General features: G+C 68.6%; 43 protein-coding genes. 19 read left to right on the top strand and 24 right to left on the bottom strand.

Features of this window, described 5'->3' with window-relative positions; all coding sequences use genetic code 11:
- Positions 1-273: 273 nt before the first annotated feature.
- The 3 genes from ABCR83_RS23690 to thyX form a co-directional block, all read right to left on the bottom strand.
- Entirely contained in the window at positions 274-1,959 is a 1,686-nt protein-coding gene (locus tag ABCR83_RS23690; RefSeq protein ID WP_462697166.1) for a ribonuclease J, read from the bottom strand.
- A gap of 183 nt (positions 1,960-2,142) precedes the next feature.
- The gene (dapA, locus tag ABCR83_RS23695; protein ID WP_462697167.1) at positions 2,143-3,042 is read right to left on the bottom strand and encodes a 4-hydroxy-tetrahydrodipicolinate synthase; all 900 of its coding nucleotides are present in this window, start codon (positions 3,040-3,042) and stop codon (positions 2,143-2,145) included.
- 185 nt (positions 3,043-3,227) lie between these two features.
- Positions 3,228-3,950: an FAD-dependent thymidylate synthase gene (thyX, locus tag ABCR83_RS23700; protein ID WP_462697206.1), complete on the bottom strand. Its 723-nt coding sequence runs from the start codon at positions 3,948-3,950 to the stop codon at positions 3,228-3,230.
- A 236-nt stretch (positions 3,951-4,186) separates the two neighbouring features.
- Between thyX and ABCR83_RS23705 the strand changes: the two genes are divergently transcribed.
- Positions 4,187-4,450 carry a hypothetical protein gene (locus ABCR83_RS23705; RefSeq protein WP_462697168.1) on the top strand — a complete coding sequence of 88 codons (264 nt, stop codon included), beginning with the start codon at positions 4,187-4,189 and terminating at the stop codon, positions 4,448-4,450.
- Between the two features lie 80 nt (positions 4,451-4,530).
- Here the strand turns inward: ABCR83_RS23705 and ABCR83_RS23710 are convergent, their stop codons facing one another.
- The 6 genes from ABCR83_RS23710 to eccD all read right to left on the bottom strand — a co-directional run bounded on the left by ABCR83_RS23710 (position 4,531) and on the right by eccD (position 11,653).
- Positions 4,531-4,995 carry a hypothetical protein gene (locus tag ABCR83_RS23710; protein WP_462697169.1) on the bottom strand — a complete coding sequence of 155 codons (465 nt, stop codon included), beginning with the start codon at positions 4,993-4,995 and terminating at the stop codon, positions 4,531-4,533.
- Positions 4,996-5,000: 5 nt separating this feature from the next.
- Positions 5,001-5,762 carry a 4-hydroxy-tetrahydrodipicolinate reductase gene (gene dapB, locus ABCR83_RS23715; RefSeq protein ID WP_462697170.1) on the bottom strand — a complete coding sequence of 254 codons (762 nt, stop codon included), beginning with the start codon at positions 5,760-5,762 and terminating at the stop codon, positions 5,001-5,003.
- Positions 5,763-5,815: 53 nt separating this feature from the next.
- Positions 5,816-7,195 (bottom strand): M16 family metallopeptidase, encoded by a 1,380-nt coding sequence (locus ABCR83_RS23720; RefSeq protein WP_462697171.1) that lies wholly within the window; start codon positions 7,193-7,195, stop codon positions 5,816-5,818.
- Positions 7,192-9,450, bottom strand: a complete 2,259-nt coding sequence (locus ABCR83_RS23725) for a polyribonucleotide nucleotidyltransferase (protein WP_462697172.1) — start codon at positions 9,448-9,450, stop codon at positions 7,192-7,194. Before ABCR83_RS23725 ends, ABCR83_RS23720 begins: the two co-directional genes overlap by 4 nt.
- A gap of 263 nt (positions 9,451-9,713) precedes the next feature.
- Positions 9,714-10,001 carry a 30S ribosomal protein S15 gene (gene rpsO, locus ABCR83_RS23730; RefSeq protein WP_462697173.1) on the bottom strand — a complete coding sequence of 96 codons (288 nt, stop codon included), beginning with the start codon at positions 9,999-10,001 and terminating at the stop codon, positions 9,714-9,716.
- A gap of 185 nt (positions 10,002-10,186) precedes the next feature.
- Positions 10,187-11,653, bottom strand: a complete 1,467-nt coding sequence (gene eccD / locus ABCR83_RS23735; protein ID WP_462697174.1) for a type VII secretion integral membrane protein EccD — start codon at positions 11,651-11,653, stop codon at positions 10,187-10,189.
- 172 nt (positions 11,654-11,825) lie between these two features.
- Between eccD and eccCa the strand changes: the two genes are divergently transcribed.
- Complete coding sequence (gene eccCa, locus ABCR83_RS23740; RefSeq protein ID WP_462697175.1) at positions 11,826-15,818, top strand: type VII secretion protein EccCa; 3,993 nt, start codon at positions 11,826-11,828, stop codon at positions 15,816-15,818.
- A 49-nt stretch (positions 15,819-15,867) separates the two neighbouring features.
- Complete coding sequence (locus ABCR83_RS23745; protein ID WP_462697176.1) at positions 15,868-16,584, top strand: hypothetical protein; 717 nt, start codon at positions 15,868-15,870, stop codon at positions 16,582-16,584.
- Here ABCR83_RS23745 and ABCR83_RS23750 read toward each other — a convergent pair.
- On the bottom strand, positions 16,543-17,829 hold the full coding sequence (locus ABCR83_RS23750) for an MFS transporter (RefSeq protein WP_462697177.1): 1,287 nt from the start codon (positions 17,827-17,829) through the stop codon (positions 16,543-16,545). The genes ABCR83_RS23745 and ABCR83_RS23750 overlap by 42 nt on opposite strands.
- Before the next feature lie 286 nt (positions 17,830-18,115).
- Positions 18,116-18,433: a hypothetical protein gene (locus tag ABCR83_RS23755; RefSeq protein ID WP_462697178.1), complete on the bottom strand. Its 318-nt coding sequence runs from the start codon at positions 18,431-18,433 to the stop codon at positions 18,116-18,118.
- A gap of 339 nt (positions 18,434-18,772) precedes the next feature.
- Between ABCR83_RS23755 and ABCR83_RS23760 the strand changes: the two genes are divergently transcribed.
- The 9 genes from ABCR83_RS23760 to ABCR83_RS23800 all read left to right on the top strand — a co-directional run bounded on the left by ABCR83_RS23760 (position 18,773) and on the right by ABCR83_RS23800 (position 28,118).
- On the top strand, positions 18,773-19,219 hold the full coding sequence (locus ABCR83_RS23760) for a hypothetical protein (protein WP_462697179.1): 447 nt from the start codon (positions 18,773-18,775) through the stop codon (positions 19,217-19,219).
- Positions 19,220-19,500: 281 nt separating this feature from the next.
- On the top strand, positions 19,501-19,926 hold the full coding sequence (locus ABCR83_RS23765; RefSeq protein ID WP_462697180.1) for a hypothetical protein: 426 nt from the start codon (positions 19,501-19,503) through the stop codon (positions 19,924-19,926).
- A complete protein-coding gene (locus ABCR83_RS23770; protein WP_462697181.1) occupies positions 19,923-20,525 on the top strand; it encodes a hypothetical protein in 603 nt (200 codons plus the stop codon). Before ABCR83_RS23765 ends, ABCR83_RS23770 begins: the two co-directional genes overlap by 4 nt.
- Positions 20,525-25,306, top strand: coding sequence for a putative T7SS-secreted protein (locus tag ABCR83_RS23775; RefSeq protein WP_462697182.1), 4,782 nt, complete (start codon positions 20,525-20,527; stop codon positions 25,304-25,306). The genes ABCR83_RS23770 and ABCR83_RS23775 overlap by 1 nt, the downstream gene beginning before the upstream one ends.
- Positions 25,303-25,707 (top strand): Imm7 family immunity protein, encoded by a 405-nt coding sequence (locus ABCR83_RS23780; RefSeq protein ID WP_462697183.1) that lies wholly within the window; start codon positions 25,303-25,305, stop codon positions 25,705-25,707. The genes ABCR83_RS23775 and ABCR83_RS23780 overlap by 4 nt, the downstream gene beginning before the upstream one ends.
- A gap of 795 nt (positions 25,708-26,502) precedes the next feature.
- Positions 26,503-26,658, top strand: coding sequence for a hypothetical protein (locus ABCR83_RS23785; RefSeq protein ID WP_462697184.1), 156 nt, complete (start codon positions 26,503-26,505; stop codon positions 26,656-26,658).
- Positions 26,585-26,800 (top strand): TreTu family toxin, encoded by a 216-nt coding sequence (locus ABCR83_RS23790; RefSeq protein ID WP_462697207.1) that lies wholly within the window; start codon positions 26,585-26,587, stop codon positions 26,798-26,800. The genes ABCR83_RS23785 and ABCR83_RS23790 overlap by 74 nt, the downstream gene beginning before the upstream one ends.
- Complete coding sequence (locus ABCR83_RS23795) at positions 26,800-27,309, top strand: immunity protein TriTu family protein (protein ID WP_462697185.1); 510 nt, start codon at positions 26,800-26,802, stop codon at positions 27,307-27,309. The genes ABCR83_RS23790 and ABCR83_RS23795 overlap by 1 nt, the downstream gene beginning before the upstream one ends.
- A 515-nt stretch (positions 27,310-27,824) precedes the next feature.
- Entirely contained in the window at positions 27,825-28,118 is a 294-nt protein-coding gene (locus ABCR83_RS23800; RefSeq protein ID WP_462697186.1) for a DUF6881 domain-containing protein, read from the top strand.
- A 66-nt stretch (positions 28,119-28,184) separates the two neighbouring features.
- Here the strand turns inward: ABCR83_RS23800 and ABCR83_RS23805 are convergent, their stop codons facing one another.
- Both ABCR83_RS23805 and ABCR83_RS23810 read right to left on the bottom strand, forming a co-directional pair.
- A complete protein-coding gene (locus ABCR83_RS23805; RefSeq protein ID WP_462697187.1) occupies positions 28,185-28,382 on the bottom strand; it encodes a DUF397 domain-containing protein in 198 nt (65 codons plus the stop codon).
- 9 nt (positions 28,383-28,391) lie between these two features.
- The gene (locus ABCR83_RS23810) at positions 28,392-29,246 is read right to left on the bottom strand and encodes a helix-turn-helix domain-containing protein (protein ID WP_462697188.1); all 855 of its coding nucleotides are present in this window, start codon (positions 29,244-29,246) and stop codon (positions 28,392-28,394) included.
- Positions 29,247-29,518: 272 nt separating this feature from the next.
- Between ABCR83_RS23810 and ABCR83_RS23815 the strand changes: the two genes are divergently transcribed.
- From ABCR83_RS23815 to ABCR83_RS23825, 3 genes are all read left to right on the top strand, one after another.
- A complete protein-coding gene (locus tag ABCR83_RS23815; protein WP_462697189.1) occupies positions 29,519-30,010 on the top strand; it encodes an ATP-binding protein in 492 nt (163 codons plus the stop codon).
- 84 nt (positions 30,011-30,094) lie between these two features.
- A complete protein-coding gene (locus ABCR83_RS23820; RefSeq protein WP_462697208.1) occupies positions 30,095-30,361 on the top strand; it encodes a DUF6255 family natural product biosynthesis protein in 267 nt (88 codons plus the stop codon).
- Between the two features lie 171 nt (positions 30,362-30,532).
- Positions 30,533-30,766 carry a DUF397 domain-containing protein gene (locus tag ABCR83_RS23825; RefSeq protein WP_462697190.1) on the top strand — a complete coding sequence of 78 codons (234 nt, stop codon included), beginning with the start codon at positions 30,533-30,535 and terminating at the stop codon, positions 30,764-30,766.
- Between the two features lie 62 nt (positions 30,767-30,828).
- Here the strand turns inward: ABCR83_RS23825 and ABCR83_RS23830 are convergent, their stop codons facing one another.
- The 3 genes from ABCR83_RS23830 to ABCR83_RS23840 all read right to left on the bottom strand — a co-directional run bounded on the left by ABCR83_RS23830 (position 30,829) and on the right by ABCR83_RS23840 (position 32,912).
- Positions 30,829-31,134 carry a WXG100 family type VII secretion target gene (locus ABCR83_RS23830; protein WP_462697191.1) on the bottom strand — a complete coding sequence of 102 codons (306 nt, stop codon included), beginning with the start codon at positions 31,132-31,134 and terminating at the stop codon, positions 30,829-30,831.
- A 69-nt stretch (positions 31,135-31,203) separates the two neighbouring features.
- Positions 31,204-31,551: a WXG100 family type VII secretion target gene (locus ABCR83_RS23835; RefSeq protein WP_462697192.1), complete on the bottom strand. Its 348-nt coding sequence runs from the start codon at positions 31,549-31,551 to the stop codon at positions 31,204-31,206.
- A gap of 59 nt (positions 31,552-31,610) precedes the next feature.
- Positions 31,611-32,912 (bottom strand): S8 family serine peptidase, encoded by a 1,302-nt coding sequence (locus ABCR83_RS23840; protein ID WP_462697193.1) that lies wholly within the window; start codon positions 32,910-32,912, stop codon positions 31,611-31,613.
- Between the two features lie 1,341 nt (positions 32,913-34,253).
- Between ABCR83_RS23840 and ABCR83_RS23845 the strand changes: the two genes are divergently transcribed.
- Positions 34,254-34,574 carry a hypothetical protein gene (locus tag ABCR83_RS23845; RefSeq protein WP_462697194.1) on the top strand — a complete coding sequence of 107 codons (321 nt, stop codon included), beginning with the start codon at positions 34,254-34,256 and terminating at the stop codon, positions 34,572-34,574.
- A 1-nt stretch (position 34,575) separates the two neighbouring features.
- On the opposite strand, the gene ABCR83_RS23850 is transcribed toward ABCR83_RS23845, so the two are convergent.
- From ABCR83_RS23850 to eccB, 3 genes are all read right to left on the bottom strand, one after another.
- Positions 34,576-35,040 carry a hypothetical protein gene (locus tag ABCR83_RS23850; protein WP_462697195.1) on the bottom strand — a complete coding sequence of 155 codons (465 nt, stop codon included), beginning with the start codon at positions 35,038-35,040 and terminating at the stop codon, positions 34,576-34,578.
- A 146-nt stretch (positions 35,041-35,186) separates the two neighbouring features.
- Positions 35,187-36,434, bottom strand: a complete 1,248-nt coding sequence (mycP, locus tag ABCR83_RS23855) for a type VII secretion-associated serine protease mycosin (RefSeq protein ID WP_462697209.1) — start codon at positions 36,432-36,434, stop codon at positions 35,187-35,189.
- An 18-nt stretch (positions 36,435-36,452) separates the two neighbouring features.
- On the bottom strand, positions 36,453-38,063 hold the full coding sequence (gene eccB / locus ABCR83_RS23860; protein ID WP_462697196.1) for a type VII secretion protein EccB: 1,611 nt from the start codon (positions 38,061-38,063) through the stop codon (positions 36,453-36,455).
- Positions 38,064-38,259: 196 nt separating this feature from the next.
- On the opposite strand from eccB, the gene eccE reads away from it, so the two are divergent.
- Both eccE and ABCR83_RS23870 read left to right on the top strand, forming a co-directional pair.
- Positions 38,260-39,621: a type VII secretion protein EccE gene (gene eccE / locus ABCR83_RS23865; RefSeq protein ID WP_462697197.1), complete on the top strand. Its 1,362-nt coding sequence runs from the start codon at positions 38,260-38,262 to the stop codon at positions 39,619-39,621.
- Complete coding sequence (locus ABCR83_RS23870) at positions 39,621-40,355, top strand: hypothetical protein (protein WP_462697198.1); 735 nt, start codon at positions 39,621-39,623, stop codon at positions 40,353-40,355. The genes eccE and ABCR83_RS23870 overlap by 1 nt, the downstream gene beginning before the upstream one ends.
- Positions 40,356-40,389: 34 nt before the next feature.
- Here ABCR83_RS23870 and ABCR83_RS23875 read toward each other — a convergent pair whose 3' ends face one another.
- From ABCR83_RS23875 to ABCR83_RS23885, 3 genes are all read right to left on the bottom strand, one after another.
- Positions 40,390-42,540, bottom strand: coding sequence for a serine/threonine-protein kinase (locus ABCR83_RS23875; protein WP_462697199.1), 2,151 nt, complete (start codon positions 42,538-42,540; stop codon positions 40,390-40,392).
- A 93-nt stretch (positions 42,541-42,633) separates the two neighbouring features.
- A complete protein-coding gene (locus ABCR83_RS23880) occupies positions 42,634-44,916 on the bottom strand; it encodes a protein kinase domain-containing protein (protein WP_462697200.1) in 2,283 nt (760 codons plus the stop codon).
- Between the two features lie 5 nt (positions 44,917-44,921).
- Positions 44,922-45,794, bottom strand: coding sequence for a protein kinase family protein (locus ABCR83_RS23885; protein ID WP_462697201.1), 873 nt, complete (start codon positions 45,792-45,794; stop codon positions 44,922-44,924).
- Positions 45,795-46,113: 319 nt separating this feature from the next.
- Between ABCR83_RS23885 and ABCR83_RS23890 the strand changes: the two genes are divergently transcribed.
- Positions 46,114-48,759: an SCO5717 family growth-regulating ATPase gene (locus tag ABCR83_RS23890; protein WP_462697202.1), complete on the top strand. Its 2,646-nt coding sequence runs from the start codon at positions 46,114-46,116 to the stop codon at positions 48,757-48,759.
- 84 nt (positions 48,760-48,843) lie between these two features.
- Here ABCR83_RS23890 and ABCR83_RS23895 read toward each other — a convergent pair whose 3' ends face one another.
- Together ABCR83_RS23895 and ABCR83_RS23900 are read right to left on the bottom strand one after the other, a co-directional pair.
- The gene (locus ABCR83_RS23895; RefSeq protein ID WP_462697203.1) at positions 48,844-49,818 is read right to left on the bottom strand and encodes a bifunctional riboflavin kinase/FAD synthetase; all 975 of its coding nucleotides are present in this window, start codon (positions 49,816-49,818) and stop codon (positions 48,844-48,846) included.
- A gap of 51 nt (positions 49,819-49,869) precedes the next feature.
- Positions 49,870-53,730, bottom strand: a complete 3,861-nt coding sequence (locus ABCR83_RS23900) for a serine protease (RefSeq protein ID WP_462697204.1) — start codon at positions 53,728-53,730, stop codon at positions 49,870-49,872.
- Positions 53,731-54,165 lie beyond the last annotated feature (435 nt).

A 54,165-nucleotide genomic window follows, 5' to 3' on the forward strand; every position in this document is an offset into this window, starting at 1 on the left:
CTCCGGGCGCTTCCCTCCGGTATTTCGCGTTTCCAACCTTACCAGAACCGAATTCTGATCCATTTCCGGTTCGGAATTCTTCTCCAGTGCCCTGTCGGAACGGGCTCGCCGACTTTATCAGATTCGATCGAGTCGGATTTCCACCGCCCGCGGAAGGCTCCTTCACGCGAAGCGCTACAGGGTTCCCGCCGTGGTGGAGCCGTAAACCTACTGGACGGCCGCGCCCGGATGCAAATCGGAGCCGGGGCGGCCGTCCGTACGGCTGATGCGACGTCAGACCTCGACGACCACCGGCAGGATCATGGGGCGCCGACGGTAGCTGTCGGAGACCCACTTGCCCACCGAGCGGCGGACCAACTGCTGGAGCTGGTGCGGCTCCGCGACGCCGTCCGCGGCCGCCTTGGCGATGGCTTCCTCGATCTTCGGTAGCACCGCGGTGAACGCGGAGTCCTCGATGCCCGAGCCACGTGCCTGGATCTGAGGGCCGCTGACCACCTTGCCCGTGGTGCTGTCGACGACCACATAGACGGAGATGATGCCCTCGTCCCCCAGGATTCGGCGGTCCTTGAGGGATGCCTCGGTGACATCGCCGACCGAGAGGCCATCCACATAGACGTAACCGGCCTGGACCTTGCCGACGATCCTGGCGGAGCCCTTCACCAGGTCCACCACCACGCCGTCCTCGGCGATGACGATGTGGTCCTTAGGGATGCCGGTGAGTGCCCCGAGCTCCGCATTGGCGCGCAGATGGCGCCACTCGCCATGGACCGGCATCAAGTTGCGTGGCTTGCAGATGTTGTAGAAGTACAGCAGCTCGCCGGCGGAGGCATGGCCGGAGACATGGACTTTGGCATTGCCCTTGTGGACGACGTTCGCGCCCCACCGGGTCAACCCGTTGATCACGCGGTAGACCGCGTTCTCGTTGCCCGGGATGAGCGACGACGCCAGGATCACGGTGTCGCCCTGGACAATGCGGATCTGGTGATCGCGGTTGGCCATGCGCGACAGCGCGGCCATCGGTTCGCCCTGCGAGCCCGTGCAGACCAGCACGACCTCGTCGTCCGGAAGGTCGTCCAGCGCTCTGACGTCGACCACAAGGCCCGCCGGAATCCGCAGATAGCCCAGGTCACGGGCGATGCCCATGTTGCGGACCATGGAGCGGCCGACAAAGGCCACGCGGCGGCCGTACTCGTGCGCGGCGTCCAGGATCTGCTGGATGCGATGCACATGGCTGGCGAAGCTGGCGACGATGATGCGCTTCTGCGCACCGGCGAAGACCTGCCGCAGCACATTGGAGATGTCACGCTCCGGCGGCACAAACCCGGGGACCTCGGCATTGGTCGAGTCCACCAGCAGCAGGTCGATGCCCTCCTCGCCGAGCCGCGCGAAGGCGGGCAGGTCGGTGAGGCGACGGTCCAGCGGGAGCTGGTCCATCTTGAAGTCGCCGGTGTGCACGGCCATGCCGGCCGGGGTGCGGATGGCGACCGCCAGGGCGTCCGGAATGGAATGGTTGACCGCCACGAACTCACAGTCGAAAGGACCGATGCGCTCGCGGTGGCCCTCCTTGACCTCGAGGGTGTACGGGCGGATGCGGTGCTCCTGGAGCTTGGCCTCGATCAGCGCGAGGGTCAGCTTGGAGCCGATCAGCGGGATGTCCGGCTTCTCCCGGAGCAGATACGGGACGCCGCCGATGTGGTCCTCGTGACCGTGCGTGAGCACAATGCCCTCGATGTCATCGAGGCGGTCACGGATGGATGTGAAGTCCGGCAGGATCAGATCGACTCCGGGCTGCTCCTCCTCGGGGAAGAGCACTCCGCAGTCGACGATCAACAGGCGGCCGCCGTACTCGAAGACCGTCATGTTGCGGCCGATCTCGCCCAGGCCGCCGAGCGGCGTGACACGCAGGCCGCCCTCCGGGAGCTTGGGCGGAGGACCGAGTTCAGGGTGCGGGTGACTCAAAAGACTCTCCTCACCACGCACGCCATATGTCGCTGGGACACATGGCGCGCGTGACATTCGTGCACTTGCAGTTGTTTCGTTGGTTCAGTTGTTTTCCATGCCTGACGGCGTTCAGACGGTGTTCAGTTGTGAAGTCTGTGTGCGTCGCGTCACGCTGTGTATGCGGCCTGGCGTCGCCCCGTGTTAAAGCTGTACCCCGCCTGCCGAAAGATCGCGCTTGAGCTGTTCGGTCTCCTCCGGATCGAGCTCCACCAGCGGCAGCCGCACGGGACCCGCGGGCAGGCCCTGGAGAGCGAGGGCGCGCTTGGTGGTGACCACACCCTGGGCGCGGAAAATGCCGGTGAACACCGGAAGCAGCCCCTGGTGGATCGCGATCGCCTTGGCGGCGTCCCCGGCCAGCTGGGCCTCGAGAAGCGCACGCAGCTCGGGGGTGACGAAATGGCCCACCACGGACACAAAACCGACCGCGCCGACCGACAGCAGCGGCAGATTGAGCATGTCGTCGCCCGAGTACCAGGCGAGGCCGCTGCGGGCAATGGCCCAGCTAGCGCTCCCGAGGTCGCCCTTGGCGTCCTTGTTGGCGACGATGCGCGGGTGCTCCGCGAGCCGGACGATCGTCTCGGTGTCGATCGCCACACCGCTGCGGCCGGGGATGTCGTAGAGCATCACCGGAAGGCCGGTGCTGTCGGCGATCGCGGTGAAGTGCCGGTACAACCCCTCCTGCGAGGGCTTGTTGTAGTACGGGGTGACGGCCAGCAGCCCGTGGACCCCGGCCTTCTCGGCGGCCCGGGCCAGCTCGGCGCTGTGCCGGGTGTCATTGGTGCCGACTCCGGCCACCACATGGGCCCGGTCGCCCACGGCCTCCACGACCGCCTCAAGGAGCCGGGCTTTCTCCGCATCGCTGGTGGTCGGCGACTCACCGGTGGTGCCATTGACGACCAGGCCGTCATTGCCCGCGTCCACCAGATGCGCGGCAAGCTGCTGTGCACCGTCGAGGTCGAGCGAGCCATCGGCGGCGAACGGCGTGACCATAGCGGTCAGGACCCGTCCGAAGGGCGTGTGCGATGTGGAGATCGGAGCCATGGGGGCCACGCTACTCGTTGCTCACCGTGAGGTACTCCCTCGGGGGAGTGCGAAAGGATCCCGGCACTGCCTGCTCGGGGGTTCAAACAGCGCCGGGTCCGTTTATTCAGCCTAAGTGAAGGCAGTTAAATACCGCAATACGGACAATCTCCCCTTACTGTCCGTGTGCTACGGTCCGCGCACCGCTATGGGGCAACCCGGCCGTTCTTGTTGAAGGCCGCGTGGGTGAGCGGCATCAGCCTGGCCCACTCGGCCTCCATCTTCTCGCCGACCATCTCGATCTCGCGCTGTGGGAAGGACGGAACGGCCGCCAGCTCATGCTGGGTGCGCAGCCCCAGGAAGTGCATCAGCGAGCGGGCGTTGCACGTGGCATACATCGAGGAGAAGAGGCCGACCGGCAGGACCGAGCGGGCAACCTCGCGGGCCACGCCCGCGGCCAGCATCTCCTGATACGCCTCGTACGCCTCGCGGTAGGCGCCCTCCATCACCCGGCCGGTCAGCTCGTGCTGCGCCTGGGTGCCCTCGACGAAGACGTACTTGCCGGGGCGGCCCTCCTGGACCAGCTTGCGGGACTCGCCGGGGACGTAGAAGACGGGCTCGAGCTCGCGGTAGCGGCCGGACTCCTCGTTGTACGACCAGCCGACGCGGTGCCGCATGAACTCGCGGAAGACAAAGATCGGGGCGCTGATGAAGAAGGTCATCGAGTTGTGCTCGAAGGGGCTGCCGTGGCGGTCCCGCATCAGGTAGTTGATGAGCCCCTTGGACCGCTCCGGGTCCTTGGTGATCTCCTCGAGGGACTGCTCGCCGGCCGTGGAGACCCGAGCCGCCCACAAGACGTCGCTGTCGGCCGCGCTGTGCTTGACCAGCTCGACGGTCACATCGCTGCGAAACGTCGGCTTGGCCGTCATGGCGTCTTCGGTGCTGCTGTCGGTCACCGGCGAGGTCCTTCCAGTTGCGTGGCTCTTGGCGGCGCCAAGCCTACGGGCCACCACTGACACCCGGCCCACCCACCACGCTCGCGACGGCCGACGGCCCACGGCAGTTGATATTTTTCACAGAAGTTCGGCGAAAACGGGCACCACAGACGGCTCTCGAGCGTCCTTCTGTGTGACAGCACACTTCGAGGTTCCTAGGAGAGCCCCTCATGTTCCTCCCCCAGCTACCGCTGGGCGGTGCCCCCACGCGAGAGCACGTGCCATTCGCCTTTGTCGCCGAGGCAGAGCGCTACCGCAGCAACATCACGCCGCCGCCCCGAGATCGCGCCAGCCGGTCACAGATAGCCGGCCGGGTGCTCGTGGGGTTGACGGTCACCGCGGGGCTGGTGGGAGCGTTGTTGTTCGGAATTCCGGCACTGGATACGAGCGCACCACAGCACTCACAGAAGTCACAGGCTTCCGACAGCCGCTGATCAGCAGCGAGGCCCGGTCACCCCAGAGGTGACCGGGCCTCTTCCTTGTCAGCCGGCTTCCCTGCCGGCCGCCTTCCCGGTCAGCCACCGGCGGCCGCGCGTACCGGCTTTCCGTCGTGGAGTGCGATCGCACGCTGCATGGCCTTGCGGGCCCTCGGGGTGTCCCGGGCGTCGTGATAGGCGACGGCCAGCCGGAACCAGGCGCGCCAGTCGCCCGGCGCGGCCTGGGTCTCGGCCCGGCGCCGGGCGAAGACCTCGTCCGCCGAGTCCCGGTCGATGCGGCCGCTCGGGGTCCGTACAAGCTCGTCGACCGGCAGGCCGCCCTCGGCCTCCAGCTCCCGGGCGAGCCGGTTGGCGCCCCTCGCGAACTTGGTTGTCTGGTACAGGAACCAGGCCCCGAGGAACGGCAGGATCAGCACCGCGATGCCAAAGGCGACCGTGATCGCTGTGCCCTGCTCGATGAGCATCACGCCTCGGCTGCCGACCAGGACGAAGTAGACGACCAGGACGGCGGCCAGGGCGAAATAGACGATCTTCGCGCGCATGGTGGTCAGCCCAGATCCAGGAAGTGTTCCAGCCCGAACGTCAGCCCGGGGGTGCTCACCACGCGCCGGGCGCCCAGCAGGATGCCCGGCATGAAGCAGCTGTGGTGCAGCGAGTCGTGCCGGATGGTGAGCGTCTCGCCGGTGTCGCCGAAGAGCACCTCCTGGTGGGCGAGCAGACCCCGCAGGCGTACGGCGTGCACCGGCACTCCGTCGACATCGGCGCCCCGCGCGCCCGGCAGGCCGTGCGTGGTCGGGTCCTGCTGGCGCGGCAGGCCGGCGTCCTCCCGGGCCGCCGCGATCAGCTGGGCGGTGCGGGTGGCGGTGCCGGAGGGGGCGTCGGCCTTGCCGGTGTGGTGCAGCTCGACGACCTCGGCGGATTCGAAGAAGCGCGCCGCCTGCCGGGCGAAGGTCATGGTCAGCACGGCGCCGATGGAGAAGTTCGGCGCGATGAGCACACCTGTCGACCGCGCCGCGGGCGAGGCATCGAGCCAGGAGCCCAGCCGCGCCAGGCGGTCCTCGGTCCAGCCGGTGGTGCCGACCACACCGTGGATGCCGTTGGCGACGCAGAACTCGAGGTTGTCCATCACCGAGTCGGGGTGCGTCAGCTCGACCGCGACCTGGGCTCCCGCCTCGGTCAGCGCCGCCAGCTTGTCGCCCCGGCCCAGCGCGGCCACCAGCTCCATGTCCTCGGCGGCCGCCACGGCTCGTACGGCCTCGGAACCGATCCGGCCCTGGACGCCGATGACCGCCACACGCAGCTTGCTCATCGTTCCTGCTTCCTTCAGCGGTGCAACAGTGGTGCGACTAAGAAGTGGTGCAACTAAGAAACGGCCTCGTGCAGGCGCGCGGCCTGCTTGTCCTTCAACGGGCCGATGACGGACAGCGAAGGACGCTGCCCCAGTACATCCCGGGCCACCGCGCGGACCTCGTCCGGGGTGACGGCCGAGATGCGGGCCAGCATCTCGTCCACCGACATCTGCTCGCCCCAGCACAGCTCGCTCTTGCCGATGCGGTTCATCAGCGCGCCGGTGTCCTCGAGGCCCAGCACGGTGGAACCGGCGAGCTGCCCGATGGCGCGTCCGATCTCCTCGTCCGACAGGCCTTCCGAGGCCACCTGGTCCAGCTCGTCGCGGCAGATCTTCAGCACATCGTGGACCTGGCTCGGACGGCAGCCTGCGTAGACGCCAAAGAGGCCGCAGTCGGCGTGGCCGGAGGTGTACGAGTAGACGGAGTACGCCAGTCCGCGCTTTTCCCGGACCTCCTGGAACAGCCGCGAGCTCATCCCGCCGCCCAGCGCGGTGTTGAGCACGCTGAGCGCCCAGCGCCGCTCGTCGGTGCGGGCCAGACCGGGCATCCCGAGGACCACATGAGCCTGCTCGGTCTTGCGGCCCAGCAGCTCCACGCGCCCGGCCGTACGGATCGTCCGGGCACCCCCGCGCGGGGCGACCGGGGTGGCGTCCGTCCGGGACAGCGCGTCGGCCCGCTCGAAGGCGGCACGCACCTGGCGGACGACCTTGGCGTGGTCGACATTGCCCGCGGCGGCCACCACCAGGTGGGTCGGGTCGTAGTGCTTCCGGTAGAAGCGGGCGATCTGGTCGCGGGTGAGGGCGTTGATGGTGTCGACCGTGCCCAGTACCGGGCGGCCGAGCGGGGTGTCGCCCAGCATGGTGTGCGCGAACAGGTCGTGCACACAGTCACCGGGGTCGTCCTCGGTCATGGCGATCTCTTCGAGGATCACCCCGCGCTCGGCGTCGACGTCCGAGGCCTCGATGAGGGATCCGGTGAGCATGTCGCAGACCACGTCGATGGCGAGCGGCAGATCGGTGTCGAGGACACGCGCGTAGTAGCACGTGTACTCCTTCGCCGTAAACGCGTTCATCTCGCCGCCGACCGCGTCGATGGCGGCCGAGATGTCCAGCGCGCTGCGCTTGCGGGTGCCCTTGAAGAGCAGGTGTTCCAGGTAGTGGGTGGCGCCGTTGAGGGCCGGGGTCTCGTCCCGGGAGCCCACATTGGCCCAGATGCCGAAGGTCGCGGAGCGCACCGAGGGCAGGGTCTCGGTGACGATGCGCAGGCCGCCCGGGAGGGTGGTCCGGCGGACCGTGCCGATGCCGTTCTCGCCCTGGAGAAGCGTTTGGGTACGGGCGACGGCCCGCCCCTCCGAGGAGGTGCGGGCCGTCTTCCGTGTACTACGGGACGTCACTTGGCGGACTCGTCCTTGCCCGCGGCGGAGCCGCTGCCGGACTCCGGGTCGGCCTTGGCGGCGTCGTCACCGTCCTCGCCCTCGATGACCGGGATCAGCGAGAGCTTGCCGCGCTGGTCGATCTCGGCGATCTCGACCTGGACCTTGGCGCCGACCCCGAGCACGTCCTCGACGTTCTCCACCCGCTTGCCACCGGCCAGCTTGCGGATCTGCGAGATGTGCAGCAGGCCGTCCTTGCCCGGGAGCAGGGAGACGAACGCACCGAAGGTGGTGGTCTTGACGACCGTGCCCAGGTAGCGTTCGCCGACCTCCGGCATGGTCGGGTTGGCGATGCCGTTGATCGTGGTGCGGGCGGCCTCGGCGGAGGGGCCGTCGGCGGCACCGATGTAGATGGTGCCGTCGTCCTCGATGGTGATCTCGGCGCCGGTGTCCTCCTGGATCTGGTTGATCATCTTGCCCTTGGGGCCGATGACCTCACCGATCTTGTCCACCGGGATCTTGACGGTGATGATCCGCGGGGCGTTGGGGGACATCTCGTCCGGAGTGTCGATGGCCTCCATCATCACGTCGAGGATGTGCAGGCGTGCGTCCCGGGCCTGCTTGAGCGCGGCGGCCAGGACCGAGGCGGGGATGCCGTCGAGCTTGGTGTCGAGCTGCAGGGCGGTGACGAACTCCTTGGTGCCGGCGACCTTGAAGTCCATGTCGCCGAAGGCGTCCTCCGCACCGAGGATGTCGGTGAGGGTGACGTAGTGGGTCTCGCCGTCGATCTCCTGGGAGATCAGGCCCATGGCGATGCCGGCGACCGGGGCCTTGAGCGGCACACCGGCGTTCAGCAGCGACATGGTGGAGGCGCAGACCGAGCCCATCGAGGTGGAGCCGTTGGAGCCGAGCGCCTCGGAGACCTGGCGGATGGCGTACGGGAACTCCTCGCGGGTCGGCAGCACCGGCATCAGCGCACGCTCGGCCAGGGCGCCATGGCCGATCTCGCGGCGCTTGGGGGAGCCGACGCGGCCGGTCTCACCGGTGGAGTACGGCGGGAAGTTGTAGTTGTGCATGTAGCGCTTGCGCGTCACCGGGGACAGCGTGTCCAGCTGCTGCTCCATGCGGAGCATGTTCAGCGTGGTGACACCCAGGATCTGGGTCTCGCCGCGCTCGAACAGCGCCGAACCGTGCACCCGCGGGATGGCCTCGACCTCGGCGGCGAGGGTACGGATGTCCGTCACCCCGCGGCCGTCGATGCGCTTCTTCTCCTTGATGACGCGCTCCCGGACCAGGGACTTGGTCAGCGAGCGGTACGCGGCGGAGATCTCCTTCTCGCGGCCCTCGAACTGCGGCAGCAGCTTTTCGGCGGCCAGACCCTTGACGCGGTCCAGCTCGGCCTCGCGCTCCTGCTTGCCGGCGATCGTCAGCGCCTGGGCGAGCTCGCCCTTGACGGCGGTGGTGAGCGCCTCCAGGACGTCGTCCTGGTAGTCGAGGAAGACCGGGAACTCGCCGGTCGGCTTGGCGGCCTTGGCGGCGAGGTCGGCCTGGGCCTTGCACAGCACCTTGATGAAGGGCTTGGCGGCCTCGAGACCGGCGGCGACGACGTCCTCGGTCGGCGCCTCGGCGCCGTCCTTGACCATCTGGATGGTCTTCTCGGTGGCCTCGGCTTCGACCATCATGATCGCGACGTCGCCGTCCGGCAGGACCCGGCCGGCCACCACCATGTCGAAGACGGCGTCCTCGAGCTCGGTGTGCGTCGGGAAGGCGACCCACCGGCCCTTGATCAGGGCGACCCGGGTGCCGCCGATGGGGCCGGAGAAGGGCAGGCCCGCGAGCTGGGTGGAGCAGGAGGCGGCGTTGATCGCGACCACGTCGTAGAGGTGGTCGGGGTTGAGCGCCATGATCGTTTCCACGATCTGGATCTCGTTGCGCAGGCCCTTCTTGAAGGAGGGGCGCAGCGGGCGGTCGATCAGGCGGCAGGTGAGGATCGCGTCCTCGGAGGGGCGGCCCTCACGGCGGAAGAAGGAGCCGGGGATCTTCCCGGCTGCGTACATCCGCTCCTCGACGTCGACGGTCAGCGGGAAGAAGTCCAGCTGGTCCTTCGGGGTCTTGGAGGCGGTGGTGGCCGACAGCACCATGGTGTCGTCGTCCAGGTACGCGACGGCGGAGCCGGCGGCCTGCTTGGCCAGGCGGCCCGTCTCGAAGCGAATGGTGCGGGTGCCGAAGGGGCCGTTGTCGATGACGGCCTCGGCGTAGTGGGTCTCGTTCTCCACCAGGGATATCTCCTCTACTGCGTCCCGGCCCGTGTGGCGGGGACGGTGGTGGAGGGCGCCTGTGCTGGCCGGTCTTCGATCGAAGCACCCGGATTTCCCTGATCCGGGGGCCACTACCGAGGACCGGCGGCGAGCTGAGCGCTCCTCCTCATACGGTCTTGCGTTGTGGGACCAGACTACAAAGCTTCTGCTCCCCACGAGATACGCAAAGGGAGCGGCCCCCAAAGGTGGGAACCGCTCCCTTCACGGTGTCTCACGGCGTTTTACTTGGCACCGGCCGCACCGCGGCGGATGCCGAGGCGCTCGACCAGGGCGCGGAAGCGCGTGATGTCCTTCTTGGCCAGGTACTGCAGCAGGCGGCGACGCTGGCCGACCAGCAGCAGCAGACCACGACGGGAGTGGTGATCGTGCTTGTGGGCCTTGAGGTGCTCGGTCAGGTCGGAGATCCGACGGGTGAGCAGCGCGACCTGGACCTCGGGGGAGCCGGTGTCGCCCTCCTTGGTGGCGAACTCAGTCATGATCTGCTTCTTTGTAGCGGCGTCGAGCGACACGCGGTACTCCTTCTGAGTCTCGTTTTCAGCCACCGAGTGCCCCTGGTCTCTGTCTCAGGGGAGCTTCCGTTACTCGGGAGGCGGGGTCCGCTGGGCGCTGTCCCCGGACGATTCCGGGGGCGCGTACACAAACGGCCGTCACACAGAGTACCAGCAGCCGGTACCTGCTCCGGCGGCCGGGCGGGTCAGCTGCCGGCCAGGCCCCGCGCCGAGGAGTACACATCGAGCACGGCCAGGCACAGCGGCACCAGTGCGAGCAGGAAGGCGCTCTCGGCGAGGTCGCTCAGACGCCCCCAAAAGGGTGACAGTCCCTTGCGGGGGACGATCAGTGCCACGGCGGTGAGCAGGGTGGCGCCCGCGGCCACGGAGGCGGCGAGCCAGAGCGTACGGATGTCCAGCGGGCCGTGGTCGTGTTCGGCGAGTGCACGGAAGGCCGAGGCGGGCGGGTTCAGGGAGAGGCCGAGGACGAGCAGGGCCAGGGCGGCCAGGCCCGCGCCGAGGACAGCGGCGACCTGGGCGGTGTAGCGGAAGAGGCGGGCGCGCAGCAGCATCGCCAGGCCCGAGGCGAGGGCGAGGAGCTGGCCCCAGAGGTTGTGCGAGAAGCCGAGGACGGCGGCGGCGCCGATGACCACCGCGCTGCAGCCGCCGACCAGGCCGAGCAGCATCTCGTGGCCGCGCCGGGCCTGGGCGGCGATCCGGTCCGCGTCGACGGGGGTGGCGGTGGCGGCCTGCGGCTCGCCGTCGAGGTCGTCCGCGGTGGCGGAGCGCGGGGCGGCGTAGCCGATGGGGAGGCGGGCGACGCGGGCGGAGAGCCCGGGCAGGAAGGCGATGGCGCCGACCGCGACCACCGTGCACACCGCGGCGGTGCCGGTGGGGCCGGCGCCGGTGAGGATGGCGCCGAAGGCGGCGAGGGTGCCGACGGCCGAGGCGAGGACGGCGGCGACGAACGGGGCGTCCCCGCTGGGCATGACCGCGACCAGCGCCACGGAGACGATCAGCACCGCGACACAGCCGAGCAGGAACTGGAGGCGGCCGATGCCGTCCCCCTTGTCCAGGGCGAGCATCCCGGAGCCCGCGATCATCAGATGCGGCAGGGCGGCCAGGCCGAGGGCCACGGCGGAGCCTCGGTCGTCGTAGACCCGGGCGCGTACGCCCGCGAGCGCGGCGAGCAGCACGCCGACGGCGGCCGCGATCACGCCCGGCAGTCCGTGCATGTCGTGCCGGACGGGGTCGGCGAACCAGAGCAGGAAGGCCATCAGGACGAGCAGCAGCGAGCCGCCGAACAGGCCGCAGGCGCGCAGCAGCCGGTCGTTCCACAGGGTGCGGTCGCGGGTGACGGCGGAGGCCACGGCGTCGGATACGTCGTCGAAGACCGCGGGCGGCAGCGACTCGGCGAAGGGGCGCAGCGAGAGGAGCTCGCCGTCCAGGATCCGCTGGGCGGCCAGTGAGCGGGCGCTGTCGAGGACGGTGCCGTCCCGGCGGACGAGGTGATAGCCGGTGGGGGCGCCGGGGGGCTGGGTCTGCCCGCTCAGCCGCAGGATCTCCGGATAGACGTCGGCGACGGCGATGTCCTCGGGGAGGGCGACATCGATCCGGCTGTCCGGAGCGACGACGGTCACCCTGCAGAAGCCGGTCGTAGCGGACGTACTCACCTTCGGGGCCCCCTGGCTAGGTCTGCTCTTCGCTCGTGCTTGCGTGCGGCGGCCACCCTATCGGGGCGGTCCGCGGGTACGTCGATAGGATCGCCGTTCGCGCAGGGGGGCCGTCGCCGTGGGGGTGGCGGCATGGAACTCTCCTTGCCGTGCGGAGGGGTTGAGGCATCCGGTGAGCCAAGTCGTCGTCAAGCGCCGGCCGCGCGCGCTCCCGCCGGAGGTGTCCGGCGAGGAATTGCAGCTGCAGGCACCGCCCGAGCTGCCGCGGGGCCGCCAGGAAGGCATGCTGATGCAGCTGTTGCCGACCCTGGGCATGGCCTCGTCGATGGTCTATTTCTTTATGCCGGGTGCCGCTCCCATGATGAAGATCATGGGCGTCATGATGATGTTCTCGACCCTGGGCATGACGGTCGCGATGGTCATCAGGCACCGCCAGGGCTCGCAGGGGCAGCTGGCGGACATGCGCCGCGATTACCTCAAATACCTTGCGCAGACGCGCAGAACCGTATGGCGGACGGCGCGGGCGCAGCGCGCCGCGCAGTTCTATCTGCACCCCGCGCCCGACCAGCTGTGGTCGGTCGTCGCCGAGGCGGCGGCCACCCGGGTCGGCGGGGAGACCCCCGGCCGGGTGTGGGAGCGGCGGGTCAGTGACGACGACTTCGGTCAGGTGCGCATCGGGCTGGGCGCCCAGCAGCTCGCCACGCCGCTGGTGGCGCCGGAGACGGCCCCGGTGGACGAGCTGGAGCCGCTGACGGCGGGCGCCATGCAGCAATTCCTCGCCACCCACGGCACCTTGGACGGGATGCCGCTGGCGCTGTCGCTGCGCGCTTTCTACCATGTGACGCTCTCCGGTGACCGGGAGACGGTGCAGGGCGCGGCCCGGGCGCTGGTCGCCCAGCTGGCCACCCTGCACTCGCCGGAGGATCTGGTCATCGCGATCGTCTCGGCCCGTGGTGCGGCCGGGCAGTGGGACTGGGCGAAGTGGCTGCCGCATGTGCAGGCGCCCGGCACCCTGGACGGGGCGGGCACCCGGCGGCTGATCGGCGACGACCTCGGCGAACTGGAAGGCCTGCTGAGGCCCCGGCTGGAGGGCCGCACCCGCTTCAGCCGGGACGGGCAGCCGGTGCTCGACCAGCCCCATGTGGTGGTCCTGCTGGCCGGCGGGCTGGTGCCACCGGACTCGGCGTTCGCGGCCCCGGAGGGCCTGCAGGGCGTCACCATCATCGAGGTCGTTCCGGGCGAACTGGACGAACTGCGCGGCGGCCTCTCCGTGGTCGTCCACCCCGGCAGGCTCCAACTCCTCTCCCAAGTCGCCTCCTATGACGGCATACCGGACACCCTGTCCGTCGAGGCCGCCGAGTCACTGGCCCGGCAGCTGGCGCCGCTGCGCATGGGCACCGGCGGCGATGACGACGAACCGCTGCTCGCCAACCTGGACTTCACCGATCTGCTGGGCCTGGGCGACGCGGGCTCGGTGGATGTGACCCGGACCTGGCGGCCCCGGTCCACGGCCGAGCGGCTGCGGGTGCCGATCGGCGTCGGCGAGGACGGCACGCCCGTGATGCTGGACCTCAAGGAGGCGGCGCAGGAGGGCATGGGTCCGCACGGCCTGTGCGTCGGCGCCACCGGCTCCGGCAAGTCCGAGCTGCTGCGCACCCTGGTGCTGGGCCTGGCGGTGACGCATTCGTCCGAGACGCTCAACTTTGTGCTCGCGGACTTCAAGGGCGGTGCCACCTTCGCCGGAATGTCCGGCCTGCCGCATGTCGCCGCCGTGATCACCAACCTCGCGGACGACCTCACCCTGGTCGACCGCATGCGCGACTCGATCACCGGTGAACTGCAGCGCCGCCAGGAGCTGCTGAAGTCGGCGGGCAACTACGCCAATATGCACGACTACGAGAAGGCCCGGGTGGCGGGCGCCCCGCTGGAGCCGCTGGCCTCCCTGGTCCTGGTCATCGACGAGTTCAGCGAGCTGCTGACGGCCAAGCCGGACTTCATCGACATGTTCATCCAGATCGGCCGGATCGGCCGGTCGCTGGGTGTGCATCTGCTGCTCGCCTCGCAGCGCCTGGAGGAGGGCAGGCTGCGCGGCCTGGAGACCTACCTCTCCTACCGCATCGGTCTGCGCACCTTCTCGGCCGCCGAGTCGCGCACCGCGCTGGGCGTCCCGGACGCCTACCACCTGCCCTCGGTGCCGGGTTCGGGCTATCTCAAGTTCGGTACGGACGAGATGACGCGCTTCAAGGCGGCGTATGTGTCCGGTGTGTACCGTACGGGGGTGACCGCGCCCGGCCCGGACAGCGGGCCACTGCCGATCGAGCTGCGCCCGGTGCTGTTCACCGCGGAGCCGGTCCCGGTCACCTACACCGCCCCGGATCCCGCCGCGCTGCTGTCCCCGTCCGGCGGTGGCGGGGACGACGCGCTGGCCGACACGGTCCTGGATGTCGTCGTCCGCCGGATCGAGGGCCAGGGCCCGGCGGCCCACCAGGTCTGGCTGCCCCCGCTGGACCGCGCGCCGTCGCTGGACGAACTCCTGCCCCCGCTGTCCACGGTGGCGGGACGGGGCCTCACCGCCCCCGACTACCCACGCCTGGGCCAACTCGTGGTGCCGCTCGGCCTGATCGACAAGCCCTTCGAGCAGCGGCGGGACGTCCTCTACCGCGACTTCTCCGGCGCGGCCGGCCATATGCTCGTGGTCGGCGGCCCGCAGTCCGGCAAGTCCACCCTGATGCGGACCCTCATCTCCGCCTTCGCCCTCACCCACACCCCGTCCGAAGTGCAGTTCTACGGGCTGGACTTCGGTGGTGGCGGCATGAGCGCCATCGCCGACCTGCCGCATGTGGGCGGCATCGCCTCCCGCCTCGACCCCGAGCGGGTGCGCCGTACGGTCGCCGAGGTGGCGGGCATTCTGGCCCGCCGCGAGGAGTACTTCCGGGCGAACGGCATCGATTCCATCGCCACCTATCGGCGCGGCCGGGCCGCGGGCCGTTACGCCGACCAGGACTGGGGTGATGTCTTCCTGGTCGTCGACGGCTGGGGAACCTTCCGGCAGGAATACGACCTGTTGGAGGGCATCGTCACCGATATCGCCGGCCGCGGTCTGGGCTATGGCGTCCATGTGGTGGTGACCGCCTCCCGCAATATGGAGGTCCGTGCCTCGCTCAAGGATCAGCTCCTCAACCGCCTGGAGCTCAGGCTCGGCGACACCATGGACTCCGAGTTCGACCGCAAGGTTGCCGCCAATGTCCCGGCCGGCGTTCCGGGCCGGGGCCAACTCCCGGAAAAGCTCCACTTCATGGGCGGCCAGCCGCGCATCGACTCCGGCAGCGACCCCGAGACCATGACGGACGCCGGCACCGAAATGACCCGCATGGTCAACGAAGCCTGGACCGGCCCGCACGCCCCGCGCGTCCGCCTCCTGCCGCGCAAACTACGCGCCGACGAACTCCCGAAGGGCTTCGAATACCCGCAGCACGGGGTGGCCATCGGCATCGACGAGACCAATCTCGAGCCGGTCTTCGTCGACTTCGAGACCGACCCCTTCTTCCTGGTCTTCGGTGAGAGCGAATCCGGCAAGACCGCGTTCCTGCGGCTGCTCGTCAAACAGCTCACCGAGCGCTACGGCCCGGAGGAGGCCCAGATCGTCGTCGGCGACTACCGCCGCACCCTGCTGGACGTCGTCCCCTCCACCCACCTGCTGGAGTACGCCCCCACCGCGTCCGCCATGGCGCTCCATATGAACGCCATCAACAGTCTGATGGAACGCCGCGCCCCGCAACCCGGCATCACCCCCCAGCAATTGCGCGACCGAAGCTGGTGGACCGGCCCGCAGTTCTTTGTCATCGTCGACGACTACGAACTCGTCGCGACCAGCGGCGGCAATCCCATGGCCGTCATCACCGAGAATCTCCCGTTCGCCCGCGATGTGGGTGTGCGCTTCATCATCACCCGTAATGCGGCGGGCGCTTCGCGCTCGATGTTCGAGAACTTTATGCAGCGCATCAAGGAACTCGGCGCCCAGGGCATCATCCTCTCCGGCGACCCGGGCGAAGGCGACCTGATGGGTGGCGTCCGTCCCCGTCCCATGCCCCCGGGCCGCGGCTTCTTTGTGTCACGGAAGCGAGGAACTCCGCTGATGCAGGTGGGCTGGGAGCCGGAGCAATAAATCACGCCACGTCGAACGAGCCCGTCACAACAAAGACGAGGAGTAAGCCGTGCCCAAACCCACCGTCATCCGCTCGGTAGTCATCACCACGATATTCATCGCCGGGGTTGCCGGCTGCAGCGAAAAGGGCACCACCACCGCACCCGGCTCCTCGGCTTCCGCAACAGCCTCGAGCGCACAAGACATCATCGGCAGAGCCAACGCGGCCATGCAGAAGACCACCTTCCACTCCACCGGAACCACAACCTCCTTCAACGACCGCACCGTTGAAACCTGGTGGGACCCCGCGCAAGGGATGCACACAAAAATCACTTCACGGAGCGCGGAGAGCCAGGAGACCTTCTGCAAGGACGGCACCAACTACCTGAGCACGGCTATGCTGGCCGACTCGCTCCGGCAGTCCGGAAAGGCAAGCATCACCATCCCGTCGGACCTCACCAAGACCTACATCACCATGAACTCCGGCCAGGGCTGCGACAGCAACTATAAAATCCCGGACATCGGCACACTCGCCCCGGATAAAAACACCACCATCCGCGGCACCAAGACCACGGCAGTCGTGGCCAATTCAGGGCCCACGCAAGACGTGTATCAGGTCGCCGCACAAGGCACCCCCTACATCCTCCGACTGGACTCCACCCGCGACGGCCGGACCAGCACCACCGTGTACGACTCATTCGGCGCCGCGGTGAGCATCGCCCTGCCCCCGGCGGACCGGACCATGTCACTCGAGGACTTCAAGCGGCGCGTCTCCACGGCAGGCTGACACCGATGGCCGAGCCCGACCCTCCGGGCCCGGTCGGCCCGCAACCACCGGCCCTGGCGACGGCCTCCGCAACCGCCGCACACAAGCCCCCCGTTGCACCACCGAAAGCCCGGCAACCACCGCCCCCAGCACAACCCACCCCGCCGGCCCGGCAGCCATCACCACACCGGTCAGCAGCGGCGGCCCGGCCGACTTCTGGATCGACTGGGACATCCCGGCCACCCCCAGATACGCGGCACGGGCATCCCGAGGCGCCAGCAAGACCGCCAGCTCCCAGGAACTCACCGAACGCATCAGCTCCGCCAGCGTCACCAGCAACGCCGCGGCGAGCATGACGGCCGTCGCCACCCAGACCCCGCCTCGAGTCGCAACCGCCACAGCCGCGCAGCACAGCAGCATCAGGCCCCCGTACAACAGCAGTGCCCTTGCCACCAGACGCGGCCCCCCAACCCTTCGCGACACACTCAGCTGCAGCACCACGACCAGCACGGTGTTGATGACCAGGAACGCCGGTACCAGGGCGTGCGGCGCGGAGGTGTGGTTCACCAGCCACAGCGGCAGACCGACATTGAGGATCGAATCGTCAAGGTTCATCGGGATGTCCAGCAGCACAAACAGGAGATAGCCCCGGTCCCGCCACGGGCTCGCCCGACGGACGGGCGACCGCTCACCGGCCGCCGCGCCGACGGCCCCCGCGACCTCCACGCGGCCGTCCCGCGGCTCCCGAGTACGCCACACCAGCGCCGCCGCCACGACGAACGACAGCGCATCGCCCACGATCAGGGCCCGATAGGCGGCGCCGGACCCCACGGCCAGGCCGATGGCCGCGATCCCCGCACCAACCGCATAGCCCGCATTGGCCGCACTGCGCGACAGCGCCTGATAAGCCGCACGCCGCTCACCCGCCGCCCTGGTGGCGAACAGCATCTCCAGCGTCTTGGCCGCCCGGTCGCCCAGATAGGTCACGGCAACGACGGGGAGCAGCGCCGCAAAGCCGCTGCACTCCAGCAGCAGGCTGAGCGTCACCAGGCGGAGCAGGTGGCAGCCGATCAGCAGCGAGCGCACCGGGAGGCGACCGGCCAGCCATCCGGCCAGCGGTGAGCCGACGATGCCCGCCACCCCGGCAACACCCAGTAGTACACCGACCTGTTGGGCGCTCAGGTGCTTCACAAAGGTGAAATAGAGGACCGAGGACGAGGCCCACAGCCCCGAACCGGTTCGGTCCAGGCCAAGGGCGAGCAGCATGATCCGCGCGTTTCGGCCGCCCGGTGGATTGCGGAGCTGCGCTATCAGCCCCCGCCCGCCCCTCGAGGTCTCCTCGCCTCCTGCACCGCGCCGCATCGTCCGCCCCCGGGATATATCTCGACATCAAGAGATTCAGGGGTACCCTGCCCGGAGTTCATCTCGATGTCAAGATACTTGATGGCGACATACCTGGCTTCGAAGATTGCCGGCAGCGCCAACCACATCGCCGGTGCCGCGCCTTCACCACCCCTCCCGAAGCGACAAAGGCGCGGCACACTTCAGCCCGTCACCGCTTCTCGGCAGGGACACCACCCTTGGACGGCATGACGTTGGCGTGGCAGACCAGCCCCTTGCTGTCGGTGGTGGCGATCAAGCGGCCTTCGGCCTTCTGCGCCGGGACGCTCCCCTTGGGCAGCTTGATGTCCGCGCAGGAAACCTGCCCCTTCCGCTCCGTCTGCGCATACCGCGCGGACGTCTTGCCGGTGGCGCCGGAGTTCGCCTCGGCGGCAAAGGCCGTCCCGCTCGCAGCCATTGCGCCGAGGGCCACCGCAGCGGTTCCGGCGACAAAGAGGGACTTGCGGCGTGATATACGGATGCGCTTCATGATCGTTGCCTCTCTCGAAGGAGAAGACCTCTTACGGCCTTCTCGCTCCGTCCCAGCTCAGCAAGGACCATGTTTCGCCGACGTCTCCACGTTTCACCGGGCCGGGCGTCACCACTGCGGCAAGGGCATCCAGGCAGGCGTGACGCACCTTGCGATCACCCCACAGCACCGGATACGCACATCCCCCCAGGCATGCAAATCAAGAAGGCATTTACAGACACTGCCACCTTTGGCGACATTCAGCTCTTCCTTCGCCGAAGGGGGGCAAGGAGAGTGGTCCGGCACCCAAGCCTGTGGCAGTCGCCACTGGACAGGCCGTGAGAATTCGGAGAAAAGGTCATGCCTGCACCTCAGCTCCAGGACGGGCGTTACACCATCGGAGCCCACATCGGATTCCGGATCGTCCTGACCTCCACCCAACACGCTGTCGAGTTCGGTGCTCCCGTCATCGCCGCACCCGAGCTCATCCCTCCGATCCCCCAGGAGTGGCGGATCAAGCGCGTGGACCAGAGCCTGCCGGGGCAGTACCACATCACTCCCCTCTACAACCCCAAGGGCAGCCTGGTCTATGCCAATGAGGCGGCCTGGACCAATGACGTCGCGCCGGTCAACTGGGTGATCAGGCCCACCCCGTTCGGTGTGCACATCGTCTCCGACAAGGGACTCGCCCTGCGCGCCAATCACATCGGCGCCCAGATCACACTCGCCCCTGAGGACAACTCCCCCAACGCGGCCTGGTCTCTCCACTTCCTCGGGCCGATCATCGGCGACGAAGCAGACGGGTAGCATCACCGCCCTAACGCCCCCGGTCCGGCGAGGCACAACTCGCCGGACCGGACCGCGTATTACCGAGCATCCGCCCCCGCCGTGGCCGGTACCAGGGCACCTTCCGGCGCCCCTCGGCGGGCCGGACCCCCGACCGGATCAGCAACACTGTCACCGCCGGACTCGGCATCCGCCTCGCCCTCAGCGACTGAATATCAGCAGCCACCATGGCCAATAGCTGACCGCGAGTAGTGAGCGCATGTCTCCCCTCTGTACCCTGCGGGGTCGGGGAGGCGTAAGTGATGGCACTGCAAGATGAGTTGGCCGAGTTGTACGCGGAGCAGGGGCGACCCGCCGCACTGATAGGGGAGTTCCGACGAACCCCCGTACTGGTGCCACTCGATGGGCAAGGCGGCCTGTGGACGGCCCGGTACGGCGGCGTGTGGTGGATCTACGCGTTCACCGACGAGGCCTCATTGGCCCGGTTCGCGCTGACGCGCGATGGCGGTGAGGACGGCCCGGACTGGGAGTTCGTATCCGTGCTGGGCGCGCGGCTGCTGGATGTGGTGGTGCCCGCCGTCGGCGAGCCGACGGGCGTGGCACTCGATGTGGGAAGCGACACCCCGTTCTTTCTGCCACCGGTGGTGGGCATCGTGCCGGAGTCGGCAGCCGTTGATGCGGACACGGAACAAGTCAATGACCGCCCATACGAGGGGGGTTCGCATTGAGCGGGGACGACGGCAAGCTCGAAGCGGATGCGCAAGCCCTGGCGGAGATAACCAAGGGGCTGAACGACGCGATCGGCGAGCTCAAGAAGCTGGGAATGATCGGGGAAGCCGACACCGGCCGGGGTTTTGAAGACATCGCCCTCACCGGCCTGGAGACCGGCCATGACGGCCTGACCTCGGACTTGAAGAACTTCTGCGACCGCTGGGAGTGGGGCGTGCGCTCCCTGATCCAGGACGGCAATGAGTTCGCGAAGCGCGTAGGTCTTTCGGCAGGCATGTACCACGAGCAGGATCAGTACATCAAAGGCGTGCTCAAGGACGGAGTCGCCGCGTTCGGCGCCGATCCGACGCTGACCGATGAGCAGGTCGAGAAGATGTCCATGTCCGAGATCGCGGACCACGGCAACTTCGAGCACATCGACTACAGCGGCAAGTCTTTCTCCAGGGCCTTCGACCACATGAAGGAGACCGACAAGAACCTGCTCATCGACACCATCAAGGCGAACGGGCTGGATCCCAACACCAACAAGTTCGAGTACATGCTCAAGCCGCCTCCCGCACAGCAGCAGGGCGACGCTCAAGGCCAGGGTGAGCGCTGATGGGCTGGTTGGGGAAGGTCGGTCATGTCATCAAGTCCGGTGCGGACAAGGTCGGGGACCTGGGTGAGGAGGCCTGGGACGAGGGCAAGAAGAAGGTCGGCGAGGGCATCGAAGTCGGTGGCCATCTGGTCGGCAAGGGCCTGAACAAAATCGGCCTGCACCAGGCCGCCGACTACGTCGAGGACATCAGCGACGAATTCGCCGACGACCTCGGTGCCCACGTCAACGAGAAACAACTCGGCCAGACCGACTCGGCCAACGAACTCATCCACGGCCACCCCTCCACCATCCGCCGCTCCGTATCCCACCTCAAAGACTTCGGCACCGCCTTCGACAACGTCGCCGACGGCATGTCCAGGCTCGACTCCGACCACTGGAAAGGCGAAGGCGCCAACGCCTTCCGCGAAAAGTTCGCCATGCACCCCGCCCAGTGGCGCCACGCCTCCGACGCCTGCACGGAGGCTTCCAAGGCCCTGGACTCCTACACCGAGACCGTCACCTGGGCGCAGGGCCAGGCGAAGGAAGCGATCGCCCTGTACAAGGCGGGGAAGGCAGCGCAGAAGAAGGCGTACGACGACTACAAAGCGCAGGTCGATACGTACAACGCGGCAGCGAAGGCCTACAACGCCAAACTCGACAAGCACGAGGACCCCGGCCCGAAGCCGGCGTCCCCGCCCGCCCAGTGCAGTGACCCCGGCGCGGCAAAAATCCAGGAGGCCAGGGAAAAACTGACTGCCGCCCGCAAACAGCGCAACTCTGCGGCGGACGCGGCCCGCAAGGCCCTCGCCACAGCCCTCCAAAAGGCGCCCAAGAAGCCCGCCTTCACCAACCGCATGGTAGGGGACCTCAAGGACCTGGGCACCGCTACCAACATCGAGGGCGAGCACTTCCTCGGCGGAGTGGTCAAGAGCGGTCTGGACACGGTCAAGTTCGTCCGCACCGTCAACCCGATCGACCCATACAACATCACCCACCCCGCCGCCTACCTCGACCATCTCAACAACCTCGGCGCCGGCCTGATCACCCTCTCCAACCATCCCGGCCAGATCCCCTCCGCCCTCCTGGGCACCGGCTGGAACAAGGACGGCGCAGAAGCCGGCGGACGGCTCGTCGGCGACGGCCTGCTCGCCCTGGCATCCGGCGGCACCAACCTCACCACCACACTCGGCCGGCGCCTGGCCATGAACGCGGCCAAGAAGGGCATGGAGGACACGGCCCTCCAGAGCACCAAGCGCCTCGCAGGCGGCGCGGAACGCGAAGCGGGCGCGGCACGGGGTGAGCTCACCAGGCACCCGGACGAACCGGCCCAGCCACCCGGCTCGGAGGTGAAGGGCGACACGGACCCGGTGGATCTGGCCACGGGGCGTATGTTCCTGCCGCAGACCGATGTGACACTGCCCGGGTCGCTCCCTCTGGTGTTCCAGCGGCGGGTGAAGTCCGGTTACCAGTGCGGGCGGTGGTTCGGCGCCTCGTGGTCCAGCACCGCCGACCAGCGGCTGGAGATCGACCCGGCAGGTGTGATCTTCGTGGACGAGTACGGCAGGCTGCTGGAGTACCCGCACCCGGTCCCCGGTGTCCCCACTCTCCCCGCCAAAGGTCCCCGGCGCCCTCTCGAGCTCTGCGCTGATGGCGCCTACGCCATCACCGATCCCCATGGCACCGGGTTAACCTGGCACTTCGCCCCGTACGACGCCACAACGGCGCTGCTGGAGCAGATCACCGACCGCAACGGGCACCGCATCGCCTTCGAGTACGACGCCGACGGCACCCCACTGGCCATCGCCCACAGCGCCGGCTACCGCATCCGCATCACCACGGGCGCGGGCCGGATCACCGCGCTTCACCTCACCGGCGCCGGCCCCGGCAGCCGGGCCACGGAGCTGGTCCGCTACGGCTACACCGGCGGACACCTCACCGAGGTCTTCAACTCCTCCGGCCGGCCCCTGCGTTTCACCTACGACGAGCGCGCCCGCGTCACCTCCTGGATCGACCGCAACGACCTTGCCTATCGCTACGCCTATGACGACGAGGACCGCTGTGTCTTCGAGTCCGGCTCCGAGGGTCACATGCGCTGCACCCTCGAGTACGAACCACGGGACCCCGGCACCGGCCTGGCCGTCACCCAGCTCACCGATTCGCTCGGCCACACCCACAGCTACACCTTCGACCGCCGCGGCCGGCTCGTCGCCGAGACCGACCCCACAGGCGCCACCACTCTGTCCCGGTGGGACCGCTACGACCACCTCCTCTCCCGCACCGACCCCCTCGGCCGCACCACGGAATTCCGTTACGACGAGCGTGGTCACCTGACCGCGGTCATCCGCCCGGACGGTCGTCAACTCACCGCCGCCTACAACGCACTCGGCCTGCCCGAGACGACCACCGGCCCGGACGGCACCACCTGGCACCAGACCTACGACGAGACAGGCAACCGCAGCTCCGTCACCGACCCCACCGGCACACAGACCCGCTACACCTACGACGCATACGGCCACCCGGCCACCCTCACCGACGCTCTCGGCAACACCACCCGCATCACCTGCAACCCGGCAGGCCTGCCCGTCGAGATCACCGACCCCCTCGGCGGCGTGACCAGCTACCGCCGGGATCCCTTCGGCCGCATCATCACCATCATCAATCCTCTCGGCGCCACCGCCCATCTCTCCTGGACGATCGAGGGCAAGCTCTCCCGCCGCATCGCCCCCGACGGCGCCCAGGAGACCTGGACCTACGACGGTGAAGGCAACTGCACCACCCACACCAACGCCCTCGGCGGCATCACGAGGTACGAGTACACGCACTTCGACCTCCTCACCGTCCGGACCGGTCCGGACGGCGTCCGCCACGAGTTCACCCACGACACCCAGCTCCGGCTCCGGCAGGTCACCAACCCCCAAGGCCTGACCTGGTCCTACGACTACGACCCGGCCGGACGCCTCACCTCGGAGACCGACTTCGACGGCCGCACCCTCACCTACGCCCACGACGCGGCGGGACAACTGACCGCCCGCACGAACGCACTCGGCGAGACGATCGCCTACGACCACGACCTACTCGGCCGTGTAGCGACCAAGAACACCAACGGCCAGGTCACCGCCTACACCTACGACCCGGCGGGCCGCCTCCTCGAAGCCACCGGCCCGGACGCCACCCTCGTCTACCACCGCGACCGCCTCGGCCGTGTCAGGTCCGAGACCCTCAACGGCCGCACCCTCACCCACACCTACGACAGACTCGGCCACCGCACCCGCCGCACCACCCCCAGCGGAGCCACCACCACATCGACCTACGACACAGCGGGCCGCCGCACCTCCCTCACCACCTCCGGCCACACCCTCAACCTCGAACACGACGCCGCAGGCCGTGAGATCGCCCGACATTTCGGCGACAACATCACCCTCGTTCAGGACTGGGACGGAGCCGGCCGCCTCACCGCCCAATCCCTCACCACCAATACCAACACCCCACTCATCCACCGCGCTTACACCTACCGCCGCGACGGCCACCTCACCGGCATCGACGACCCGACAACCGGCACCCGCACCTTCGACCTCGACCAGACAGGCCGAGTCACCGCCGTTGACGCCCCAGGCTGGACCGAGCGCTACACCTACGACTCAGCAGGCAACCAAGTCGAGGCCGCCTGGCCCACCGACCACCCCGGCACCGAAGCACAGGGCGCCCGCACCTACACAGGAACCCGAATATCCCGGGCGGGCACCATCCGTTACGAGCACGATGCCCAGGGCCGCATCGTCCTCCGCCAGAAGACCCGCCTCTCCCGCAAACCCGACACCTGGCGCTACACCTGGGACGCCGAAGACCGCCTCACCGACGTCACCACCCCCGACGGCACCCACTGGCACTACCGCTATGACCCCCTCGGCCGCCGCATCGCCAAACAACGCCTCACCCCCACCGGCGACATCGCCGAACAGACCGACTTCACCTGGGACGGCCCCACCCTCACCGAGCAGACCACCACCGACACCGGCCTCCCCCACCCCGTCACCCTCACCTGGGACCACAACGGCCTCCAACCCATCGCCCAGACCGAACGAATATCAGCAGCGGACACCTCCCAACACGAGATCGACCAACGCTTCTTCGCCATCATCACCGACCTCGTCGGCACACCAACAGAGTTGGTCGACGAGAACGGCACCACAGCCTGGCGCACCCGCACCACCCTCTGGGGCACCACCACCTGGCCCGCCAACAGCACCACCTACACCCCACTCCGCTTCCCCGGCCAATACTTCGACCCCGAAACCGGACTCCACTACAACCTCCACCGCCACTACGACCCAGAGACAGCGCGCTACACATCGCTTGATCCACTCGGTCTAGATCCCGCCCCGAACCCAACGACATACGTCCACAACCCCCACACCTGGACCGACCCTCTCGGCCTCGCGCCATACGAGGGCAACGGTGGACTTGGAGAACTGGTCAAGGTACACAAGCCAGACCCAGCCGCCGACGCTCTTGCTGAGCGGCTCGGCGGCGAGTCCCGGGTCAAGTTCGAGAACGACCCGAAGGGCCGGGAAATTGATGCAGTCAGCGATGAGTACGTCGCGCAGTCGAAACCCGGGGGGATGCAAATGGGAAGTGCCCTACGGAACCAAGCCAAGGCAACATTCGAGTACGCTATACAATCCGGACGAACGCCATATTTCCACTTCGAGGGCGAACCTGGCCCCGGCGTCATCGATAAACTGCAGGAGTATGGCCGCCGCTACAAGATCGAGCCCATCATCGACATATCCCCTCTGAAATGAGCAAGATGTACGAATTTCATGGCTGGTTCGGCATCGCCGAGTCACCAGAAGAATCAGACACGGGAAGCCTCGATGCCGGTATCGTCGACCTGCGAAAACGGATCGCGCGGGTCGAGTGGACGACTGGCGAAGTTGTATTGAACCTTCACAACGGGGAGTACTTCGTGCTGGCCAACGGCTTGGTGAACCGCCGACGTGACGAGGCTGCGGAGTTGGACGCACTCCTGCATCACATTGCCATTCGCTTCCCCGGCTCCTGGGGGCTGCTCTACGAACGTTCCTCTGACATGGATGACCCTCCAGGGCAGGGAGCCTTTCGCGTCCGCGTCATGGCTAGAGGAAAAATCCATGTACGCCTGGACCCATTTCTCTCACCCGTCCGCCCAGTCATTGAGGACTGAGCTTCACTCGGCACGAGTGAAACTTCGGCGCTACAATGCCTTATGTCGATGACGTGGCACGAAACCAACTTCCACAGAGCGAAGAGGTGCCGATACGTCACATGATCAAGGTGTGCACATAGAAACCAGAACCCCGAGGATACGAGTCTGTTTCACCTGTGGCACTGACACACCCGCAGAACGCTCATCCCCTTGGAACCGAGGCCATGGCCGCAACACAGCTACATGGCACCTCGTATCGCGCTGCAGCCGAAGGCTCCGACCACATTTGCGGGACAATCTTTAAGCGAGCAAGCTTTGAAAGAATTCAGTCACGAGCAGATCAAAGCACTGCTTTCCGCTCCGCGATTCATCGACAAACCTGCGGAGCAGCAGTGCCCTGCTTGCGGCGAGCAAGCCGTCCGTACCTACATTTACCGGTACTCGGGACCCATGCGAACTGTACTCATCACCTATTCGTGGTGTTCCGCATGTCGACGTTTCAAGGGATGGACTGGCCCGGACTTGGGGCACCTGGATCTCTCTGATCCACTGAGCTCATTGCCCACACAGAAGCGTTCTGAAATGCAAAAGAATCTCAAAAAACTCTTCCGGGCTCTTGATGACCTTTGGGACTCTGGCGAACTCCCACAGACATTCCGGCGTGCATTCTAATACTGCTGAGCCGGATTGACGTAAGGGGTATGGCACGGTGGTAGACAAGTGGTTGGAGTCGGCAAGAACGAACTTCCGTAGCGGCTCGGAGCACGTGCAAGGTTAGCCCCGACAATCACCCAGCGGTTCGAGTCCCGCTGGATGCCGCCTGCCGAGTATGACGCGATGGTGCAGACGGGCGTTGCCCAGAAAGGTGCCGGCAGAACGGCCTGCGTGGCGAAACCTGCAGACCCGGCGGCATGCCAGTCGTCAGACTGCATCAGGCACGGGACACGTGGACTTCGACGTCCTGGGTAGTTCCCTGTATCCGGCGGATGAGCCCGGTTGGGTGCGGATACCAGGCCCCAACTCGCTGCAGGCACCGCTCGCGCTGCGACGCAGCCTGCCGGTGCCGCAGTTCCCGCCCGCATTGAACATCCAGTGGCTGACGGAGAAGTGATGACAAGCGAAGAGATGCTGTTCACCGGTCTGCGGGCCTGGGTCACGGACCGTGCGCCGATGCTGGCGAACGAAGGGGTTGAGTGGCACCTGGACGACTCGCGCGCTCAGTGGGGCAAGGCGAGCCTGTCACTCTCCCTTGACCGGGAGGAACGGATCAGCCAGCTGACCGTGTGGGCCACCGGGGAGGTTGAGCTGGAGCATGCGGAAGTCGCCACCGGTCTGGTCAGTAATGAGCATCGCGATTTGGCCTCACTCGCAGACCTGAACCAGGTGCTCGACGACCTCTTGCGATGGCAGCAGGGTGGCGAGTTCGTGAAGTCAGGCCGCTGGCAGTGCCGAGGCGGGGAGGAGCAACGCGCCAACGCTGAAGAACCCCACGAGCGCGTTGAGTTTGTCGCGGCCCCACTTGGCCGACGGTGGACAGGCAGGACTGGAAGACGGCAGAGTCAGCAGGCCCTGAAGGGCGCACCAGCAATCACCGGAGATGCATCTCTGGGCCTTGACTGACCGTTGGTCGCGTTCCGCATGAAATCCATTACCCTATCCATGATAAGCCAAGACGGGGAGTATCAGGAAATCACCGTCCAGCCCTCCTCTCGATCTCCGTATGAGCTACGGGTAACGCGGGAGGGTCACTCAGAAATCACTTACGCTGGCGAAACCTTATTCTCATGTTTGTTGGACGCGCGTAGGGATCTGGAGCGCGATGGCCTGCTTCTGTGCTGTCAAGGCGCGCGATGGAACGTCACAACTTCAGGTATGCAGAGTCAAATGACTGGCGGGCGATTTGCATATATTTTTGACGCCGCAACGCACACCATCGATGAGGATCCTGTTGATATTTTCGCCCCTGCACGTCTAGAAGACGTAACCACTGTAGAAAATCAACGCAAGGCAATATTTGACTTCTTCGGGATCCAGGACAGACAGTAACAGATCACTCCAGGATCAGGGATCCCAAGAAACACGTCGACGAACGTCCTCCTGATGCCGCGTCTGGCCAATGTGAGACCTTAGGCGGGTTGACCACCGGAATGAAATATTGGAAAGTCATCTGGCATCACGTTTTCACCGACGAACCCATCATGCTTCTTAGTGAAATTGGGCATGACGGATACGAAACTCGCAAGGTTGCAGAGTTTCACAACGGGCAACTGCTGAGAGCAGACGAATTTCATGAAGGGCGCACGATTGGACTCAGTGAGATTCCTGTTGGCTCTATCGATGACGTGGCGGCACAGCCAGAGTTCTCTGCAAGTAAAATTTCACACACAGAGTTCGAAGAGACATGGAATCGAGCAGTATGGCCTGACTGAATCACACCATGCACATCAGTAGCTCCTTACAACTACCCCCAGATGGCATCTGTCTGATCTCATTGCTCAAAGTAGGTGATCAAGTTCTCCGCGCTTGGCGGCTTCGACCAGGTTGCGCAGGCCTTGGCGAGTGGTGGTGATCAGCTCGCTTGGGCGGGCGGTCTCGCGAAGTATGGGGGTGCCGTTGGACATGTGCCCTATCTGAATGCAGGTGTTACCTCCGTTTCCACCACAGAGGGGATCCTGCCACTGGATCTCAGACATCTTGTTCCTTCAGGTTTCCTGGGCAATGGACTGGATGAGGTTACGAGAATCGCTCGGAGAGAGGGAGCAAGCCTCCGTCTCATCGAGCAGGCTCCGGTAGTCGGCCAAGTCTCTTTCGGAATCGACAAAGACTGAACCGTGGTAGTTGTCCAGCTGAACTGTGTCGAGTTGGGCAACTGCCCCATGGGCGTAGCAGATTGGTTGCCCCGGCCCGGCAAAGCCGCCGGAGTCGAAGGGGAGTGCGCGCAATGTGATGTTGTTCCGTTCGCTCATGTCGAGGAGGTGGGTCAGTTGGGTACGGGTGGCCTTGGGGCCTCCGAACTGCATGCGCAGTGCAGCTTCATGGATAATCGCGGTGAACTGCGGTGGGTTCTCTCGTAGGTAGAGGATTTCTTGGCGCCGCATGCGGTGGGCGGCACGTAGCTCAACTTCCCTTGCGGGCAGGGCTACCAACGACTTCTCGAAGACTGCACGAGCGTGCTCTGCGGTTTGCAGCAGGCCGGGAATGTGGACCATGACGAACATGCGCATCGCCGTAGCGTGGTGTTCGAGCTCGGCGACGTCCTGGAAGGCTGTTGGGAGCACGTCCCGGTAAGAGTCCCACCAGCGTTGGCCACGGTCTACTGCCATATCTGCCAATGCGTTAACGAGCGCACCGTCCTGGCAGTTGTAGTTGAGGGCAAGTGCTCGTACCCGGTCGGCACTGATACCGAAGCGGCCTGACTCGATGTTGGGGATGCGGGTCCGATCCACGCCGAGAAGGGCCGCAGCCTCCTGTGTTGTTACACCGGCGACCTCTCGTAGCTTGCGCAGCTCGCCGCCAAGTCGACGCTGGCGAACTGTGGGGATGCTCCTCGGTGGCATGTCACCTCTCTCTGGATACGCCGAACAGTCTGCCCTTGAGGAGGCGACGGTTCCACCTGGTAGCAGGGTTCCATGAACGCGTAGCACCATGCGCCTGCGATGCGCTACCGTCGGTGCTGCTTCAATCACACGCAGCGGCGCCGGAAGCGTACCGCGCGAGCATGCCCACCTGTCCTGGGGTGAGGTGTGCCCGTGCCCAGGGAGGCAGGCCGCCGGCACCCGGCCGCGTGCGAGAACTCCCCCACCTGCGAAAGCTCTTGGAGTGACCGCGCATGAGCATCAGCCCACCTTGCCTGCCCGAAGAGACGCGGGCGTCCGTAACGCCCGAACAGCCCAGTCCCGCCAGCCTCAACTACTCGCTCGGCCTGCCGGGCGGAGCGTACTGCCTCGCGACCGCCCGGACACTCGTGCGGCATTTGCTCACCGAGCACGGGCTGGACGAGATGGCCGAGCTCGGCGTGCTCGCCGCATCCGAACTCCTCGGGAATGCCTGTCTGTTCACGCCTGGGCGGGATGCTCACCTGTCGCTGCGATGGCGGTACGGGATGCTGCGGCTGACCGTATTCGACGAGCATCCGGCGCATGCGGCGGAGACCGTGGCCGCATGTCGTGTGCGGCGGCGGGAGGCGCTGTCGACGCTGGATGCCGTCGTGGCCACCTGCGGTGGCGTCTTCGGGCTGGAGGAGGCACGGCGACCACTGATCGGAAGCAAGATGTGGGTCGTGTTTCCTCGAGAGGCGGCGAGGAACTACGCGCGGTTGTGACGCGCCCTGGCTTGGCGGCGTGCCGAGTTGGAAGGGGACAGTCAAGCCGGCTGCCGGGGTTCACTTCAGGTCGTGGGAGGCGTGATGCATGCTCGGGATCGTCTCGTGGTCAACTGTCAGCACCTTGAGAGGTGGGAGTCTGGTGACGGTGAGAAGTGGTGCACGGCGTGTGGGACGCGGCGGTTTACGGAGTACGGCGCGTTGAGGCCTCCTGGGCTGCCTTCCGCGGTGATGCCGTCCGACGAAGAGCGGGGCCGGGCGGACCGGATGGCAGCTGCGGTGATCTCGCGGACGGTGCGGCACCTCAGCCACTGGGGGCTCAGTGATGCCGCGCTGTGGCTGGCGGTTTGACTGGACCAGGCACGGGAAGATGCAGCGGATCTTGTCGTCAGGCCGGTTTGCGGAGGGGGCTCGCGGAGTACGCTGCTCATGGATGATGTCTTGTCAGCAGCGTCAACTGGCCGGGCAGCTCGGCTGCTTGGGCATTGTGGTGGCGTTTTCCGAAAAGGGAGTCCTTGACCCATGGCAACCAAAGAGGAGACCGAGGCGCTGTACGCCCTCGACATCTCTGGCGTCGAGTGGCTGAGCGCGCCTGACAGCCCGCCGGATCTGCCACGCGTCGAGATCGCTTACTTGCCGGGAGGGGCGGTGGCGATGCGGTCGTCGGAGGATCCGAACACGGTGCTGCGCTATACCGAGTCGGAGTGGCGGGCGTTTGTCCTGGGCGCGCGGGACGGGGAATTCGACCTGACGTGAGCATGGAGGTGGGGTGGGCAAACGTTGGACGTTGCCCACCCCACTGGCCTGTGGCCGCAGCCTCAGCCACCCATGAAGTAGCTGGCTGCTTTCTTGTCCGAGCCATGGAACTGGGTCTTGGCTTCCGTGACTCGCTGCGAGACCTGCGACAGGGCCGTCTGGATCCTGTGGCCCGCCTGCTGGAACTGCTTCTGAGCGTCCTGCATTGCCTGGAACGCTTCGCCTTCCCAGCCTTCGGCAACGGCGACCGTGGCCTGGCCCATGTGCTCGAGCTGCTGGGAAAGGTTGGTTGCGACCTTGCTGATGTCGGTAGAGGTCTCTTCCAGGGAGGCGTAGTGGACTACGAGCTCTCCGTCATGTCCTGGCATGGTTTTCCACTCTCCGTGGTTGTGCGGTGAATTGAGGTCGGCTGTGGATCGTCAGGCCACAGCGGCTTACTACCTCGAGAAGGAGTCAATCCCGCTGGAGCCGCCCCCACCGACGTCAACACTCTTCAGGCTGGCTTCGATCTCCTGGTCAGTGGCGCCCGCAGTGCGGTGGGTGCGAACCACTGCCTCGTTGATGTGCCTGATCTTCTGGTTCACCTTGGTGTGCTCTTCGCTGAGGACAGCATGCGCATTCTGGAAGGCAGTCATGGCGGCGCCCTTCCAGTGCTTACCGCCCTCAAGACGCTGGAGGGTGTCGATCAGCGTCTTGTAATCGGCCTCGAACTGAGAACTGGCCTGTTGCATGGCGTCGTTGAACTTCTTGAAGTGTGCATCATCGACATGCTGCCTGCCGCTCATGTTCCACCTTTCGTTGTGATGTCAGTGCCCCCCCTTGTGGGAGCGAGTATGGCGGACGCTCAGTGTCGCCAAGGGTCTCCTGGAGGCGGCGGGGGTACCGGGCCGGGGAACGGCTGCGGTGCGGGCTTTCGCTTGCCGCGTTGCCTGACGATCGCGAAGGCGATCACTGCGGCGGCGAGTACGGCGGCACCTGCCCCAATTCCGATCCAGGTCATGGTTCGGTCTTTGGTGTGGCTTGGGTTAGGTTCGGCGACGGCAGAGCCGTGCTGGGCGGCTTCGGTGGATCCGCCGCTGGGTGTTGAGGGAGGAGAGGACGGCTTGGCCGAGAGCTTTGTCGTCGCGCCCTCGGCTGCGAGGAGGGGGTTTACGTCGGGGGGGCCGGGATTGCCTTCACCGTCGACGAGGACCTTGCGGGGGCGGACGCCGCCGTAGCCGATGTACTTGCTGGGGATGTCGCCCTCGGTGGGTTTGCCGGCGGTTTGCATCATTACACGGAGGACCTGGTTGTTGGTCCAGTCTGGGTGTACGGACCAGATTAGGGCGGCGGAGGCAGAGGCGATGGCGGTTGCCTGGCTAGTGCCTCTGCCGAAGCAGAATCTATCCCGATTCTTGCTGCAGTGTTCAGCAATACGGTCACCGTAGGCAGCCAACGCTACTTGGGGGCCGTATGTTGAGAACTTGGTTACGGATCCTTCGCGATCGACTGCCGCAATCCCTACGACCCCCTGCATAACAGATGGGAACTCAGGAAGATTATCCTTGTCTCCACTGTTACCCGTGGCAGCGAAGATCAGGCTTCCTTTCTTCAGTGCATAGTCCACGGCCGATTGGGTCTGAGTTGCGTCAGCGGCGGAACTTGGGGATCCCATGGACATATTGATGACCCGAGCGTGATTGTCCGCCGCATAGTGAATAGCCTTTGCCATCGACGAGTCAGTGTGGAACGGGTCCTCTGGAGGCGGCACCTTCACAGGGAGGATCTTTACATCAGGTGCAAGCCCTTGAATCCCACCACTGTTTGCCGTGCCAGCGATGATGGCAGCCATATTCGATCCGTGCCCCTCGTCATCCCGATGTGCCCCAACGGGCTTGGGAGACACATCAGCTCCATCCAGCACCTGGCCATCTAGCTCTGGCAACGACGGATCCACACCGTGATCGATCACAGCGACAGTTACGCCCTTACCTGTGCTCACCTTCCAGATGTCATCGGCGTGCATGGAATCCAGGTACCACTGCTGGGAACGAGTGTTTTGGGCTGAAGCCACCGCCACAATGCCCACTTGCGAGAACAGGACAAGCCCTAGCGACACCAGCACAAGCGCAGCACATCGGATCACACTGCGATCCTTGAACGACATGTGGTTGGGTCTCCTCCACGCTGGGCAGCGTCCGTTGTTCCTCTACTCGACAACCGGCGGCACCGCATGACGCTGACCGCCCGCCCCGGTCTCTTCATTGTTTACTTGCTTGTGGGGTCGGTTGCGCCGCGAACCTGCCGCTTGGCCCTCACGTACGAGACCAGAGCCGCCAGCGGTGAATTCAGACCGCCCTGTGCCACGGGTCCGCTGACGAGTGACGTCACCGCCAGGTTCCGAAGCCAATCGCCGAACCCCACCACTACGCGCTGAAGGCCGTTCGTTTCCAGCCACAGGAGTCATTCCCATCCCAACGGGGCCACGCGCAAGAGTATTGCGTTCCTCTCCCGCAACCGTTCCCTTCAGTGGGCGTTGCCCGTTCACCGCGCCTCCCCGGGGAGAGCCAACAACCCCACCTGGTTCCGTGGCGATCCGCCGCGCGGACCCACTGTTGGGCACGCCAGTGGCACCGGTGCCGAAGCCGTGGCCTCCCACCCCCATAGGCCCGCCAACAACGGGGCCTCGCGACGCGCCCAAAGACCGCTCCGCACCTACAACCGTCCCTCGTGGCAGTCGTGGGGTCTCGGACGGATTGGAAGGACGTGCAGGCATGCCAACCACTCCGTCGTTCATGCCGACTCTCGGGACGCGGCCAGGAGTTACAGGAACAACTCCAGGGCCAGAGGGATACCTGGCGGTCGGCACCCGCCCAGGCAATCCGGTGCTGGGTGCCGGAGGCATGGGCGCACCCGGTAGCCGACCGGGTATGCCGGTGTTGGGCAGCGTCCGAGCAGGCGGCACACTCGGCACACCAGGAATCGGCACCGAGGGGACCGGCAGAGGCGAATGCCCAGACGGATGTACTCGGCTATCCGGTACAGGGGTGGGTGCGGGCGGCGTGGTCGTTGTTTCAGGGGAAGGCAGAGTGGTCGTATGGTCGATCCTGGTGCCCGGTGCGTGTTCAGCTGGCGTAGGGATATGGGCCTGTCCATTCGAGCCGCTTTCGCCCGCATGGGAGACGCCACTGGGCGTGATTCTGTCAGCTCCCGAAGCGAAGGCCGCACCTGCCGCAGCGGCGCCACCAGATCCACTGCCGCCTGAACCGGCTGGAGTTGACCCAGTCGGTATCTCCTGTTCAGGTTCGTCACCACGTGCGAACTCACCCGGCAACGGCGGAAAGTTCGGCTCCTTCAACTTGCCCAAGTCCGTGACCGCGGTCGTGTAGTACGAGTCCACCGTCGTCATCGCCTGGACAGCCGCCGTGTGCTTGTCCTTGTCGGAGCAGGTCCGCAGCTCCACTGTGTCCGGGTTCGTGGAGCACAACTTGCTCACGGCGTCCGGCATGTGGCTCTTGCCCTTGGTCAGGCCCTCCCCCGCGACGTTCATGACATCGCCGGCCGCTTTGGCGTAGTCGGCCATGGCGGTGGTTTGGAGTACCAGTTGGCCGCCCCAGGTGCGGAAGGCGTGGGCGGCCTCCCCCTCCCACTTCACATGCGCAACATGGGCCTTGATTTCTTCACCGATGCCCTTGATGTCCTCGTGCACCAGCTTCAAGGTTTCGGACGCGTGAAACAGCGGGCCTTCCTTGGCGCCGGCAAGCATGGCTGTGAGTTGCTCAAAGGTGTAGCCATCAAACTTATCAGTCATGTGCCTCTCCCTCCCTGAGCTAGCTTTCCATCTGCTTGCCGCCGCCGTGCTTCGTCGGCGTACCGCCGGCGCCCGGTGCGCCCGGTTTGGGCTCCGGCTCGTGGTACTGCTGCCTCAACCGCGCCTGAATCGCCCGCAATCGCGCCGCCTGGTCCACATCGAGGCTGTCGTAACCTTTGTCGGCAGCTTGGACCGCCAGCCCCATGCCCTCGATCAGGTCGCCGAAGGTCTTCGACATCTCCGTCAGGCGCGCATGAACCCTGTCATACTCGCGAGCCAGTGCCTCGGCCGCCGCAAAGTTGGTCCCGTATGTGGCCTTATCGACCTTCAGGCTATCGATGGACTTGGGCGACGAAGGCGACTTCTCCAGGAGTTTTAGGACATCCTCGATACGGCCCTTGAACTTCTCCAGCGTCTCGTCTTTCTGGACCAGGTCCTTGCCGAACGGCGTGTGTGACCTGTCACCCCGATCCATCGGCTGCACTGCGCCCCTCCCCATACGGCACCACGGTTACCAGTCTGCACTTTAGCCACACATCATGTGGCCACCAACTACTTTCCCGTTAAGGGTCCTTGACGATTTCGGAACAAGTTTCGATTCGAACCATCCATCCAATGACTGGCGGCCCGTCACTCAGCCCTCCGCCGCCTCCGCTGATCCCGCACCACTACCGCCGTACCCGCGATCACCGCGACCAACACCGCCGCCCCGCCCAGCGCGTAGGTCGCAAGGCGCTCGCGCCGCTCCTCGGGGGTCTCCCCCAAGGTCAGCGCCGCCGGTTGGGGGGCGCGGGCCTGGCGGGACGGGCGCTTGTTCAGGGTTACGTGGTCCAGGGGGCGGGGGTCTTCGGTGAGGGCTCGGACGGGGTCCACGACGCCGTAGCCGATGTAGGGGTCACGGTCGTTGGTCGGGCGTTCGGCGGTCTGCTCTATCTGCGCGACGACCTGGTTCTGCTTCCAGGTGGGGTGTTTGGCGCGGATGAGGGCTGCCACTCCGGCCACGTAAGGGGCGGAGAAGCTGGTGCCGTTGTCCACGCACTGGCCGCCCTTGGGGACGGTGGAGACCATGCCGACGCCGGGGGCGGCGACTCCGATGAAGTCGCCCGCCTGGGAGAAGGCGGCGCGTTCGTTGTTGCGGTCGGAGGCGCCTACGGCGAGGACGCCGGGGTAGGCGGCGGGGTAGGTGCGTTTGGTGGAGCCGTCCATTCCGTCATTGCCCGCCGAGGCGACGACGACGATGTCGTGGTCGAGTGCGTCGCGTACGGCGAGTTCCAGGTCCGAATCGGCGCTCAGCGGCCGGGTGGTGTCCTGGGAGATGTTGATGACGTCGGCACCGTCCGCGATTGCCTTTTTGATGCCAATGGCGAGGGTCTTGGAGGTGCCGGTTCCCTTTTCGTCGTTCTGGCGGATGGAAATGATGGTGGATTCCGGGGCGAGGCCCACAAAGCCCGTACCGGGCAGGGGCCGGGCGGCGATGATGCCCGCGACCTTGGTGCCATGGCCCACGACGTCGGCGGTCTGACCCTTGTCGGCGTCCTTGGGTTTGGAGAGGAGGTCGGCGCCGGCTTTGGTGTCGACCGCGGCTTTGAGTTGGGGGTTGGTGGTGTCGACTCCCGTGTCGATGACGGCTACGCGGATGGCCCGGCCCTTGGCGGTTCTGCCCATGGTGCTCTGCCACAGCTGGTCGAGGAGGACGCGCTGGAGCGACCAAGGGGTGCCCTTGATCTGCTTGGCGGGGTAGGTGCATTCGCCGTTTCCGGCGAGGGAGATGGACGGGATGGAGGGGGGTGAGGGTGGGGCTGCGGAAGTGAGGGTTGCCGTGGTGAGGAGGGTGAGGGCGGCCAGGGCGGCGGTCTTGCGGGGGAGGTGTGGGCGCATGGTCGTCACTGGTGTCCCCTACGCGCCCTGGGGCTGCTTGGCGCTGTTGGCGTCCAGGCGGGGGCCGGTCGGCAGGAAGGCGGACCAGTTGGCGGGGACGGGCACCGGGTCGACGCTGCGGTAACCCAGCCTGATCTGGGCCTCGTTGGCCTGAGGCTGGGCGGGAGCGGCGGTCTGTTGCTGGTCGGGGTTGTCGGGGTCTTCCTGCGGGGCGGGGGTCTGGGTGTCGTCGCTGTTGCCGATCTTCGACTTGCCGGTGGCGCTGTCGCTGTTGGACTGGACGGCGTAGCGCAGCCCGGTGTCGGTGACCAGGAAGACCGAGCCGCTCTTGGTCTGGTGGCCGGTCACCTGGCGGTAGAGGAGTCCGGAGCCGGGGGTGACATAGGCGCTGGCGGCGCCGTCCGGGATGGTGGCGGGGTAGTCGGTGCCCGCCCAGGTGCCCAGTTCGGGGGTGCCCTGGGAGGTGAGGCCGCCGAAGATGCTGCAGATGGTGTTGTTGGGGGAGGAACCGGCGGAGGTGTCGAGGGAGTTGGTCTGTTGCGGTATTTGGGTCGGCCAGCGGTAGGCGCCGGAGAACTCCTCGTCGCTCGGGGTGAAGGCGGCGGCGCTGACCCGCTCCGGGCGGCCGGCCTGGCCGAGGGAGGTCAGTTTCTTGCTGTTGAGGAGGAGTTTGGCGACGAACTCGGAGACTCGCTGGACCTTGCCCTGCAGGACCACGTAGTTCTGGGTGCCGGTGCCGGTGGGGGCCTCCAGGACCATGCCGATCTTGTTGGCGTTGGCCGGGAGGGTGCCGATTCCGGCGTTGGTGCCGATGGCGCCCGGTACTTCGGGGAAGGTGATCGGCGTTCCGTCGTTGAAGGTGTCCAGCCAGTCCTTGGTGACGCGCTGCGGGCGGGCGCCGTCCTTGAAGATGGAACGCAGGAGGAGGTTGTGGTCGGCGGGGTTGGCGGTGCGCCAGTCGGGGCCGCCGAGCAGGTATTTGGTGCCCTGGGGATCGACGAGGTAGCGGGCGTCGTCGGGGCCTTGGACGTAGAGGGCCTGGCCGCCGTGCAGGCGTTGGCTGCCGGTCAGCTTCTTGAGCTTGGGGTCACCGCCGGCGAAGAGGAAGACGGCCTTCTGGGTGGTCCGGCCGTTGCCGCCGGGCTGTTCGCAGACGGCCCACTGCTTCTTCTTCCCGGCCTCGTCGGAGCCGGGCATGCGGTCGGGTGCGTAGGGGATGCCGAGCGTCGGGCCGCGCGGGATGTGGCCGTTGTCGAGCTCGGACTCCTTGACCTTGATGACGGAGGACTTGTCGGAGTTGAGGAGCAGCTTGGCGGAGGCGAAGTTGAGGACGGGGTGCAGCTGCTTCTTGCCGTCGGTCTTCAGCACCACATAGCGGGTGGTGGAGTTGGAGCCGACGATGACATGGGCGGCGACGTCGTCCCAGCCCTTGGGGGCGGCGGGCTTGAACATGCCCCAGGCCCCGAATCCGGCGAGGAGCAGCGCTCCCACGACGACGCCCGGGAGCACGGTTCGCAGGGGGCGTGGGGCGCCCTCCTCGGTGCCGGTGGGGGACGGCTGGAGAAATGCGGCAACCGTCCGCTTTTTCGCAAAGGTATAGGCGTTGAGCTCATCCCGCCGTGATGTCATCTGTAGCTGTTTCTCCCCATTGGTCAGCCCTGGTTGAGCAGGCCCTTGCCCTCGATCCCGTTGTCATAGGGAGCCTCTACTATGCCGGTAGGCGGTGAACGCATCGCGACGGGGGATGCCTGTCGGCGCGGCAACGCCCGATCAGAGGCATGGGGTTCGGTTCGGGTTGGTCTTCTTCGAGGAGGCAGGGGCGGGGATGGCTGTCGCAACGCGCGTACGGTCCGGGGGCGGTTCGGCGGGTCGGCAGCGGCCGGGGCGCCGGGGCGGCCGGTCGCGTACGTCCGCGGCGCAGGTGTCGACGACACCGCAGTCCGCGGCGGTTGCGCCGCGGGTCGCCTCGCAGCCGGGGCGAGTGGGGCCGGTGCGGCTGCAGCAACTGGTGTTGATCGAGGTGGCGGCGGCCATGGTGCTGGCGGCCTGGGTCGCCGGTGGGCGGATGTTGCTGGTGCCCGCGTCGGTGGTGGCCGTGGTGCTGGTGCTGGTGCTGCTGGCGCTGGTGCGGCGGGCGCGGCGGCCGATAGCGGAGTGGCTCACCGCCTGGGTCGCGCTGCGGCGGCGAGGTCGGCGGGCGGCGCGGGAGGGGGCGCCGGGCGGGGTGGATCCGCGGTTCACCCCGGTCGTGGAGTGCGAACCGGCGCTGCGGGTCGAGTCCTTCGCCGATCGGGAGGGCCGTCCGGTGGGTGTGGTCGGGGACGGCACGTTTGTGACGGTGGTGCTGCGGGTCGAGGCGGTGGACGCGCCATTGCGCCCGCACCGGGTGGAGAGGGCCCTGCCGCTCGCTCTGTTGCGGGATGCGATGGACATCACGGACATCCGACTGGAATCCATACAGGTGGTGCAGAGTGCCCTGCCCTCGCCCGCCCCGCATCTGCCCGGCCAGGCGCTGGCCGCTCGTAACTACACGCCGCTGCAGGCGTTGACGGGCTCGCCGGCCGTGCGGCTGACCTGGGTTGCGCTGAAGCTCGACCCCGAGCTGTGCCCGGAGGCCGTCGCGACCCGCGGTGGCGGGGTGGCGGGTGCCCGGCGCTGTGTGCTGCGGGCGGCCGATCAGTTGGCGAGCCGTTTGCAGGGGGCCGGGTTCAGGGCGTCGCTGCTGTCCGGGGAGGAGCTGACGGCGGCGGTCTCGATGGCCGCGAACATCAACCCGGCGGCCACGGCCAAGGCGAGCCGGGCGGGCACGCCCGGGCGGCGTACAGTCGAGACCTCGCGCACCTGGCGGTGCGACGACCGGTGGCACACCTCCTACTGGGTCGGCCGCTGGCCCCAGTTGGGCCCGGGGGCAACGTCATTGCCACAGCTGGCCGCGCTGCTCACCTCGCTTCCCGCCCTGTCGTCCACCCTGAGCCTGACGCTCGGGCGGGGGCGGGCGCGGGGCGGTCGGCATACGCCGACGCTGACCGGTCATGTCCGGGTGTGCGGCCGTAGCTCGGATGAACTCATATCGGTGCGCCGGGAGTTGGAGCGGGCGGCACGTGGGGTGAAGGTCGGGCTGGTCCGGCTGGATCATGAACAGGTGCCTGGAGTGCTGGCCACCCTGCCCTTGGGAGGTACTCGCTGATGAGCACCACCACTTCCCCGGCCGCCGGCCGCGGTTCCCGGTTCGGCTTCGGTCTGCGCGGGCCCCGGCGCGGGCGGCATGAGGTCACCGCCGAGCAGTTGGAGCTGCTGGGCCTGCCCGTCGGTGACGACGGAGTGGTCATCGGCACCGACGCGCAGGGCGCGCCCGCCGTGCTGGGGCTGTTCCGTACCGCCCCCTTCGATGTGCTCCTGGTCGGCGGGGCATGGACGGCGCAGATCCTCGCCCTGCGCACGGTCGGTACGGGCGCCCGGGTGGCGGTGGAGACCGGGCGGCAGCAGCTGTGGACGGCGCTGGCACAGGGCGCCAACACCGGTCAGCAGTCCATCACTCTGCACGAGGTCGGCCGGGTGCCGCCGACGGGGCCGTCGGTGCACAGCCCGGTGCTGATCGTCCGCGACTGCGGGGTGCGCCCGCCGCACGGGCGGGTGGGCCCCGCGCCCTGGCAGGCCGTGGTGACCCTGCTGCCCTATCCGGGTCCGTCCACCGCGCGGTTGATGACCCATGCGGATCTGGTGGGCGTGCAGCGGGTGTCCCCGGAGGAGGCGAGTCAGATCGGGCGGACGATGGGGCTGACGGCTGCCGATGTGGAGGCGCTGCCCAGTCTTCCGGACGGGGTCACGCTCTGGTGCACTCGCTCCTCGCGGGCCTATGTCACCACCACGCCGACCGACCCCGAGGCGGGGCTGCTGGGGGCGGCCCGGCGGATGGACTGAGGGCATCCTCCGGTGGCCCTTGGGCAGCGGCGCCCTAGAACACGGGCATGACGCTCAACTTGCCGCTGCCGACCACGAATACGCGGTTGCCCGCTCCCGCCATCTGGTAACGGGCGTCGTCCAGCAGCCGCCCATGTTCGGTGTCGCGAGCTTCCAGCTCCCCTGGGCTGTAAGTCCAGGCGACCTTCCCGGAGTCCCGGTGCACGGCCATGAAGCCGGTCTGTCCGTGGATGTCGGGGGCCACCCAGACGGTGTCCCCCTGCAGCACGGGCGGCAGCGGCCAGGGCAGGGTGCCGGGGAGTTCCCGCTGCCAGGTCACCTTGCGTTCCCGCTTGTCGAGGCGGCAGAGCCGGGCGCCGTCGGTGGCGTACAGCAGGTCGCCGTCGACGGCCGGCGGGCCCCAGCCGGTGTCGCTCTTGGCAGGCACCGACCACAGCTGCCTGCCGGTCTTCACATCCCGGGCCGTGAGCGCCTGGCCGCCCAGGTAGACGGTGCTGCCGGAGACGACCGGAGGCATCCCCATGGCCGACTGGCCGGGTGCCTTCAACTGGCTGGACGCCTCCCACTTCGAGTCCCCCGTGCCCGCGTCCAACGCGACGACCTTGCCGTCCGTGCCGGTGACGACCAGTCGTCCCTCGCCCGTCGCGCCCCACGCGGGGGTGAACTGGCCGCTGCTCACCGGCAAGGAGCGGGACCACAGCGGGGAGCGGTTGGCCAAGCCGAAGGCACACAGGGTGGCAGTCGCCGTATCGCTCTTGACCAAAGTGGTGAAGTAGACGGCCGAGTTGTCCGCTGCGATGAGGGCTTTGGGCCGCTTGTCCGGCTTCGCGGACCACAGTCGCTCGCCCGTCGTGCTTCGGATGCCGAGGAGCTCACCCCCCGGTCCGGCCACTACCAGCAGGCCGGGCGAGGGCGCGATATACGCCTCCCCCGGCAGGCCCCACACCTCCTCGCCGTTGGTCACCCGGCGACCGGTGATCTTGTCCCCCACGCCGACCACCACCAGGTCCCGCAGCGGCAGGGGCCATGCCGGCGCACCGTGGACATAGCTGGGCCCCCACAACTCGGGCGGTGCCGCACCGTCGTTGTACTCGGCCCGCGTCAGGCGCTTCGCCACCCAGGTGGTGGCCGTTGGGGTGGTGGCGGTGCCCGGCTGCCGGATCGGCTTGCCGTCCTTGTGCAGCAGCCACAGCGTTCCGGCGCCGCCGGCCGTCAGCACCACGGCCCCGCCCGCCGCCAGAGCGGTGATCAGGCCTCTCCGGCTCGGCGCCGCCCCCGGCCCGGCACCGGGAGTGCCGGTGAATGCCGCCAGCTTCCTGGCCTCCGACTCGCTTCGGGAAATGTCGTCGGCGATCGGGCCCTTGTGCCAGATCCGCCGGGGGTCCCTCGGCGGCGCCAGGTCCACGGCGATCCGCTCCGGCAGCGGGCGGTCGGCCGGGTCCTTCGCCAGACAGGGCTCGATCAGTGCGCGCAGTGGATCCGCCACGGCCGTCAGGTCCGGGTCCTCGTGCACCACTTTGTACTGCACGGCCGGCACATTGGTGCCGTCATAGATCCGGCGTCCGCCGGCCGCGAAGGCCAGCACTGCGCCCAGCGAGAAGACATCGGCCGCCGGACCCACCCGCCGCCCCAGCACCTGTTCGGGCGCGCCAAAGCCCGGCGTGACCGGAACATGGCCGGTGGCGGTGAGGGTGAAGCCGTGCTCGGGGCGGGCGATGCCGAAGTCGATGACGCGCGGACCGGTGGAGGTCAGCACCACATTGGACGGCTTGATGTCGCGGTGCACCAGCCCCGCCGCATGGATGTCGCGCAGGGTGTGCGCCAGGGCCGCGCCCAGTGCCCGTACCGCGGCCGGGCCGAACGGGCCGTGGCGGGCGATGGCCTGCTCCAGCGTCGGCCCGGCCAGGAACTCGGTGGCGATCCAGGGCCGTCCGCCCTCGGTCCACGCTCCCAGGACCCGGGCGACTCCCGCGCTGTGCACCGCCTGTGCGGTCCGGGCCTCGCGGAGGAAGCGCTGGGCCATCTGCGGGTCGTGCGCCAGTTCCGTACGCAGCACCTTGACCGCGGCCGGCCGGCCGGCGTCGTCCCGCCCGAGGAAGACCTTGCCCATGCCGCCCGCGCCGAGCACTCCGAGGAGCCGGTAGGGGCCGAGCCGGAGGGGGTCGCCGATGCCGAGAGAGCGCATGCCGTTCGGGTCTTTCCAGGGTGGTGGGACAGCGGAGTCGGGGGTGGTGCGGTGGGATCATTCCAAGAGCTGGGATCACTCCAAGGGCTGGGATCACTCCAAGGGCATGGCGCAGATGTAGTCGCCGCTCGCCCAGACGATCAGCCGGGCGCGCCGGTGGATGGCGAAGCCCGCGCCGAGACCGCCGGGCACGTCCATGGTCCAGGCGGTCCGCTGGGTGTGGCGGTCGACGGCGGCGATCTGGGTGCGGCCACTGGTGGATTCGAGCGGGACATAGACGAATTTCTCGCCGACCAGTGGCGGAATGTCAAAGCTGATCGGGACATCGCCGAAGGTCTTGTCCCATAGCAGTGTTCCGCTGCGGGCGTCCACGGCGATCAAGTTGCGGTATTCCTCGTTCGCGTAGACGACACCGTCCTTGATCGCCGGTCTGCCATAGGGGTTCAGTTTGCTTCCTACGCGGCCGTTGTCACGCCCCTCGCCGAACTCCCAGGCCTTCTTGCCGTCGGTTGTCCGGTACAGGCTCAGCAGCTTCCCCTTGAGGCAGACATGCCCGGCGTCCACCGCGAGCTGTCCCGGCAGGGGGGACTGGTCCCCCAAAGCCAGCCTCGGGATATTGGTGTCCAGCACCATGGCGCCATCGCTCGTTCTGAGGGCGCCCAGCCAGTCGTTGCTCTGCACGTCCTTGCCCACGGCCATGCGGTCGATCACGCGGGTCAGCACCAGACGGCCGTCGGCGAGCCCGGCGGCGAACTCCCTCACCATTTGCATGCGGTCAAAACTGAAATCGTGATGCCAGCGCTCCTTTCCGGTACGGAGATCAAAGGCGGAGACGCGGTGTTCCAGGTCGCGGTCCCAGGAGTACTGGACGTTGCTCTTGTGGGCGAAGAGGTATACCGCTCCCTTGTCGGCGGCGAGCGCTTGCGGCTGGAGATACCGGTCGTCGGCGAAGAGTTCGGAGAGATCGGCGTCCAGGGTTTGTGGACGGCCGTCCTTGATGCTCAGCGACGAAAGGCCGGGCGCCGCACCGTCCTTGGTGTGCGGCGGTGTGAACGCATAGATCCGCTCACCGTCCGTGGTGACCTGCAAGGGCTGCTTGACCGCATCGCTGATCCACTTTCGGCTGCCGGTTCCGGCGTCGAATGCGACCAGTCCCTTCCGGGACATCACCACCACATGGTCCCCGACCTCCGTGGGCGCAAAGCCGGTGTCGGCCTTGTCGAGGGTGGCCCACCACACCGCGCGTTCCGGGACGTTCGCCGGACGTGTCCGGCGAGCGGATGGCGTGGCCGTGGGGGTGGGTTTGGCGGCCGGGGTGGTGGTGTCGTCCCCGCGCCCGGACCACGCCCAGATACCCGTTCCCAGCGCGCCCAGCCCGAGGACCGAACCGCCGGCCACGGCCAGCAGTCCGCGCCGTGACATTCCGGGAGACGGCTGTTTTGCGGGTACCGGCGCGGCGTGGGCCGAATGCGGTGGCAGGGGCGGCCGATGGGGTTGAACGCGCCAGACGTCGGCGCCGCGCCGGGCGATATCCGCCAGTATTCCGTCCGGCAGAATGTCGGCGAACTGCGGTTCCTCGGGGCCGAATTGTCCGGCCAGTTCGGCGGTGTCCGGCCGGTTCTCGGGGTCCTTGCTCAGACAGGCGCTCAGTATGGGCAGCAGAGCGGCGGGCACTCCGGTCAGCTCGGGCTCCGCATAGCGCACCCGATAGACCAGATCGGCCGGGCGGCCGGTGCCGAAGGGGCCGTGTCCGGTCGCCGCGAAGACCAATACTCCGGCGAGGGCGAACACATCGCCCGCCGGGGTGTGTTCCAGTCCGGCCGCCTGCTCCGGGGACATAAAGGCCGGAGTTCCGGCGGCGGTTCCGGTATGTGTCAACGGGGTGTCGCCCACAGCCCGGGCGATGCCGAAGTCGATGAGCTTCGGGCCGAAGGCGGAGATGAGGATGTTGGACGGTTTGAGGTCCCGGTGCACCACGTCGGAGGCGTGCAACTGCCCCAGCGCACCGCACAGTACGGCGCCCAGGGCGCGCACCGTCCGCCCGGGGAGCGGGCCGCCCGCGGTCACCGCCTCGTCGAGCGATGGACCCGGCACATACTCGGTGGCCAGCCAGGGCAGCGGAGCGAAGGGGTCCGCGTCGAAGACCTGGGCTCCGTACCGCCCGCCCATGACCCGGGCGGCGTCGGTCTCCAGCCGGAACCGGGTACGCAGGGTGAGGTCGTCGGCGAACTGCGGGTGCACCGTCTTCAGCGCGACCGTACGGCCGCGGGCGGACCGGGCGAGGTAGACGGTGCCCATGCCGCCGCCGCCCAGTCTGGCCAGCAGCCGGTGGCCGCCGAGCTCCATGGGGTCTTCGGGAACGAGAGGGAACAGCATGCGGGTCAGCCCGTCCCGGATTCCGCGGCCAGCAGTTCGGACGACTGCCGGGCGAGGGCGGCGATGGGCCGGGGCGGCAGCCAGCCCGGCCCGAGGAGCGCGGCCGCGCGGCCGCCGCTCAGTACGGCCGCCGGTGGGGCGTATGGGTGGGGAGCGGGGCCGAACGCGCCGCCGGCACCGGGTGCAGTGGCGGTCGACAGCAACCCATCGAGAACCTGGGTCATTTGCTGGCGATTGTCTGGATTGCTGGCGATACAGGAGGAGATGAGATGGCGGAATCGCTCGGGCAGTTCGCTCTGCTTTGGGGTTATATGTCCCGTTACGGCGTAGGCCAGCACCGCCCCCAAGGCGTAGACATCGCCCGGTGGTTGCGGGCGCCCGTCCGGCGCCGCCGCGCGGGCGGCGCCGAAACCGGTGAGCCGAGGGCCGTCGGCGGCCAGCAGGACCGCCGCCGGGGAGATGCCCGCGTGGGTGATGCCCGCCTGGTGCAGCACGACGAGCGTCTCGGCGAGCGCGGCGCCCAGGGCGACGGCGGTGTGCTCGGGGAGCGGTCCGCCGTGCGCGGCGAGCGCGGCGGGCAGCGGCACGGCGGGAACGTACGGACCGGCGCGCCAGACCTGCCCGCCGGGCGGCGCGACCTCGTCCACGACGGCGAGCCAGGGGGCGGACAGCCTCCGGGCGCCCTCCGCCTCCACGGCCGCCCTGCTCTCGTCCGTGCCTTCCAGCGGGGTGCCGATCAGCACCGTACGGTCGCCGTCCGCGCTGCGCGCGATGAAGCGGTGCTCAGCGGCCGGGACGTCACTCAGCCGCGCGTCCAGCCGGGCCAGCACCCGATATGGGCCGATCCATTCCGGATCGCCCAGACGCGGCGGTTCCATGTGCGGTGTCCCTCATGTCGACATTACGGAGGCATACGGAGACAGGAGCCTACCCATATGTCAATCCGGGATTGACGGCACCCATGGTCTCCATGGCTTCCCGGGGGCCGGTGACGTACCGCGCACACCCAAGGGGCCGGCGGGCCTGCCGCAGTGTCACTGATGACGATTAGTCTTGATGACTGTACGCACTTGGGAAGCCGGCGCCGGAGCCAGCCCGCAGCGTGGCGGCGGGGAATCCGGGCGGCCGGACCATGGGAACGGCCCGCTCCCGCCAGGTGACTTCACGGGGCACCGGGCCACACCAGCAGGAGGCAATGTGAGCAGCGATCGGGACGAGATCCGCGCGGCCGGGATCACAGGCGGCGAGAACCGGTCCGACGCCGGTCACGAGCGGGATCCGGAGCAGGAGCAGGAGCGGACCGGCGAGTTCACCATCGACTACACGCCGCCCGCCTGGTACATGCAGACCACGCCGTCCGGCGAGGGGACGGGGGCGGCCTCGGCATCGACCCCTCCCCTGTCTCCACCTCCGGCTGCGCCGACGCCTTCGGCTGCGCCTGTGCCGTCCGCCGGTGATCCGCTGCCGGTGACGCCGCCGCGGGGCCCGGCCGGTGAAGTCCCGGAGGGGGGCGCGGTGTCCGAGGGCGGTACGGCCGACGGAGAGGCCGCCGAGGGCGGTAGGCCCGTGCGCGGGGCGACGCTGCGGCTGTCCGCCGCCGAGCTGTTGAACGAGATCACGGAGCGCGTCGGCAAGACAGACGAGCCGGATGTATCGGAAAAGTCGGGTGGGGAGGCGGGGGGTGCCGCGGTCGGCGGTGCGGCCGGCGCCGCCGAAGTCCCGGAGGGCGCCCCCGAGGTGGCGGGTGGCACTCTGCGGAGTGAGGGCACCATGCGGTTCTCCTCCGCGGCGCTGCGGAGGAGGGTCGAGGAGGGCAAGGGCGGGGAACCGGTGGACGCACTGATGGCCACGCCGGATGTTCGAGATGCCCCGGATGCGCCTAATGCCTCCACGGAGTCATGGACCCCGCCTTCGGTGCCTCAGACATCGCTGCCGCCCCTGCCGCCGGACTTCCAGCCTGCGACTCCCGTCCCTGTTCCCGTTCCCGCTCCGATCGCGCCCACCCCCGGCGATGGGGTGGCACCGGCCGTCTGGGCTCCTTCGGCGCCGCAGGCCGCGCTGCCCGGCGGGCCCAACCCCGCTGCGCCGCAGGGCGGTTATGGGGCCGTGGGCCCCGAGGCGGCACAGGGCGTTCCCGCGCTGCCGGCCGCGCCTCAGCCGGGGCAGGGGGGCTTCGGTCAGCCGGGGCCCTATGCCCAGGGGCCCGTGACGCCTGTCGGTCAGGACGGCTATCAACTGCAGCAGCCGGCGCCACCGTCGGCTCAGCCACCCGCGGCTCAGGTGCCCGCTCCGGCTCCGGCTCCGACGTACAACCTGCCTGTGCCGAACGGTGTTTACGGTCAGCAGCCGCAGGGTGTGCCGCAGAGCGCGCCCGCGCTGCCGGCCGCGCCCCAGACGCCGGGCGGCTATGGCTACCCGGGCCCGGAGAGCGCGACAAACGGCCCCGTCCAACCCGCGCAGCCCGCCCAGCCGGTACAGCCCGTCCCGCCCGTTCAGCCTCTGCAGCAGCAACCACAGCAGCAGCCGCAGCCGACTCCCGGGGATCCGAACTCACTGGCCCCGCAAGCCCCACAGCCCAGCCCCGTCCAGGATCCGCGCATTGCCGGTCCGGTGCCGCCCGGCACGCCCGCCGATCCGCGCACCGGTGGCTGGCCCACCGTGACGCCCGAGCAGCGCCAGCGGTCCGTGCACGGCGCGCCGTTGGGTTTCACCGCGGCGGTGGAGCTGTCGTCGGAGCGCCTGCTCAAGAGCAAGCCCAAGCCGAGGAGGCAGAGCAGCGGCAGCCGGTTCAAGTTCGGCGGCAAGAAGGAAGAGGCCGAGCGGCAGCGCAAGCTGGAGCTGATCCGTACGCCCGTCCTCTCCTGCTACCGCATCGCGGTCATCAGCCTCAAGGGCGGCGTCGGCAAGACGACCACGACCACGGCCCTGGGTGCCACGCTGGCCAGCGAGCGGCAGGACAAGATCCTTGCGATCGACGCCAACCCCGATGCGGGCACGCTGGGTCGCCGGGTGCGGCGTGAGACGGGTGCGACGATCCGTGACCTGGTGTCGGAGATCCCCCGGCTGAACAGCTATATGGACATCCGGCGTTACACCTCGCAGGCCCCGTCCGGCCTGGAGATCATCGCCAATGACGTGGACCCGGCCGTCTCGACGACCTTCAACGACGAGGACTACCGGCGGGCGATAGACGTGCTGGGCAGGCAGTACCCGATCATCCTCACCGACTCGGGAACCGGACTGCTCTACAGCGCCATGCGCGGAGTCCTCGATCTCGCCGACCAGTTGATCATCGTGTCGACGCCGTCCGTCGATGGGGCGAGCAGTGCGAGCACCACGCTGGACTGGCTCTCCGCGCATGGTTACAGCGAGCTGGTGTCGCGAAGCCTCACGGTCATTTCGGGGGTGCGGGAGACCGGCAAGATGATCAAGGTGGAGGACATCGTGTCCCACTTCGAGACCCGGTGCCGGGGTGTTGTGGTGGTGCCGTTCGATGAACATCTCGCGGCGGGGGCGGAGTTGGACCTCGAGATGATGCGGCCGAAGACGCGGGAGGCGTACTTCACCCTGTCCGCGATGGTGGCGGAGGATTTTGTGCGGGCTCAGCAGGGGTTGTGGGGCGGGGGGCCGCAGCAGGTCCAGCCCGCGCCGGGTGGGTATGCGCCGGAGGGCGCGGGTCCCATGCCGGGGCAGCCCGGGCCGGGTGCCGCTCCGGGAGCGTACAGTCCTTACGGCCCCGGGCAGGCGCCGCAGCCGATGCCGCCGGGGGCGTATCCGCAGCAGGGTGGGTGGCCGCAGCAGCAGCCGCCCCAGCCGGGGGGGTATGGGTATCCGCAGGGGTAGGTGCGCGGAGGGTGGGGGTTTCCCCCACCCTGCCCCTTCCCTTGACCGGGGGCTTCCCCGAAACACCGCTGCGCGGTGTTGTCCTCAGACGCCGGACGGGCTGGATGGGGTCGCCTCGTGCGCGGCCACCAGGTCCCGGGCCCGGCGGACATCGTCTGCCATGCATTCGAGCAATGCCTCGATGGAGTCGAACTTCTCCATGCCGCGCAGGTAGGCGAGGAAGTCGACGGCCACCTGCAGCCCGTACAGGTCGAGGTCCACGCGGTCGATCGCATAGGCCTCGACCGTTCGCTCGGTCGCGTCGAACTGCACATTCGTGCCGACCGAGATGGCCGCGGGCATCGCCTCCCCGGCGACGACCAGCCAGCCCGCGTAGACCCCGTCCGCCGGGATCGCGGTGTGCGGCAGGGTCTCGACGTTCGCGGTCGGGAAGCCCAGCTGGCGGCCGCGCTGTGCGCCGCGGACCACCACTCCCTCGACGCGATGGGGGTGGCCGAGGATTTCCCTGGCGCCCGCGACATCGCCCTCGGCGACCAGGCGCCGGGTCAGGGTGGAGGAGAACGGCAGGCCGTCCCCGGCCTCGCCGGACAGCCTCAGGTCGACGACCTCGACGCCATAGTCATAGGTGCTGCCGAGTTCCTCGAGGAAGGCGACGCTGCCCGCCGCGCGGTGTCCGAAGCGGAAGTTGGGGCCCTCGACGACCAGCTTGGCGTGCAACTTGTCGACCAGCACCTTCACCACGAAGTCGGCGGGCGAAAGCCTGGAGAACTCCTTGGTGAACGGCAGGATCAGCACCGCGTCCACACCGAGTTCCGCGATCAGCTCCGCGCGCCGGTGGTGCGGCGCCAGCAGCGGCGGGTGGCTGCCGGGCCGGACGACCTCGCTGGGGTGCGGGTCGAAGGTCACCACCACGGAGGGCACCCCGAGCTCACGCGCCCGCTCGACCGCGCGCCCGATGATCACCTGGTGCCCTCGGTGCACCCCGTCGTACGAGCCGATGGTGACGACGCTGCGCCCCCAGTCCTGGGGGATGTCCTCCAAGCCACGCCAGCGCTGCACTGTGCCCGCTCCTCGCCCGAACCCGAACTTGTGTCTGTCGATTACGCAGGTCTAAGAGTGCCATGCCGGTTGCCGACGGTCCGCATCGGCCGGTGCTCCGCCAGGCTTCTCCCCCGACCCGTCGGGATCGTCCGCCTCATCCGCCGCCGCGGGCTCGTGCTCGACCTCCGGCTCGGTGCCGCCCGCGCTGAGCCTGACCCGGGCGGCCGCTCCCACCACCTCCGCCCACTGCGCGGGCGCCGACTTCAGCCACCCGCGCACCCGGGTGCCGAAGGCCGGGATCTCCCGGGCCAGCTGCGTCATCCGGCGGTCGAAGCAGGCGGCGCCCTCCGGGGTGCGGTTCATCAGCTCCCCGGTGCGCAGCACGAGGGCGCGGGTGCGGGCCTCGGGGTACTCCGCCGCGCCCGCGGCCACCGCGCGCAGCAGCACGTCCAGCACGGTGATGCCGTGCTCCTTGGATTCCTGCTCCTCACGCTCCAGCAGCACCTCCAGCAGCTCCTGGCGCAGTGGGCGCGACTGCGGGGCGCCGGGGGCGGCGAGGACGGGCGCCAGGGCGCGGCGGACCTGGGCGGGGCGGGTGCGCAGCAGGTCGGTGACGAGCGGGAAGAGGACGGCTCGGGCGGCGGGGCCGTCTTCCAGCCGCCGGTCGATGAAGTCCGCGGCGTGCCGGGCGTCTTCGGGGCGGTGTTCCAGGTGCTCCCTGACCAGTGCGGCCGCGCGGCGGGCCAGGGTGGGGGCGGTGACCTCGGCGAGGGTGCGCAGGACGGCGGCGGGGCCGTCGCCGAGTTCGTAGAGCCGGGCCCGGAAGGCGCCGAGCACCGGTTCGGGGTGGGTGCTGAGGGCGGCGGCGAGGGCGCTGGGCGGCAGGTGCGGGTCGCCTGCCGCGAACCGGGCCAGGGCCTGTGGGAGGTGTTTGGCCCGGGTGTCGTGGTCGCCGACGAGCAGGGTGAGCGCGGTGCCGTGCAGGGCGTCCTCGGCGGGCCGGGCGAGCAGGGCGAGGGCGGAGTAGCGCAGCAGTTCGCGGTCGGCGTCGGTGGTGACGTGGGGGGCGGCCTTGAGCCCGTACGCGGCGGCGGCGACATGCAGTTCGACGCGGTCGTCGTGGGCCCAGCGGTCCACGGCGCGGCAGAGCGCGGAGGGCTCGTCCTCGGTGAGTGCGGCCAGGAGTTCGTCGGCGCGGGGGTGGGCGGTGCCGACCAGTGCCTCGGTCAGGTCGTCCAGGGCCCGGCGGCGGTGGGTGTGCAGCAGTGCCTGGGCGGCGGTGGCGACGGTGGGCGGGGCGAAGTCGGCGCTGTCGTCGGGGGTGGCCAGCAGCGGACGGTCGTCGGTGAACCAGCGGCAGATCAGGGGCTGCGCGGCAGCGGGGTCCTCGAGGAGCAGGGCGGCGGTCGCGGGCAGGAAGCGGTCGGAGGCCGGCGGTGCGCTGTCCGGGTTCGCGCCGGGCGGCGGGCCGTCGGCGGGCAGCAGGCGGCGCAGCAGGTCGAGGCGGTCGGCGAGGCCGAGGCGCAGCCGGAGCCAGAAGGACGGCCCGAATTCGGTGAGGCCCCCCAGGACGTCGGTCGCGTCGGCGGCAAAGCCTCCGGCGGCGCGGGAGCGGGCCGTGACGCGGTCGGCGAGGAGGCGCAGCACGCGGAGGTAGGGGGTGGCGTCGGGGACGCGCAGCAGCGTTTCGGCCAGCAGATGGGCCGCCCACCAGGCGGGGTCGGTGAGGGTCTGCCCGTTCTGCCGCGCGCCCTTGGGTACCAGGATCTCCACCGCGTGGACCAGCGCGGTGAGGCGGCGGGAGAGTTCGGTGGGGCCGGAGCGCCGGGCGAGCATGATGAGCGCCTGGAGCACGGGGCCGATGCGGTGCCGGGGCACGGGCAGGGGTCTGGGCGTCTCCTGGGGGCTGGGGGTGGTGCGGCGGCCCTTGCGGCGGCCGGCCCGGGGGGACGGCCGGGAGGACGGCCGGGAGGACGGCCGGGAGCCGGGCGGGGGCGGCACATGGCCCTCGGGTGGGCCGGCCGGAGCGCCGCCCGGGCGGGACGGGAGGCGGACGACCGCTTCGGCGGGTGGGCCCTCGGGTTCGTACCAGCGGTGGACCAGGGCCTGCAGGGCGGCGTCGAGGTCGAGGTGGGTGCCGTGCAGCCAGTCGGCGAACTCCTCGTGGGCGAAGCGGTAGCCGGCGCCCGCCGGGACCAGCAGGCCCTCGGTGAGGACGGCGGAGGCCCAGCCGGTGCGCCAGGGGAAGAGCTCCTCGAAGGCTTCGCGCTCCAGCTCGCCCTGGCCGGGGCCGAGGCACAGCCGGGCCGCCTCGTGCACCTGCCCGGCCACCCGGGCGGCGAGCCGCCGCACCGCGGCGCCGCGCAGTGGCGGGCGCTTCGCGGCGGCCAGCCGGACGGCGATGCGCAGGCAGATCAGGTCGAGGTAGGCGGAGAAGACGTCCCAGCGGTCGGGGAGGCCGCGGGCGTCGGCGCGTCCGGTGCCGGCCGGGAGGGCGGCCCGGACCTCGGCGAGCAGGCGGAGGGCGAGCGGGTGGCCGTCGTCCGCCGGGTCGATGGCGTCGGCGGGGATGGCATAGCCGGTGCGGGCGGCGGCGGCCTGGTCGGGGGTGAGGTCGCAGAGCCGGACACAGGGCGGGAGGGCGGGTGAGGACTGGACGGGGTGGGCGGCACGGAGGGTGGCGGTGGGCGAGTGGAGGAGGGCGGGCGGGAAGAGCCCGCCGGCTGTCTCCCAGTGCTCGGGGCGGCAGGCGACGATCAGCCGGGTGCCGGTCTCCTCCAGCCAGGCGGCCGTGCCGGTCGTCCAGGCGGGCAGGGCGTGGGCGAGCAGGGGCGGCATCTCCTCGGGGCCGTCCAGGAGGACGAGCAGTGGCCGGGCGACGCGGTGCGCGAGTTCGGCGACGGCCTCGGGGGTGGCGGTGGCGGTGTCCCCCACGGTGCCGGTGGCCCCGGCGGAGGCGGTGACGATGCGGCCGGCCGCCTTGAGGGCCCGGGCGATGGCGTCGCGCACGCTCTCGTCGTCCGCGCGCAGGTCGGCTCCGCGCAGCCAGAGGGTGGGCGCGGGCTCGGGCCCGCGGGCCCGTCGCCCGGCGAGGGCGCCGAGTTCGGTGGTGCGGCCCGTACCGGGCTCGCCGACCAGGCCGAGGACCCGGGCCGGGTCGCCCTCCCGGGGATCCAGGAAGTGGGTGAACTCCCGTTCCGTCTCGGGGCGTTCGACGGGTTCGCGCCAGGCGTGGGGGGTGGCCACCGAGCCCAGGGAGGTGGCGGTGAGCTGGAGGGCGCCCGCCAGATTGAGGTCGGGGCCATAGGCGGGGACGGTCGCCGCATTGCGCTCCAGGAGCTCCGCGAGCGGGCCGCCCGGACGGGCGGCGGCGGTGGCGTGCAGCGGGATCGCGAAACCCGCGGCCCGGCGGTCGGCCTGTAGCGCGGTACCGAGGACGGCGACGACGGCTCCGGTTTTCGCGTCGAGCACCGGCCCGCCGGTGGCCTCCTCGCCGAGCCGCAGCGCGGTGCGCTCGGCGATCGACAACTCCAGCGCGGCGCCCAGCAGATGGAAGCGGTCGGTCGCGGTGTAGGTCACCAGGGCATCGCCGACGACCTCGGCGTGGTGCCAGCGGCCGGCCCGCAGCCGTACCTTGGTACCGCACCCGATGTGCGCCGCCGCGGCGATGGGCAGCGGTGGCATGCCCAGCCCCTCGGTGCGCACCAGGGCCAGGTCGCACTCGGCCAGCGGGGTCACCGCCTCGGCGCCGACCACCCAGGTGCGGTCGCCGGGTGCGTGCAGCACCAGGCAGGCCAGGCCGTCGACGGCCTCATGGCTGGTGATCAGGGTGGAGCGGTCGTCGGCGGGGAAGCCCGTGCCGCGTGGCCGCCCGGCGAGATCGGTGATGCGCACCAGGGATTCGCTCGCATCGGTCCGCCGACCGCTCATCCGCCGAACCTCCCCGCCGTGCCGTCAACGCAGTCATGGCGACAGCCACCCGTCCGTCTACGCAGTAATGGCGAGAGCCACACGTCCGTACGTTCCGACGGTAGGCAGCGGTTGATCGGCGGGACAGATCGCGGGCTGAACGCGCCCCCTTCCACCCCCTTGGTTCACTCCGAGCGCCTGCCCATTGGGGTGAATCCTGCGTATCAGATGGATAGACAGCCGGTGAGGGGGATCGTCGGGGGGGGGGGGGGGGGCGCGCGCCCCCCCCCCGCGGCCGCGGGGGGGGGGGGGGCCGGGGGGGGGGGGGGGGGGGGGTGGGGGGGGGGGGGCGGGGGGGGGGGGGGGGGGGGGGGGGAGCCGGAAGGGCGCGCCCGCGCCCCCCCCCCCCCCCCCCGCCCCCCGCCCGCGCGGGCCGCGCGCGGCTGGGGCAGCGGG

Source organism: Streptomyces xingningensis (assembly GCF_054957865.1).

Excerpts from the sequence above, each read along its gene's own strand:
- dapA (WP_462697167.1), bottom strand. The coding sequence starts at position 3,042 with ATGGCTCCGATCTCCACATCGCACACGCCCTTCGGACGGGTCCTGACC.
- thyX (WP_462697206.1), bottom strand. The coding sequence starts at position 3,950 with ATGACGGCCAAGCCGACGTTTCGCAGCGATGTGACCGTCGAGCTGGTC.
- ABCR83_RS23705 (WP_462697168.1), top strand. The coding sequence starts at position 4,187 with ATGTTCCTCCCCCAGCTACCGCTGGGCGGTGCCCCCACGCGAGAGCAC.
- ABCR83_RS23710 (WP_462697169.1), bottom strand. The coding sequence starts at position 4,995 with ATGCGCGCGAAGATCGTCTATTTCGCCCTGGCCGCCGTCCTGGTCGTC.
- dapB (WP_462697170.1), bottom strand. The coding sequence starts at position 5,762 with ATGAGCAAGCTGCGTGTGGCGGTCATCGGCGTCCAGGGCCGGATCGGT.
- ABCR83_RS23750 (WP_462697177.1), bottom strand. The coding sequence starts at position 17,829 with ATGCTGCTCGCCCTTGGCCTGGACCGAACCGGTTCGGGGCTGTGGGCC.
- ABCR83_RS23755 (WP_462697178.1), bottom strand. The coding sequence starts at position 18,433 with ATGAAGCGCATCCGTATATCACGCCGCAAGTCCCTCTTTGTCGCCGGA.
- ABCR83_RS23760 (WP_462697179.1), top strand. The coding sequence starts at position 18,773 with ATGCCTGCACCTCAGCTCCAGGACGGGCGTTACACCATCGGAGCCCAC.
- ABCR83_RS23765 (WP_462697180.1), top strand. The coding sequence starts at position 19,501 with ATGGCACTGCAAGATGAGTTGGCCGAGTTGTACGCGGAGCAGGGGCGA.
- ABCR83_RS23775 (WP_462697182.1), top strand. The coding sequence starts at position 20,525 with ATGGGCTGGTTGGGGAAGGTCGGTCATGTCATCAAGTCCGGTGCGGAC.
- ABCR83_RS23780 (WP_462697183.1), top strand. The coding sequence starts at position 25,303 with ATGAGCAAGATGTACGAATTTCATGGCTGGTTCGGCATCGCCGAGTCA.
- ABCR83_RS23785 (WP_462697184.1), top strand. The coding sequence starts at position 26,503 with ATGCCGCCTGCCGAGTATGACGCGATGGTGCAGACGGGCGTTGCCCAG.
- ABCR83_RS23795 (WP_462697185.1), top strand. The coding sequence starts at position 26,800 with ATGACAAGCGAAGAGATGCTGTTCACCGGTCTGCGGGCCTGGGTCACG.
- ABCR83_RS23805 (WP_462697187.1), bottom strand. The coding sequence starts at position 28,382 with ATGTCTGAGATCCAGTGGCAGGATCCCCTCTGTGGTGGAAACGGAGGT.
- ABCR83_RS23810 (WP_462697188.1), bottom strand. The coding sequence starts at position 29,246 with ATGCCACCGAGGAGCATCCCCACAGTTCGCCAGCGTCGACTTGGCGGC.
- ABCR83_RS23815 (WP_462697189.1), top strand. The coding sequence starts at position 29,519 with ATGAGCATCAGCCCACCTTGCCTGCCCGAAGAGACGCGGGCGTCCGTA.
- ABCR83_RS23820 (WP_462697208.1), top strand. The coding sequence starts at position 30,095 with ATGCATGCTCGGGATCGTCTCGTGGTCAACTGTCAGCACCTTGAGAGG.
- ABCR83_RS23825 (WP_462697190.1), top strand. The coding sequence starts at position 30,533 with ATGGCAACCAAAGAGGAGACCGAGGCGCTGTACGCCCTCGACATCTCT.
- ABCR83_RS23830 (WP_462697191.1), bottom strand. The coding sequence starts at position 31,134 with ATGCCAGGACATGACGGAGAGCTCGTAGTCCACTACGCCTCCCTGGAA.
- ABCR83_RS23835 (WP_462697192.1), bottom strand. The coding sequence starts at position 31,551 with ATGAGCGGCAGGCAGCATGTCGATGATGCACACTTCAAGAAGTTCAAC.
- ABCR83_RS23840 (WP_462697193.1), bottom strand. The coding sequence starts at position 32,912 with ATGTCGTTCAAGGATCGCAGTGTGATCCGATGTGCTGCGCTTGTGCTG.
- mycP (WP_462697209.1), bottom strand. The coding sequence starts at position 36,434 with ATGCGCCCACACCTCCCCCGCAAGACCGCCGCCCTGGCCGCCCTCACC.
- eccB (WP_462697196.1), bottom strand. The coding sequence starts at position 38,063 with ATGACATCACGGCGGGATGAGCTCAACGCCTATACCTTTGCGAAAAAG.
- eccE (WP_462697197.1), top strand. The coding sequence starts at position 38,260 with ATGGCTGTCGCAACGCGCGTACGGTCCGGGGGCGGTTCGGCGGGTCGG.
- ABCR83_RS23870 (WP_462697198.1), top strand. The coding sequence starts at position 39,621 with ATGAGCACCACCACTTCCCCGGCCGCCGGCCGCGGTTCCCGGTTCGGC.
- ABCR83_RS23875 (WP_462697199.1), bottom strand. The coding sequence starts at position 42,540 with ATGCGCTCTCTCGGCATCGGCGACCCCCTCCGGCTCGGCCCCTACCGG.
- ABCR83_RS23880 (WP_462697200.1), bottom strand. The coding sequence starts at position 44,916 with ATGCTGTTCCCTCTCGTTCCCGAAGACCCCATGGAGCTCGGCGGCCAC.
- ABCR83_RS23885 (WP_462697201.1), bottom strand. The coding sequence starts at position 45,794 with ATGGAACCGCCGCGTCTGGGCGATCCGGAATGGATCGGCCCATATCGG.
- ABCR83_RS23900 (WP_462697204.1), bottom strand. The coding sequence starts at position 53,730 with ATGAGCGGTCGGCGGACCGATGCGAGCGAATCCCTGGTGCGCATCACC.